The organism is Acinetobacter sp. ANC 4470, from assembly GCF_002135335.1.
Classification (GTDB): Bacteria; Pseudomonadota; Gammaproteobacteria; order Pseudomonadales; family Moraxellaceae; genus Acinetobacter.
The window spans coordinates 1-46,647 of record NZ_NEGC01000013.1 but is presented as its reverse complement, the minus strand read 5'-3'; the positions used below and the strand labels follow the sequence as shown (position 1 = coordinate 46,647).

General features: G+C 38.6%; 41 protein-coding genes, 1 rRNA gene and 1 pseudogene. 21 read left to right on the top strand and 22 right to left on the bottom strand.

Features of this window, described 5'->3' with window-relative positions:
• Positions 1–1,540 precede the first annotated feature (1,540 nt).
• The gene (gene tyrS, locus B9T25_RS14135; protein WP_086189048.1) at positions 1,541–2,755 is read right to left on the bottom strand and encodes a tyrosine--tRNA ligase; all 1,215 of its coding nucleotides are present in this window, start codon (positions 2,753–2,755) and stop codon (positions 1,541–1,543) included.
• A gap of 80 nt (positions 2,756–2,835) precedes the next feature.
• Between tyrS and B9T25_RS14130 the strand changes: the two genes are divergently transcribed.
• Complete coding sequence (locus B9T25_RS14130) at positions 2,836–3,963, top strand: anhydro-N-acetylmuramic acid kinase (RefSeq protein WP_086189047.1); 1,128 nt, start codon at positions 2,836–2,838, stop codon at positions 3,961–3,963.
• A gap of 66 nt (positions 3,964–4,029) precedes the next feature.
• Here the strand turns inward: B9T25_RS14130 and B9T25_RS14125 are convergent, their stop codons facing one another.
• The 4 genes from B9T25_RS14125 to B9T25_RS14110 form a co-directional block, all read right to left on the bottom strand.
• Entirely contained in the window at positions 4,030–5,313 is a 1,284-nt protein-coding gene (locus B9T25_RS14125; RefSeq protein ID WP_086189046.1) for a lytic murein transglycosylase, read from the bottom strand.
• Between the two features lie 664 nt (positions 5,314–5,977).
• Positions 5,978–7,099, bottom strand: a complete 1,122-nt coding sequence (locus tag B9T25_RS14120; protein ID WP_086189045.1) for a 5-(carboxyamino)imidazole ribonucleotide synthase — start codon at positions 7,097–7,099, stop codon at positions 5,978–5,980.
• A 15-nt stretch (positions 7,100–7,114) separates the two neighbouring features.
• The gene (gene purE, locus B9T25_RS14115; RefSeq protein ID WP_086185435.1) at positions 7,115–7,639 is read right to left on the bottom strand and encodes a 5-(carboxyamino)imidazole ribonucleotide mutase; all 525 of its coding nucleotides are present in this window, start codon (positions 7,637–7,639) and stop codon (positions 7,115–7,117) included.
• A 352-nt stretch (positions 7,640–7,991) separates the two neighbouring features.
• On the bottom strand, positions 7,992–8,330 hold the full coding sequence (locus B9T25_RS14110; protein ID WP_086189044.1) for a DMT family protein: 339 nt from the start codon (positions 8,328–8,330) through the stop codon (positions 7,992–7,994).
• Between the two features lie 254 nt (positions 8,331–8,584).
• Between B9T25_RS14110 and mpl the strand changes: the two genes are divergently transcribed.
• Positions 8,585–9,949 (top strand): UDP-N-acetylmuramate:L-alanyl-gamma-D-glutamyl-meso-diaminopimelate ligase, encoded by a 1,365-nt coding sequence (mpl, locus tag B9T25_RS14105; RefSeq protein ID WP_086189043.1) that lies wholly within the window; start codon positions 8,585–8,587, stop codon positions 9,947–9,949.
• Positions 9,950–10,045: 96 nt separating this feature from the next.
• Here mpl and B9T25_RS14100 read toward each other — a convergent pair whose 3' ends face one another.
• Entirely contained in the window at positions 10,046–10,330 is a 285-nt protein-coding gene (locus B9T25_RS14100) for a GNAT family N-acetyltransferase (RefSeq protein WP_086189042.1), read from the bottom strand.
• A gap of 265 nt (positions 10,331–10,595) precedes the next feature.
• Between B9T25_RS14100 and B9T25_RS14095 the strand changes: the two genes are divergently transcribed.
• Both B9T25_RS14095 and B9T25_RS14090 read left to right on the top strand, forming a co-directional pair.
• Positions 10,596–11,783: a sugar transporter gene (locus tag B9T25_RS14095; RefSeq protein ID WP_171262800.1), complete on the top strand. Its 1,188-nt coding sequence runs from the start codon at positions 10,596–10,598 to the stop codon at positions 11,781–11,783.
• A gap of 317 nt (positions 11,784–12,100) precedes the next feature.
• Entirely contained in the window at positions 12,101–13,060 is a 960-nt protein-coding gene (locus tag B9T25_RS14090; RefSeq protein WP_086189040.1) for a TerC family protein, read from the top strand.
• Positions 13,061–13,205: 145 nt separating this feature from the next.
• Here B9T25_RS14090 and B9T25_RS14085 read toward each other — a convergent pair whose 3' ends face one another.
• Entirely contained in the window at positions 13,206–13,778 is a 573-nt protein-coding gene (locus tag B9T25_RS14085) for a nucleotidyltransferase family protein (RefSeq protein ID WP_228146894.1), read from the bottom strand.
• Between the two features lie 104 nt (positions 13,779–13,882).
• On the opposite strand from B9T25_RS14085, the gene guaD reads away from it, so the two are divergent.
• The 3 genes from guaD to B9T25_RS14070 all read left to right on the top strand — a co-directional run bounded on the left by guaD (position 13,883) and on the right by B9T25_RS14070 (position 16,385).
• Positions 13,883–15,220, top strand: a complete 1,338-nt coding sequence (guaD, locus tag B9T25_RS14080; RefSeq protein WP_086189039.1) for a guanine deaminase — start codon at positions 13,883–13,885, stop codon at positions 15,218–15,220.
• Between the two features lie 199 nt (positions 15,221–15,419).
• On the top strand, positions 15,420–15,947 hold the full coding sequence (gene hpt / locus B9T25_RS14075; RefSeq protein ID WP_086189038.1) for a hypoxanthine phosphoribosyltransferase: 528 nt from the start codon (positions 15,420–15,422) through the stop codon (positions 15,945–15,947).
• Positions 15,948–16,127: 180 nt separating this feature from the next.
• On the top strand, positions 16,128–16,385 hold the full coding sequence (locus B9T25_RS14070; protein WP_086189037.1) for a GlsB/YeaQ/YmgE family stress response membrane protein: 258 nt from the start codon (positions 16,128–16,130) through the stop codon (positions 16,383–16,385).
• Between the two features lie 87 nt (positions 16,386–16,472).
• Here B9T25_RS14070 and B9T25_RS14065 read toward each other — a convergent pair whose 3' ends face one another.
• On the bottom strand, positions 16,473–17,174 hold the full coding sequence (locus tag B9T25_RS14065; protein ID WP_086189036.1) for a DsbC family protein: 702 nt from the start codon (positions 17,172–17,174) through the stop codon (positions 16,473–16,475).
• Between the two features lie 84 nt (positions 17,175–17,258).
• A pseudogene (gene dmeF, locus B9T25_RS14060) lies at positions 17,259–18,214 on the bottom strand (CDF family Co(II)/Ni(II) efflux transporter DmeF).
• A gap of 56 nt (positions 18,215–18,270) precedes the next feature.
• Between dmeF and B9T25_RS14055 the strand changes: the two are divergent.
• Positions 18,271–18,537: a metal/formaldehyde-sensitive transcriptional repressor gene (locus B9T25_RS14055; protein WP_086189035.1), complete on the top strand. Its 267-nt coding sequence runs from the start codon at positions 18,271–18,273 to the stop codon at positions 18,535–18,537.
• 153 nt (positions 18,538–18,690) lie between these two features.
• Positions 18,691–19,839, top strand: coding sequence for an MFS transporter (locus B9T25_RS14050; protein ID WP_086189034.1), 1,149 nt, complete (start codon positions 18,691–18,693; stop codon positions 19,837–19,839).
• 77 nt (positions 19,840–19,916) lie between these two features.
• On the opposite strand, the gene B9T25_RS14795 is transcribed toward B9T25_RS14050, so the two are convergent.
• From B9T25_RS14795 to rpmH, 6 genes are all read right to left on the bottom strand, one after another.
• On the bottom strand, positions 19,917–20,039 hold the full coding sequence (locus tag B9T25_RS14795; RefSeq protein ID WP_265733495.1) for a hypothetical protein: 123 nt from the start codon (positions 20,037–20,039) through the stop codon (positions 19,917–19,919).
• 32 nt (positions 20,040–20,071) lie between these two features.
• Entirely contained in the window at positions 20,072–21,427 is a 1,356-nt protein-coding gene (mnmE, locus tag B9T25_RS14045; protein WP_086189051.1) for a tRNA uridine-5-carboxymethylaminomethyl(34) synthesis GTPase MnmE, read from the bottom strand.
• 99 nt (positions 21,428–21,526) lie between these two features.
• A complete protein-coding gene (gene yidC / locus B9T25_RS14040; RefSeq protein WP_086189033.1) occupies positions 21,527–23,281 on the bottom strand; it encodes a membrane protein insertase YidC in 1,755 nt (584 codons plus the stop codon).
• 5 nt (positions 23,282–23,286) lie between these two features.
• Positions 23,287–23,607: a membrane protein insertion efficiency factor YidD gene (yidD, locus tag B9T25_RS14035; RefSeq protein WP_086189032.1), complete on the bottom strand. Its 321-nt coding sequence runs from the start codon at positions 23,605–23,607 to the stop codon at positions 23,287–23,289.
• Between the two features lie 9 nt (positions 23,608–23,616).
• Positions 23,617–24,006 carry a ribonuclease P protein component gene (rnpA, locus tag B9T25_RS14030; protein WP_086189031.1) on the bottom strand — a complete coding sequence of 130 codons (390 nt, stop codon included), beginning with the start codon at positions 24,004–24,006 and terminating at the stop codon, positions 23,617–23,619.
• Between the two features lie 29 nt (positions 24,007–24,035).
• Positions 24,036–24,170 carry a 50S ribosomal protein L34 gene (rpmH, locus tag B9T25_RS14025; RefSeq protein WP_086189030.1) on the bottom strand — a complete coding sequence of 45 codons (135 nt, stop codon included), beginning with the start codon at positions 24,168–24,170 and terminating at the stop codon, positions 24,036–24,038.
• Positions 24,171–24,827: 657 nt separating this feature from the next.
• Between rpmH and dnaA the strand changes: the two genes are divergently transcribed.
• The 5 genes from dnaA to B9T25_RS13995 all read left to right on the top strand — a co-directional run bounded on the left by dnaA (position 24,828) and on the right by B9T25_RS13995 (position 31,613).
• Entirely contained in the window at positions 24,828–26,207 is a 1,380-nt protein-coding gene (gene dnaA / locus B9T25_RS14015; RefSeq protein ID WP_086189028.1) for a chromosomal replication initiator protein DnaA, read from the top strand.
• Positions 26,208–26,317: 110 nt separating this feature from the next.
• Positions 26,318–27,463: a DNA polymerase III subunit beta gene (dnaN, locus tag B9T25_RS14010; protein WP_086189027.1), complete on the top strand. Its 1,146-nt coding sequence runs from the start codon at positions 26,318–26,320 to the stop codon at positions 27,461–27,463.
• 27 nt (positions 27,464–27,490) lie between these two features.
• Positions 27,491–28,573 (top strand): DNA replication/repair protein RecF, encoded by a 1,083-nt coding sequence (recF, locus tag B9T25_RS14005; RefSeq protein WP_086189026.1) that lies wholly within the window; start codon positions 27,491–27,493, stop codon positions 28,571–28,573.
• Positions 28,574–28,627: 54 nt separating this feature from the next.
• The gene (gyrB, locus tag B9T25_RS14000) at positions 28,628–31,099 is read left to right on the top strand and encodes a DNA topoisomerase (ATP-hydrolyzing) subunit B (RefSeq protein ID WP_086189025.1); all 2,472 of its coding nucleotides are present in this window, start codon (positions 28,628–28,630) and stop codon (positions 31,097–31,099) included.
• 172 nt (positions 31,100–31,271) lie between these two features.
• Entirely contained in the window at positions 31,272–31,613 is a 342-nt protein-coding gene (locus B9T25_RS13995) for a hypothetical protein (RefSeq protein WP_086189050.1), read from the top strand.
• A 368-nt stretch (positions 31,614–31,981) separates the two neighbouring features.
• On the opposite strand, the gene B9T25_RS13990 is transcribed toward B9T25_RS13995, so the two are convergent.
• The gene (locus B9T25_RS13990) at positions 31,982–33,919 is read right to left on the bottom strand and encodes an ATP-binding cassette domain-containing protein (protein WP_086189024.1); all 1,938 of its coding nucleotides are present in this window, start codon (positions 33,917–33,919) and stop codon (positions 31,982–31,984) included.
• A 238-nt stretch (positions 33,920–34,157) separates the two neighbouring features.
• Here B9T25_RS13990 and B9T25_RS13985 point away from each other — a divergent pair, with 238 nt between their 5' ends.
• The 4 genes from B9T25_RS13985 to erpA all read left to right on the top strand — a co-directional run bounded on the left by B9T25_RS13985 (position 34,158) and on the right by erpA (position 38,106).
• On the top strand, positions 34,158–35,165 hold the full coding sequence (locus B9T25_RS13985) for a putative solute-binding protein (RefSeq protein WP_086189023.1): 1,008 nt from the start codon (positions 34,158–34,160) through the stop codon (positions 35,163–35,165).
• 231 nt (positions 35,166–35,396) lie between these two features.
• Complete coding sequence (locus B9T25_RS13980) at positions 35,397–36,407, top strand: putative solute-binding protein (RefSeq protein WP_086189022.1); 1,011 nt, start codon at positions 35,397–35,399, stop codon at positions 36,405–36,407.
• 235 nt (positions 36,408–36,642) lie between these two features.
• Complete coding sequence (locus tag B9T25_RS13975; RefSeq protein WP_086189049.1) at positions 36,643–37,653, top strand: putative solute-binding protein; 1,011 nt, start codon at positions 36,643–36,645, stop codon at positions 37,651–37,653.
• A 117-nt stretch (positions 37,654–37,770) separates the two neighbouring features.
• On the top strand, positions 37,771–38,106 hold the full coding sequence (gene erpA / locus B9T25_RS13970; protein WP_086189021.1) for an iron-sulfur cluster insertion protein ErpA: 336 nt from the start codon (positions 37,771–37,773) through the stop codon (positions 38,104–38,106).
• Between the two features lie 115 nt (positions 38,107–38,221).
• Here the strand turns inward: erpA and B9T25_RS13965 are convergent, their stop codons facing one another.
• The 5 genes from B9T25_RS13965 to B9T25_RS13945 all read right to left on the bottom strand — a co-directional run bounded on the left by B9T25_RS13965 (position 38,222) and on the right by B9T25_RS13945 (position 43,439).
• Complete coding sequence (locus B9T25_RS13965) at positions 38,222–38,599, bottom strand: hypothetical protein (protein ID WP_171262799.1); 378 nt, start codon at positions 38,597–38,599, stop codon at positions 38,222–38,224.
• Between the two features lie 120 nt (positions 38,600–38,719).
• Positions 38,720–39,631 carry a matrixin family metalloprotease gene (locus B9T25_RS13960; RefSeq protein WP_086189019.1) on the bottom strand — a complete coding sequence of 304 codons (912 nt, stop codon included), beginning with the start codon at positions 39,629–39,631 and terminating at the stop codon, positions 38,720–38,722.
• Between the two features lie 112 nt (positions 39,632–39,743).
• The gene (gene dnaK, locus B9T25_RS13955; protein ID WP_086189018.1) at positions 39,744–41,687 is read right to left on the bottom strand and encodes a molecular chaperone DnaK; all 1,944 of its coding nucleotides are present in this window, start codon (positions 41,685–41,687) and stop codon (positions 39,744–39,746) included.
• Between the two features lie 120 nt (positions 41,688–41,807).
• Entirely contained in the window at positions 41,808–42,356 is a 549-nt protein-coding gene (gene grpE, locus B9T25_RS13950; RefSeq protein ID WP_086189017.1) for a nucleotide exchange factor GrpE, read from the bottom strand.
• Between the two features lie 651 nt (positions 42,357–43,007).
• A complete protein-coding gene (locus tag B9T25_RS13945; protein WP_086189016.1) occupies positions 43,008–43,439 on the bottom strand; it encodes a hypothetical protein in 432 nt (143 codons plus the stop codon).
• 202 nt (positions 43,440–43,641) lie between these two features.
• Between B9T25_RS13945 and B9T25_RS13940 the strand changes: the two genes are divergently transcribed.
• The gene (locus tag B9T25_RS13940; RefSeq protein ID WP_086189015.1) at positions 43,642–44,712 is read left to right on the top strand and encodes an alpha/beta hydrolase; all 1,071 of its coding nucleotides are present in this window, start codon (positions 43,642–43,644) and stop codon (positions 44,710–44,712) included.
• A gap of 60 nt (positions 44,713–44,772) precedes the next feature.
• On the opposite strand, the gene B9T25_RS13935 is transcribed toward B9T25_RS13940, so the two are convergent.
• Entirely contained in the window at positions 44,773–45,438 is a 666-nt protein-coding gene (locus tag B9T25_RS13935; RefSeq protein WP_086189014.1) for an acetoacetate decarboxylase family protein, read from the bottom strand.
• Positions 45,439–45,539: 101 nt separating this feature from the next.
• Here B9T25_RS13935 and B9T25_RS13930 point away from each other — a divergent pair, with 101 nt between their 5' ends.
• The gene (locus B9T25_RS13930) at positions 45,540–46,109 is read left to right on the top strand and encodes a peptidylprolyl isomerase (protein ID WP_086189013.1); all 570 of its coding nucleotides are present in this window, start codon (positions 45,540–45,542) and stop codon (positions 46,107–46,109) included.
• A gap of 431 nt (positions 46,110–46,540) precedes the next feature.
• Positions 46,541–46,647 (top strand): 16S ribosomal RNA (locus B9T25_RS13925); the annotation flags it as partial.

Genomic DNA, 46,647 nt, shown 5'->3' with positions numbered 1-46,647 from the left:
TTCAGTTTAATATTGCTTAGTGCCTTAAAGGGCACCAATCTTGGCTCATCAATTTTCTGACAAATATTTCTCAAATAAACTTCGAGTAATTTCTACCATCAATCAATGAAAATAATTTCGATCAATCAATCAGTAAAAATCCACACAAGTTGTTCTTCATAATCTCTTAATGATCTTCTTAATACTTCGTCAGTAATTAAGTCGCTCAACTCAATAAACTCAACAACTTAGCACTTCGTGCTTCGTTCGTTTCCGTCTATCTCGTCGGGATGCTGCGTATTCTATACAGTTTATTGTCTTGTGCAACCCCTAAAATCACTTATTCTTCACGCATGTCTTTTTTTTCAGCAAAAACTGCAAAAAAACTGTTTTTCTAGCTATTTTTTAGACGTTTCAAGCATAAAAAACTCTTTTTTATTAAAATTAATTTTCAACACACCTGTAATTAAAGCCTTTCCAAGCTTTAGACATCGTATAAAACGCATATAGAAGTCGCTTTTATTTGAATTAAGAAATAAGGCTGGCTCGATGTTAAATCTATTACGCTTCAACATCACACAAATATTACAGCACTGCTAAAAGCACTCCTTATTACCGCTCATCCCTAGCTGTGCTAGTAAACGATATGTTTTATATATTGACGTCACCATAACAATATGAGAGAAAACAAAAGAAATGTCACCGTAATATCTGATTGTTAAAATATCTCTGCATTTATTGCCTATTAATTTTTTTTAATTCACTGATGCACATTGCAAACAATATTGCAGTGCAACCAAAATTTTAGCTTCTATATACTTTAAATTATGTTCAATGCTGGAGCTGCACTTCAATCATTACCACTCTGAATTGGAGACCACAATGACAATCTATCTGCATCACGCTTTAAAAATAAAATTCTTTCGGGAATTGATCGCGCTCAAATTGGTGAGTTAAATGTATATTTTGCAGAGGAGAATAAAGTTAATTTCATTTATGTCTAAACAATATTATTGATGTTGGCGAAAGAGATATTTCTCTGCACAATGTGTCAGCATCTTAATCAAAATGATTTTATCTAATATTCAATTTTGTAAACTGGAATTTCACCCCATTCAATAAGCACATTGAGTAAAAGCGAATACCATTGGATTTTTTATTATTTTGAACAGAAAAGATTTGCTTAAATTAGACTTCATCAAATTTTAGATAGAAAAAAAGAAAGAGATCTCTCCCAAAATCTCTCCCTTGGAGTTAGATCATTATTAGATCCATGATGTCATTATTATAGTTATCTAGATATATCGTTAAAATAAAGCCCCTCAAGGAGACTTAAAATTGTTAATATTTTTATAAACTTACCCTCTAAACATGTTCTCTATACAACGCCTAGATGAATAAATCTTATACATAAGCATATAGAAATGCAATAAGAATGGAAAAATTTAACTCTTGTTTTTATGGGGTTTTTTTGAATTAACTTATCTATATAACTTATTAAGAGCCTGATAAATAAAAAGCAGACCGAAGCCTGCCTTTATTTCAATGGAAGGACGATGATTTAGTCAACAAATGTAACTTTAGCTATCGCCTTCTTACCCGCTTGAATAATATAAGTTTTGTTCTCAGTAATAGAAAAATTAACATCAACCACTGCCCAGTCGACTTTCACTGCGCCACGCGCAACTGCATCTTTGGCTTGTGCTGCATTTTTGGTTAAACCCGCTGCACGCACAATAGAAGCAATAAACATTTCACCACCAAATTCAGCACGAGAAATCGTGACTTCAGGTGTACCTTCAGGCAATTCACCTTCGGTAATGATGTTCCCCGCACCTTTATGCGCATTGGCAGCAGCCTCTGCACCATGAAAACGCTCAACTAACTCAAGTGCAAGAATTTTTTTCACCTCTTGAGGATTACGACCTTCGGCTAAATCCTTCAATAACACGGCAATTTCATCGAGTGATTTGAAACTTAAAAGATCGAAATAGCGTTCAATCAAACTATCTGGCATTGAAAGTACTTTTTGGTACATCGCACCTGGTGCATCAAATACACCAATATAGTTGCCCAAAGATTTAGACATCTTATTAACGCCATCTAAACCTTCAAGAATAGGCACAGTAATACAGACTTGTGCTTCTTGATCATAACGACCTTGCAGCGTACGCCCCATCAATAAGTTAAAGGTTTGGTCTGTACCACCCAGCTCTACGTCAGCTTCTAGTGCAATTGAGTCATAACCTTGAACCAAAGGGTACAAGAATTCATGAATTGCAATCGGTTGATGGTTGTTATAACGCTTGGTAAAGTCATCACGCTCAAGCATACGAGCAACCGTTTGCTGTGAAGCCAATTGAATAAGATCAGCAGCCGTTTTTGTCGCAAACCATTCAGAGTTAAAACGCACTTTGGTTTTATTTGGATCAAGAATTTTAAAGACTTGTTCTTGATAGGTTCTGGCATTTTCCAACACTTGTTCACGTGACAAAGGTGGACGCGTTGCACTTTTACCTGTTGGATCACCAATCATGGCGGTGTAATCACCAATCAGGAAAGTCACTTCATGTCCCAAATCTTGAAACACTTTGAGCTTATTAATCAATACAGTGTGACCCAAATGTAGGTCAGGTGCTGTTGGATCAAAGCCTGCTTTAATTTTTAAGGGACGATTTTCTTTAAGTTTCTTTAACAGATCCTCTTCAGAAATAATTTCATGAGTGCCTCGTTGAATGAGGGCAAGTTGTTCTTCAGCCGGCAGGAAATTTGACATCACAAAACCCAATACATCTGTTATACAATTTGTGCGATATACTAACACTTTTTCAGCACAATGCAGGCTTAACTATCATCATGACAGCGATCTATATTGGGGTAATGACTGGCACTAGCATGGATGGCGTTGACATCGTTGCTGCTTCATTTGATCCTTTGCAGCTTCATGCCACCCTGACCTTGCCATTTGATCCAGACCTACGTGATGAGCTGATGGCACTGACTTTACCAAATGACAATGAAATTGATCGCATGGGCAAAGCCGATGTTGCTTTGGCTCAAATGATTGGTCGTGGCATTAATGAGCTGATTGAAAAGAACCATTTAGATCGCAACCAAATTAAAGCCATTGGCTCACATGGACAAACCATTCGTCACCGTCCTGAACATGGTTTTACTTTGCAAATTGGCGACCCCAATATCATTACTGAAATGACGCAAATTGCAGTGATTTCAGATTTTCGACGTCGTGATATGGCGGCTGGTGGTCAAGGCGCACCTTTGGTACCTGCATTTCATCAAGCCTTATTTCAACATTCCAGTATTCACCGTGTCATTTTAAATTTAGGCGGCATTGCCAATGTCAGTCTATTACCAGCAGGCAACCCAGATGGTGTATTTGGTTTTGATACTGGTCCCGCGAACATTTTGATGGATGCTTGGTGCCATCGTTATACGGGGCAACCCTATGATGAAAATGGCAATTGGGCAGCCTACGGTCAACCCATTCGCAGCTTGCTTGACCGTTTACAAGCACACGAATATTTTTCTAAAGAACCCCCAAAAAGCACAGGTCGCGAAGATTTCAACCTTGAATGGTTGGATGAACAAATTGCCGACTGGCACAATGATCTTGAATATAACGAACTAGAAGATACTCCTGAAAATGTTCAGGCAACACTATTAAAACTAACCACACGTGCAATTAAAAAAGCCATTTACCGCTCAAAAATGGATACAGGTGAAGTCTATGTCTGTGGTGGCGGGGCTTATAACTCACATTTACTTGAACAACTGCGTTGGCGGTTACGTAAACATAATTGGTCTGTGCAAACCACATCTGCCATTGGTTTAGCTCCGACATGGGTGGAAGCGACTGCTTTTGCTTGGCTCGCGATGCGCTTTATCACTCAACAAAGTGGTAACTTACCTGCGGTCACGGGTGCAGCAGGCTATCGAATTTTAGGTAGTATTACTGCGGTATAACGACAAATTCAAAAACTAAAAAAAGTCTGCTTTATACAGACTTTTTTTAGTTCAAGAAAACACCTTCTATTTCATCATTTTTTTGGCATTTTCATTACGAAAAGCGTGCAAAACCTGTTGTCCAGCTCGACCTGTTGGGCTTAAACCCAAACGAATTTGCTCCTGACGAATCGCTTGACGACTTTTATCTCCAATTAATCCATCAACTGTGCCAATGTCATAGTCTTTATTGAGCAAAAACTGCTGAATCTCACGACGCTCTGCACGTGAAGTACCTGCATCATCGGTCGGCCAAGCTTTACTCAAACCACCTTTGCCTTGTAAGCGATCAGACAAATGCGCAATAGCCAAAGCATAACTTTCCGCAGCGTTATAACTATATATAGCATCGAAATTTTTAAAGACTAAAAATACCGGACCATTCGCGCCAGCAGGTGCCATCAGTCCAGCGGCACTACTGGTCGATAAATTGCCTTGAATTAAAGCACTCCCATCCGCACGAACCACGCCACGACTCATCCAGCTACTTAAAGATTTTTTATTGCGACGACTTTCTCCACCAATCGATATATCTTTTGGAATACTCACCTCAAAACCCCAAGGCATACCCGTCTGCCAACCACGTTTTTTTAAGAAATTTGCAGTAGAAGCTAAGGCATCAGAAGTACTCGAAACCAAATCACGACGACCATCCCCATCAAAATCAACGGCTAGCTCTTCATAGGTTGAAGGCATAAATTGAGTATGACCAAATGCACCTGCCCACGAACCTTTCATTTGCTGCTCAGTTAAATCACCACGTTGTAAAATTCGCATCGTGGTAAAAAACTCACCGCGGAAAAAACTTTGACGACGACCTTCACAACTCAAAGTTCCTAAAGCTTGTAATAAAGGATAACTGCCCGAAATATTACCAAAATTACTTTCCACACCCCAAACTGCCACCACTGTTTCAGCAGGTACGCCATAGGTGGCTGCGACGCGATTTAACACCTCGCGATGTTGTGCCAATTTTTGCCGCCCCAGCTGCACCCGTTCTTCATCCACCAAACCTGATAAATAATCCCAAATAGGCGTAGAAAATTCAGGTTGGTAGTTCAGTTTTTCAATCACAGAATAATCTGGAGCTAAATTTTGCGTATAACGATCATAGGTCAAGCCCGCCACACCCGAACTAATTGCTTGAGAACGTAAATTAGTAAGACATTGCTGAAAATTATTTTGTGGTGCAGATGCGGCATTAAAGCTGGATGGCGAAGAAGAAATACTTTGACCATTAATAATCAACTCAGCCTTGGCTTGAGTCACGGCTAAAAAAACTGAACCTAAAACGAAAGCTAAGCGACGCATAGTATCCCTAATGGTATTTGAATTTAAATTATGTTTTTACCATACCACCATCAATGCATAACTTCTGAATCAAATCGTAAATTTAAATTCATTGTTTTACTTTAAATTCATACCCACCATTTAAATTTAAAAAGTTATCCACAACACCTACTTTTTAAAAGTTTAAATTCAAAATCAGCCCAAATATGAATTCAAATTTGTGGTTTTAAATTTAAAACAGACTTTTTAAATTCAAATACATCATGGATAAGTTGATTTATTTATATGTTATGGGTTTTTACGCACATTAAACTTTAAATTCAAAGCCTAATTTTTAAATTTAAAGTTTAAATTCATAATAAAAAGATCACATTGAATTCATATTTTTAAATTCAAAATCATGACTTTTGAATTTAAATTCAGATCATTTTAAATTTATTTTTATCTTTTGAATTTAAAAATTCTGCGCTGTTCTACCACAACAAACCTTGAATACAGCATGCTGTTCATGTGTTGGTTTTTTATGCAGGATATTTATAAAATATTGTGTCAATGACATGCTGTTATTTTTATTTTGTTCCGATAAATGGTGTACTAACTCAAAAGAGGCGCAATCATGCCCGAACTTCAGGCATAAAAAAAGCGCTCATTGGCATGACCGCTTTTTTTCCATTCAATCGCAGGATTAAATGTTCATATCTTGAGTAAGTGCCAATGGCTCTGGCAAAATTTTCGCCAATTGACGACATAAAGTCGTTAATTCAGCACTGTCATTTGGCATTAACGTGATGTGACCAATCTTACGACCTTCACGTTCAGTCTTATTATACAGATGTAAATGTGCGCCATTGAGCGCCAATACATCTTCAGACTTTGGATGCTTGCCAATAATATTGATCATCACGGTCGGGCGAACCACTTCCGTTGAACCAAGGGGTAGACCCGCAACGGCGCGAATATGATTTTCAAATTGCGAGCAGATCGCGCCTTCAATAGACCAGTGACCTGAGTTATGCACCCGTGGTGCCATCTCATTAGCATATAAGCCTTTGTCAGTGACAAACAATTCCAGCGTCAACACGCCCACATAATTCAAATGATTCAGTAGGCGAGTGATGTAATCCTGCGCCACAGACTGTAAATCAGCGCTGTTGGGTGCAGGAACAATCGAATGTGACAAAATACCATTGTGATGGTGATTTTCAGCCAATGGCCAAGTTTTCACATCACCATTCTGACCACGCACCGCAATAATCGACACTTCGCGTGAGAACGTCACAAAGCTTTCTGCAATCAATGAACCCGCTGGGCCCAATTCCGCCCAAGCTTGTTCAATTTGATCTGCCGAACGAAGGACAAATTGACCTTTACCATCATAACCACCGGTGGTGGTTTTAAGCACAATCGGCAAACCCAGCTCAGCAACCGCTTGTTGCAAGCTGTCTAATGAATCCACGGCATTATAAGGTGCAACAGGAATATCTAATTCATCAAACAAGGCTTTTTCTGACAAGCGATGTTGTGCAATGGCTAAAGCTTGACGAGGTGGATGTAAATCTTTGTTCTTGATCAATACATCAACATCAGCCAAGGGTGTATTTTCAAACTCTAAGCTGAATACATCCGCACTGTTGATGAAATCCTGTAAACCATTTTCAGCTTTGCTTGAAATCACTTGACCCAATACAGCCGATGGACAATCTGTGCTTGCTTCAAAGAAAGTACATTGAATATTCAGTGGTAGCGCAGCTTGCGCCATCATACGGCCGAGTTGACCACCACCAAAAATACCGATGGTTTTATCCATAACGTGTGTCCCGTTTTAAGCTTGGCTCGGAATGTGACCTGGAATATTGTTGCTTGCCACTTTTTCAGTTTGTGCATCACGGAATTGGGCAACATTTTTTGCAATTTCAGGACGTGTCAGACCTAAAATTTGCGCTGCCATAATTGCCGCATTGGTTGCACCAGCAGGGCCAATCGCCAATGTACCGACCGCAATACCCGCAGGCATTTGTACGATAGAAAGCAATGAATCGACGCCATTTAAAATAGACGATTTAACAGGAACACCCAGTACAGGTAAATCAGTTTTCGCCGCACACATACCCGGTAAATGCGCTGCACCACCTGCACCCGCAATAATCACCTGAATACCACGTTCACGTGCTGTTTCAGCATATTCGAATAAACGGTCAGGCGTACGATGTGCAGAAACGACTTCAGCTTCAAAAGGGACACCAAGCTGTTTGAGCATATTGGCAGTGTGTTCTAAAGTTGCCCAATCAGATTGAGAACCCATGATAATTCCAACTAAAGGAGCGTCTTGTGCAGCGGCCGCATTCATTGCAAATATTCCATAAACGAATGTAAGGAAGGATAAATCTCGACGAGAGCCAAGCTTTACATGAATCAGAAGCTCGCTATTATAGACTGAAAATTCGTCTCACCAAAATTTAACAGATACTGTAGTGCGATATTTCCGCTATTTTTTAGGGAAATAATTCATTCAGGCTTTTAAAAATCACAAATTATGCAACCGTTGGATTGGGGAATATGGACATCGCCTTAAGCCAATAATGGTTTTGCCTACTTTGTTCAAAAACAAAGTAGGGGAATTGCCTCCACAATGTATATAAATTCTCAATGTAAAATGTGGCTGTGCAAAATTATAAAAATTGAGATGCATTTATTAGTATTTACTGACTTCTAAAAACAAAATATACACAACCTAAAAGACACAATCCTGCCCACACATAATCCAGCTTAAAAGGCTGTTTAAATAGAAAAATCATAAAAAGCACAAAAACCAGCAAAGTCACCACTTCCTGCGTGATTTTCATCTCACCCAATGACCAACCTTGTTGGGAGAGCAAGCGTGTGGCAGGAATCATAAAACTATATTCGAGCAGGGCAATCAGCCAGCCAAATAAAATCGCCTGCCAAAGTGGCGCACCATGTAAAAATTTCAGATGACCATACCAAGCCAAAGTCATAAAACAATTCGAGACAATTAAAAGTAACAGGGGAAATAACATGCTGAATTTATCTGGAACAATCGTGAATATTTTACGTTTTTTAAATAAAAAATCATGTCATTTAAATGCTGATTTTTCTTCCCGACAATATGCCTCGAACAACACTATAAAACACATCCTACAATCCCATGAATAGATACAAGAAAAACTATCTTTTCAGTAAAACCCTTGCTATCGTTGCTTTCAAATCAAATTAATCACGACAACAGCACAATCAAAAAGTGATGTGTCTAAAACACAGCGGAGTTAAGTGTATGCATCTGCATATTTTGGGTATCTGTGGCACATTTATGGGTTCACTGGCGCTGTTAGCGCGCGACTTAGGTCATAAAGTGACGGGTTCAGATGCAAATGTCTATCCACCGATGTCGACCCAACTTGAAAATGCAGGCATTACCTTAATGCAAGGCTATGACCGTAGCCATTTACAACCTCATCCTGATTTGGTGATTGTTGGCAATGCCATGAAGCGCGGCATTGATGCTATTGAATATATGCTCAATGAAGGTTTACCGTATATTTCAGGGCCACAATTCCTTGCCGATCATGTTCTACAAGGCAAACATATTTTAGGGGTTGCAGGAACTCACGGTAAAACTACAACCACGACCATGTTGGCTTGGGTACTGGATCAAGCCGGTTTAAATCCGGGGTTCTTGATTGGCGGTGTTCCTTTAGGTTTTAGCGAAAGCGCACGTTTAGGTGGTGGAAAATACTTCTGTGTCGAAGCCGATGAATACGATTCAGCATTCTTCGACAAGCGTTCTAAGTTTGTGCACTACCATCCTAAAACAGCCATTTTGAATAACCTTGAATTTGACCATGCCGATATTTTTGATGACTTGGCTGCTATTCAAAAACAATTCCATCATTTAGTCCGTACCATTCCAAGTGAAGGTCGCATTATTGCACCAATTACTGAAAGCAATATTGATGAAGTTTTGGAAATGGGCTGTTGGACGCCTGTGGTTCGAACCAGTTTAGAAGCAAATGCCAAAGCATCGCTTTCTGCGGAACAATTAGCTGCTGACGGTTCACATTTTAAAGTATTAGAAAATGGTGTTGTGAAAGGTATCGTTAGATGGAATATGACAGGGCAGCATAGCGTTGCCAATGCTTTAGCAACGATTGCCGCTGCTGAGCATGTCGGTGTTTCGATTGAAACCGCTTGTGAAGCATTATCAAATTTTGGCGGTGTAAAACGCCGTATGGAATTGTTGGGCACAGTGCGTGGCATTGAAGTGTATGACGACTTTGCTCATCATCCAACCGCGATTGAAACCACTTTAGACGGCGCACGTAAACGCCTTGCCGAACGTAAACTTTGGGCGATTATTGAACCACGCTCCAACACCATGCGTATGGGAAGCCATAAAGACGGTTTAGCTCATTCTGCACGTTTAGCCGATGAAGTCATTTGGTATCAACCTGAAGGTTTGGACTGGGATTTACAACCAGTGATTGATGCTGCTTCAAATAAAGCCGTGGTTGCTCGCTCACTGGACGATATTATTCAAACAGTGATCAGTGAGGCAGGCGAGGGTGATGCTGTAGTGATTATGTCGAATGGCGGTTTTGGCGGATTACATCAGAAATTAATTGCTGCGTTAAAAGCTTAAAATTCACCGTTGTACTTCTAAAAAGCCAATTCATAAATATGAATTGGCTTTTTAGTTTTTAATTATTGTCATTTTATTGTTGATGCAAAAAATATATTAAGCAGCCACATCTAACAAACTTTGATCCCGTTTAAACATCGTATCTACATAAGAACAAGTCGGTACAATTTTTAACTGCTTTTCACGTGCAAATTCAACTAAAATATCCAGTAACTTTCGCGCGGCACCTTGCCCACGCAAAGAGTCATCCACCCAAGTATGATCTGCCACAATAATATCTTCACTACGCCAGACATAACTGATTTCTGCAATGCGCTTACCTTGAGCATCGTCCAAAAAGAATTCACCCTTTTGTTTATTATCTAAATGTTGAAATTGCATCTTCATCTCTTTTAATTTTTTAATACACTGGCACTGTATCAAACCCACCCTCAAATTTCAAAAATCATGAATAGATATTTTCTAATCAAATAGTCGACCTCGAAAAGAACTCAAATCGCAAAGCTTAAATTTGCCCTTAACCTGAAAGTCTTAGAATATGACTTTATCTTTTGCTATCTGCACGAACAAAAGATTAAAGCTTAACATCACGCAACTTTGCGCTTAAAATTGGATGCTGCTCATTTAAGTTTCCTAACTTATGTCAATGTCATCTTTAGAAACAACTTCTCCCAATCCATCACGCCAATGGGTCTGTGTCATCACGCTTGCCTTCGCTGCCTTTATTTTTAATACCACCGAATTTATTCCTGTGGCATTGCTAAGTGATATTGGTCAGAGCTTTGCCATGCCTGCAACTGATGTAGGCATCATGATCACCATTTATGCATGGGTGGTTGCACCTATTTCATTGCCCATGATGTTGATGACTAAAAATATTGAACGACGCTTCTTATTAATCACATTATTTATAGTTTTTATTGCCTGTCACATACTTTCATATTTTGCATGGAGCTTTAATGCACTTTTAGTAAGCCGTATTGGTATTGCATTTTCTCATGCGCTGTTCTGGTCGATCACCGCCTCGCTGGCGGTTCGGGTTGCACCTAAGGGCAAAGAATTTCAAGCACTGGGTTTATTGGCAACAGGGACTGCATTAGCCATGGTTTTAGGTATTCCTTTCGGTCGTATGATTGGTGAAGCCTACGGTTGGCGAAATACCTTTGCTTTAATTGCCATTGGCGCAGCAATCGTCTGTCTGACCTTGGCAAAAATGCTGCCTAAACTCCCCAGTATCAATTCAGGGTCATTCAAAAGTATTGGCATCCTATTTAAACGTCCAAGTTTAATGCTGGTCTTTGCATTGACCGTCATCATGATTAGCGCACAATTTACCGCTTATAGTTATATCGAACCCTTTACCCTGAATATTGCACATTTTAGTTCATCACAAACCACCACTTTATTATTGGTTTATGGTGCAGCAGGCTTCCTAGGTTCTTATTTATTTGGCAAATTTGGTGCACGACATCCTAAAATCGCGATTCCTTTAAGTAGTCTATGTTTAGCAATTTCCATGTTGCTGTTACTGCCTCTGGCACAAGACCTCATTGGCTTAAATGTCCTCAGTTTATTTTGGGGAATGGGTATTATTGGCTTGAGCTTAGCGCTGCAAGCCAAAACGCTAAACCTTGCGTCAGATGCAACCGATGTCGCCATGGCCATTTATTCAGGTCTTTACAATGTCGGTATTGGGGGCGGTGCATTATTAGGTGGCTTGGTTACAGCACATTATGGTTTAACTCATATTGGGTTCGTGGGTGGCTTAGTTGCCGTTATCGGCACAGTTTTGGCTTTAGTTCTAGTGCAGCGTAAAGACTTTATGAAATTGTAAATGTGTAGATAAAATTTGCACAATGACAATAAATATGCGATTCTTCAGCCATATTTGGATTTGATCCAAAACTAAATTAAGTTGAACAAGGGGAGTAGCCTCCTCCAAACGTAAGCTATTTGATATTTTTAAATGACTTACGTGTCAGAATATCGTCATTACACTTTGCAAAAAGTCGGTATCTGAGCATCTGAAATTACACAATATAAGTATTCAGATGTAGGCAAGACCTTGATCATGTTGACACAGATGTTTTAAATCATCTGGCAACAGGTCAAGGTTTTTTTATGACCAGTTGTCGGGTGTGGAGGATTCACATGGAAACAATTGGCAATTTATGGCTGTATTTAGCATTCTTCGGTTTAGTTACCGTTATGCTCACCATCGACTTTTTAGGCTTTAAGCACAAACACGGCCAAGAAGTCAAAATTAAAACGGCAGCGTACTGGAGTATTGCTTGGGTTTCTGTCGCAACTTTATTTGGTGGTGGCTTATGGCTTTACCTACAACAAACAGCTGGCGTTGCCATCGCAAATACCAAAGTCATGGAATACTTTGCTGGTTATCTGTTAGAGAAATCTCTGGCGATTGATAACGTCTTTGTTTGGTTAATGATTTTTGCTGCCTTCGCTATCCCACCTGCTTTACAGCGTAAAATTCTGCTTTATGGTGTACTTGGCGCCATTGTTCTTAGAACCATCTTTATTTTTATTGGTGCATGGTTCGTACAAGAGTTCTCATGGATCCTTTATATTTTCGGTGCATTCCTGGTTTATACCGGCTTTAAGTTCTTAAAAGGGCATGAAGAAGACCCAAATATTGAAGATATGGCGATTTTAAAGTGGTTGCGTAAATACATGCGTATCACACCGCAGATGGAAGGGGATAAATTCTTTGTTCGTCAAAATGGTCTGCTCTGGGCAACACCGTTATTTCTGGTTTTAATTTTAGTTGAAGCATCAGATGTGATTTTCGCTGTGGATTCTATCCCTGCGATATTTGCAGTCACCAATGATCCCTTTATTGTCTTAACTGCAAATTTAATGGCGATTTTAGGTTTACGTGCAATGTTTTTCTTGCTGGCTGGGTCTGCATCCAAGATGCACTATTTACCCTACGGTCTAGGACTGATCTTGCTGTTTATTGGTTTCAAAATGTTGATGCTAGACGTATTCCATATGCCAATTTGGATTTCACTTGGCTTTATTGTCATCACTTTAGCCATTACCGCTTGGTTATCCATTCGCTATAACAAGAAACAAGAATCACAGTCTTAATGTTTTGCTAACTATAAAAGCCTTCCCAAGTGGAGGGCTTTTTTATTCCCAAAATAACAACCCAATAAAATATCTAATACACAGCAACGCCATCTACAGCTATTCGATGCATAAATATGTACATAAATACATTAAGGCTCAGCCATCACAGCAAACTTAACTTGTTCCATTTCTGCAAAAACTGTTTTTCTGCCATTCTTTGCATAAAAACATGATGGCTCGCCAATGCTGCATTCCATCTTAGCTTTAACTCAAATAAATCATCCAAACCAAACGGCGCAATAATCTCAAGCTCATTATTTTCCAATAAACGCACAGCCACAGCCGTCGCCGTTTCAGGCCATAAAGACAATGCATGTTGAATCGATTGTAACGGTGCAATCGATTCGCCATTTTCTGTGATATACCACTGGTGTACCCATGCCTGATTGACGACATCCCAGTCATTTTCAGGAAACTTCTGCTTTAAAATCTCAGCCAAATGCCGCTGTTCAAAACCAGATTCATCTTCTGCATCATAAAAAATCACATCAATTTCAGTCTGTGAAAGCTCGTAGTGCTGATCATGCGCGACAGACCAAATCAGATTGCGAATCACACCTGCACTACAAAATGCTTCGGGTTTCACTTCTCGTAAAAAAAGCAATCTGGCATAAATATCCCGATGCTTTAAAAGATTTTTCTTCAACATATTTTGATAGTTTTCAGCCAAGTACATCATTTCCTTCTTGAGATATCATCACAATCAACATTCAATATGCCTGAAAACAGCATAATTTCAGGTACAATCAATCGAAAAAATTACAAGTTAAAGGTTATTGTATGTCTCCCATTCAGACTCAACGCGCCGTTCGTGGTCGCTTTCTTGATATTCAACGCATTGTTTCTCAAGCAGCAGATATTCCTCAAGCCATTCGTTACCTTGAAGATGGTTTGATCATTACTACAGAAGGGAAAATCACGTGGTTTGGAACATGGCAAGATGGGCAAAGTTTACTGAATAAAGATATACCGCTTGAGCATTATCCTGAGCAACTCATTGTGCCAGGTTTTATTGATACCCATATCCATTTCCCGCAAACTGAAATGGTCGGGGCTTATGGAGAGCAACTGCTAGAATGGCTTAACACTTATACATTCCCAACAGAATTGCAATTTAAAGACAAAGCCTATGCAGACCAAATCGCAAAGTTTTTTGTCCAAGAACTACTCAAAAATGGTACCACGACTGCTTTAGTCTTTTGTAGTGTGCATGCTGAATCGGTTAATGCATTATTTGAAGCGGCTGAACAGCATCACATGCGTTTAATTGCAGGGAAGGTGATGATGGATCGTCATGCTCCTGAGGACCTATGTGATACAGCAGAAAGTGCTTATAACGACTCTAAAGCACTGATTGAAAAATGGCATGGTAAAGGTCGTAACTTGTATGCCATTACCCCACGTTTCGCACCGACCTCAACACCTGAACAACTGGCAAAAGCAGGGCAGTTAAAGGCTGAATATCCTGAAGTCTATGTACATACCCATTTAAGTGAAAACAAAAATGAAATTGCTTGGGTTAAAGAATTATTCCCTGAACAACACGGCTATTTAGATGTTTATCATCATTATGGTTTAACAGGACAGCGCTCGGTATTTGCCCATTGTATCCATTTAGAAGAAGCTGAATGGGACTGTATGCATGAGACCAACTCAGCCATTGCCTTTTGCCCAACCTCTAATTTATTTTTAGGCAGTGGTTTATTTCCTCTGAAAAAAACATGGGAAAAACAAGTTAAAGTCGGCTTAGGCACAGACATTGGTGCAGGCACTTCATTTAACCAACTGCAAACCTTAAATGAAGCTTACAAAGTGCAACAACTTCAGGGCGATAAACTCTCTGCTTTTGAATCTTTGTATCATGCGACCTTAGGTGGAGCTAAAGCCTTAGATTTAGCGGATAAACTGGGCAACTTTAATCTAGGCAAAGAAGCCGATTTTATTGTGCTAGATTTAAAAGCAACCGCCTTACAAGCACTACGCCAAGAACGTGCCAAAGGCATAGAAGATGCTTTATTTGCCCTAATGACCATGGGCGATGATCGTAATATCCATGCCACGTATATTTATGGAGAATTGGCTTATGTCAAACAATCAAATCAAGAAAAAAACCAGTAAAAAGATGATTTTTCTCATTAGAGTAACCATCGTTTGTGCTTTTTTACTGAAACGTGATAGCGCACAAAATCGGGCTTGATACATTTTCAGGTGCAAAAAAGATGCATCTCTTGAGCAGATGTATTAAAATTAAAACATCTTTTGAGGTGTTGCTGGTCAACACCTTTTTTATTTTTTGATTTGCTTTAGGTATCTACCCATGACCGTTCATATGAGCGTAATGATCTCAGCAGAAGAAATTCACGCTAAAGTCAAAGAGCTTGGTGCAAAAATTGATGCTCACTATGCCCATAGTGACAAAGAACTTGTTCTGATTGGTTTACTTCGTGGTTCAGTTATTTTCATGGCTGATTTATGCCGCGCGATTAGCAAACCTCATGAACTCGATTTTATGACGGTATCAAGTTACGGTGGCGGTACAATTTCAACCCGTGATGTCAAAATTTTAAAAGATTTAGATGGTGAAATTCGTGGTAAAGATATTTTAATTATTGAAGATATTATTGACTCAGGCAACACCCTCAGCAAAGTTCTGGAAATTTTAAGTACTCGTAGTCCGAACTCTATCGAACTGTGTACTTTAATTAGTAAACCTTCACGTCGTGAAATTGAACTTGATGTGAAGTTTTTAGGCTTTGAAGTTGAAGATAAGTTTATTGTCGGTTATGGCTTAGACTTCGACCAAAAATATCGCCATATTCCATTTATTGGTGAAATTGGTCTATAAAAGCGTAATAAATACTGAAAGTGGCCGACGGCCACTTTTTTATCAGCTGCATTTAAAAACGAACATAAAAACAACAGTTATTAGCATGATTGACCTTTTTTATTTTCGATAAATGATTAATTATGAAAATGAAAGCGAATTAAAAGTATATAAACAAATGATAAAAAAAGGAGAAGACACATGTGGTCACTCATCGTTGCTATCGTGATCGGTTTTATTGCGGGCTTAATTGCTCGAGCAATTCATCCTGGAGATGATAAAGCAGGATTTTTTATTACTGCTTTATTAGGTATTGCAGGGTCTTTATTAGCAACTTATGGGGGGCGTTTGCTCGGACTCTACGGTGAAAATTCTGCCGCTGGACTCATTACCTCAGTCCTTGGAGCCATTATCATCTTATTCCTTTATAACTTGATTTCGAAAAAATTAAAGGCTTAAAGACGGTTTAAAATGCCAACTCATCAAATAAAAAAGTACCTTTCATCAAGGTACTTTTTTATGCTTTAGTTAAGCAAGCAATACATCCTACAAACCTAACTCTTGCCACATTTTTTCTATTTCTTGCGCAGGGTAGGCACCCATCACTTTAAAACCATTAGAGAAAATAATCGCCGGTGTGCCATTTAAAGCCAATGATTTACCTAAACTTAAATTACGCTCAATCGGATTGGCACAGGTTTTTTTCGAACTCGGTTGAATGCCTTTAGCCATCAAATTTGACCATGCTAAAGCAGGATCTTTTTCACAGAAAATCTGTTTTGAAACAGCAATAGATTGCGTTTTAATAGAATAAATAAATGTATAAATCGTGACATCATTCAACTTGCTTAACTCAGTCTCAAGCTGTTTACAATATGGACAATTTGGATCAGAAAATACCGCAATCTGGCGTTTACCATTACCTCGCACTGTTTTGACTGCATCTTGCAAAGGTAATTTTTTCCAATCAATACTGTTTTGCTTGAGCACTAAATCTTTGGTCAAATTTTTCTGATCACTTAAACGAAACATTGAACCAATTAAAATATGCTGTGTATCTTCACCAACATACACCACTTGCCCATCCATCGAACCACTATAAATACCTTTCATATCGGTGATTTGAATATTTTCAATCTTCAAGTTTGGGTGTTGTTTAGTGAGGTTGCTCTTGACCGTATCAACATTGGCCAGACTTAAGGTTGAAATAAAGCTGACTAAAGCCAATGCCAATGTTTTTTTAATCATGTTTTTTACTCAAAGGTTCAAATTATTCAACGCGATTCTACTCAAAATCCAAGCAGAATTTTAGTGAATTTTAACCGTCATTACTTAAACCAAACATATTTCATGATTCAAGGTTTCACGTGGAACATGTCCATTTTTTACAGAGCATTTATTTCTACCGAGATATGCACGATTTCATCATGAATAGATAAAGCCTCACGAACTTGGTCTGCATTTAAATCGGAATCAGTGACTAAAGATAAAATACAGGCAAATTTTCCTTTTCCAACTTTCCACACATGCAAATCGGTAATCTCAGCCTTAGGAAACTCAGCAATCACTTCACGAATCTCCTCGACCACAGGATGGTTCATTTCTGCATCAAGTAAGGTTTTACCCGTCTCTTTTATCAGACCCATTGCCCATTTTGCGATAAGAATTGATCCCACAATGCCTAATACTGCATCGAGAAAACTCCAATCTAAATACTTCGCCGCGCACAAAGCAATGATGGCAAAAATTGAAGTGACCGCATCAGCTACTACATGCATAAAGGCTGCTTTTTGATTTAAGTCATGATGTATATGAGTATGCTCATTTTCATGATGGTGATCATCATACAGTAGCCAAGCGCAGATCAGATTAATCACCAAGCCCAAAATTGCAATTGGAATGGCTTGGTTATAGTGAATATCGACAGGATTAAATAGTCGTTCTATAGACTGAAAGGCCATAAATAATGCCACCACCATCAATAAAATAGCACTGCTATAACCTGCTAAAATTTCAATTTTCCATGTACCAAAACTAAAACGGCTATCCTGTGCATAATGACGTGCAGAGCGATACGCAAAATAAGCCAAGCCCAATGCCAACATATGCGAACTCATATGCCAACCATCAGCAAGTAAAGCCATCGAATTGTAAATCCAACCACCAATCACTTCTAATAACATCATGACTGCCGTTAGAATAGTTGCGAATAGAATACGTTTTTGTGCGAGTGGATTACCTTCATCAAACTGATGAGTGTGTGTTCGTGTTAATGGGGCTTTTTGCATAATCTTAGTGCTAAAATATACTACCCCATAGTATATTTGTTTTTTGGAGTATTGTATTGGCTCATTTACATCAAGATCAGAAAATTCAAAATCGTGTTAAACGCTTAAAAGGACAAATTAATGCGGTAGAGCAAGCTTTAAATAGCCCTGAAAGCTCGTGCATTGCTGTGTTACAGCAAGTCGCTGCAATTAAAGGAGCTGTGAATGGTTTAATGAATGAATTAATTGAATCACATTTGCGCCATCACGTGATTACTGAACATACAGAAGTTAATGAACATGAACTGGCTGAATTTTTAAAATTATTAAAGCGTTATGGTTAAATAATTTACATCTTATAAATTGACGCGGTCGTTGAAGAAGAACTAATCTATAACTCTTCTTATTTTTCTCTCCAAATATTCGCTATTTTTTAGATTTAGTGAATATTTCTGTGACTATACATGACTACTCAACAATCATGGCGACCATTTTTAATGGTCAGCTTGGCACTTTGTATTGGAACTATTGGAACTGCACTCGCCAGCCCTTTGTATCCGATTTATCAAGAACTCTGGCATCTGCTACCCAGCCATATTACCTATATCTTTGTTGCCTATATGTTTGGTTGTCTGGCAACCTTGCTCTTCCTAGGTCGTATCAGCAACAGTTTAGGATTTCTACGTACCTTACAAATCGGGATCATTTTTGTCATTTTAGGCTTAGCCATTTCCTCAATTGCACCTAATGCAGCTTGGTTGGCTTTCGGGCGTTTTATTATTGGTATTGCCTCAGGGCTCATTAGCACTTCTGCAATGCTAGGTCTCATTACCACTATTCCAGACCGTCATAAACAAAATGCACCCCAGTTAAGTTCGATCATTACGGTTATTGGTTTTGGATTGGGTCCGTTTACTGGTGGATTAATTGCACAATTTTCGACTTCCCCCTTAACAACACCTTATTTACCCATTATTGCAGCTGCAATTTTATGCTTTTTCGGTTTATTTTGGCTAAAAGTACCACAGTTTAAAGCTCAGCCTTTTTCAATTGCACCGCATTTAGAAACTCCAGAAGCCCAACATAAAGCCTTATTTTTTATTGCAGGTTTCACCGCATTCTGTGCTTTTGGCGCATTTAGTTTATTTGCATCCCTATCACCTTCTTTTGTTAAAGATTTAATTCCTTGGCATGGACCTTTAATTAGTGGCACTGCAATTTCTAGTATTTTACTGGTTTCTGCTTTAGTACAGTTTTTTGCTAAAGATCTTCCTGCTGCTAAAAGCTTAACTTTAGGGCTGATGTCCTTGGTGCTCAGTTTTATTTTACTCAGCTTATGTATGAGTATGCAGTGGAGCATTTTATTCTTTATCAGCGATATTTTGGTGGGTGTAGGACATGGCTTAGGCTTATTAGGTGCATTTGGTTTAATTCACCAAATGACTAGCGCAGATAACCGTGCAGCGGTGATGTCGACTTATTTATTTATTGCTTATTTAGGCACGATTGTGCCCATTATTACCGTGGGTTATTTAGCAGATCATTTTGGTTTAACCATCGGTGTTTTAGGCTTTTGTATAGGCGTTGGTTTACTCTGCCTAGCTTTACTTGTTTGGCATAAGAAAATTTCATCATTTAAAAAATAGCCTTCAAATGAAGGTTATTTTTTAAATCGATTTTAGAAAAGTTTGGACTGTAAAGAATTTACAAAATCGGTGGCTATTCATTCATCAATGTTATGACGTAAATGCTGTTTTACTTTTTTTACCGCACATCTTTTACCTAGAAATTGTCGTGCAACATCATCTATCTGCTGTTTATCAACTTTTAAAAATAAAAAGGGCATCGAATATGCCCTTTAATTGATTCTTTTATGCATTACTTTCCAATACAGAATGATCCAAAAATTTTGCCTAATAAATCATCGGCACTAAATTCACCAGTGATTTCTGCCAAGGCATTTTGTGCCAGACGCAAAGACTCAGCCACCAACTCACCCGCTTGATACACTACCAACTGCTCATGCGCTTCAGTCAAATACACCTGCGTACGCTTCATTGCGTCTAAATGACGTGTACGGGCAATAAAGGTATCTTCTTCTGGTTGGAAGCCTGCATGCGCTGTAATCGCATCTATTAGCGATTGAACGCCAGTTTCTTGCTTAGCTGACACAGTAATATGACGGAAGCCCTGATAATCACTAATATCTGCCGTAGCATGGGTTAAATCACACTTATTAGCAATTAACATTAAACGTTTTGGTTCAAGATGCTCGGCAAAATAATTCTGTGCCAATAGCAAAGGGTCTTCGCCTTGGCTTAAGTCATACACCAACAATAACAAGTCGGCTTGTTCAATCTCTTTAATCGCGCGGCGAATGCCTTCTTTTTCCACAATATCACCCGTTTCACGTAAACCGGCAGTATCAGTGAGGGTAATGGGCAAACCATTTAAGCTAATTTTTTCATGTAATACATCGCGTGTTGTACCTGCAATAGCCGTGACAATGGCACGCTCATTCCCTGCTAGGGTATTCAACAACGACGATTTTCCCGCATTGGGTTTCCCTGCAATCACTACCTGTAAACCTTCACGCAGCAACTGACCTTGACGTGCCGAGGCTTGTACTGCCGCAACTGAGCTTTGCACATCTTGTAATAGCGCTAGAATTTTACCATCAGCCAAAAAATCAATTTCTTCTTCTGGAAAGTCAATCGCAGCCTCGACATGTAAACGCAAATGAATCAGTTTTTCTAACACGGTGTTTACACGCGTTGAAAATGCACCTTGTAAAGAACGCACCGCAGAACGAGCCGCAGCTTGTGAAGTTGCATCAATTAAGTCAGCAATGGCTTCGGCTTGAACCAAATCGAGTTTGCCATTTTCAAAAGCACGCATCGAAAATTCACCCGCTTTAGCTGCAATCGCCCCCAACTCAAGCAACCGTGCCAGCAAAGCATTTTGAATAACAGGACCACCATGCCCTTGCAACTCAACCACATCTTCACCCGTAAATGAATGTGGATTTGGAAAGCAAATGGCTAAGCCTTCATCCATCACCTCGCCAGCAGCATCATAAAACTGACGAAAACCAGCAAAGCGTGCCTTCGGTAGGTTTTTTTGTGTCAAAGCTTCGGCAATGGCATAGGATTTAGGACCTGACAGACGAATGACACCAACCCCTCCACGCCCAGGTGGAGTTGCAATTGCAGCAATCGTTGTTCGGTTTTGCATAAAATTCACCTCAAAAAATCCTAAATCACAGCCAAATAAAAATCCGCCTAAGATTACCATCTTAAGCGGATTTATTCAGCTATTCGCAATCAGTCGTAATTAAACAACTTCGCGTTTGGCACGGTCTTTTTCAACAGCTTTGTTGATCAAACTTTGTTGCAAGATGGTGATACTGTTATTGACAATCCAGTACAACACCAAGCCCGCAGGGAAGAACAACATAAATACAGTGAAGATAATTGGCATGATTTTGAAGACTTTCGCCTGCATTGGATCAGCCGGTTGTGGATTTAAAGACTGCTGAATAAACATGGTTGCACCCATCAATAACGGCAGGATAAACCACGGATCCATTGCAGACAAATCTTGAATCCAGCCTAACCAAGGTGCGTGACGAAGTTCTACAGACTCCATCAATACCCAGTACAAGGCTAAGAAAATTGGCATTTGTAATAGCAATGGCAAGCAACCTGATAATGGGTTAACTTGTTCACGCTTATACAGTGCCATCATTTCTTGAGAGAAACGCATACGGTCTTCACCAAACTCTTCTTTCATGCGTTGCATTTCAGGTGCAATCACACGCATTTTCGCCATAGAGCGGTAGCTCTTAGACGACAATGGCCAAAGAATCAGTTTCACCAATACAGTCAATAAGATAATTGACCAGCCCCAGTTCCCCACAATGTTATGGAAGAATTGAAGACCAAGGAACAATAATTTCGCAATTGGCCATAACCAACCATAATCAACAGTTTGGTTTAAACCAACAGCAAGATCTTTTAACTCAGATTGAACTTTAGGACCTGAATAGAACGTCGCATCCAATTCAGCCGCAGTACCAGCAGGCACATTAATCATCGGTGAAGTAAAACCGATAATATTCATGTTGTCTGTTGATTGACGCGATTCTAATTTCGCACTATAAGGCTGACCATCAGCTTGAGTCAGTTTAAGATCACCTGGAATCCAAGCACTCACAAAATAGTGTTGAACCATTGCAACCCAGCCACCTTTTGCTTCTACATTCAATTTTTCTTCATTGAAGTTGGCAAATTTAAGCTTGTTGTAATGTTCTTCAGGCGAACCCCAAGCACCTCCAAGGAATGTTCCTAGGGTGAAAATACCTTGGTCTGATTTACCTGGATCATCCGAATTATCACGTTTGATTTGACCAAACATCTGACCTTGCCAATTGCCTGCACTACGGTTGACAATTTTGTGGTTCACAATAATCGGGTATTCACCTTGTTTAAAGGTAAATGTTTTGATGATTTCCACACCATCAGCCGTTTTATAAACCATTGGCACAGATAAAACTTTAACAACTTTACCATCTTCAGTTTTTTCTGCTTTGGCATCCGCTAAGTTATAAGATGCTTTTTCAATCTCATAAACAGGGCGGCCATTACGGTTACTGTCTGGCCCATTTAAACCAATCAAACCAGACTGAGCAACGTAAGTACGTTTTGCATCGCTTTCCAGCATGACAAACGGTTGATCACTGTCTTTATTTTTATCATGGTTCAATAATTCAATACGAACAATGTCACCACCTTTAGGATTAATCCAAAGATGATAAAGGTCAGTTTGTACTGAAATAAGCTGTTGACTTACAGGTGCCGTAGCATCTGTTGTTGTTTGCTGAGTTGCAATATTTGCTTGAGGCATGTCAGACGCTGCAGTAGCTGTTTGACCATTTGGTAAATCTGCAGATACTTCATGCGAAACGACCGCAGCTTCTTGCTGAGGTTTGGTTTCTGCATGACCATAATCTTTTTGCCATGCCAAAATAAGCAAATATGCGACGACAAACATGGCCCCTAGAATTGCAAACCTGGCCCATTGTTGCATATCTATTATCCCAAGTAGTTAGAGTGATTTCGGTTCAATAAACGATCACGAAAGGGTACAACAACGTGAAGCATTTGAGAATCTATTTGCTGAAATGAAATAAAACGAATTGCTTTCTGGGGAACAGGATCATACCCCGAACCACCCCAAGGATGACAACGACAAATACGTTTTGTAGCTAACCACGCACCACGCACAGCACCATAAGAATGGACTGCTTCTAAAGTGTATTGAGAACATGTTGGAATATAACGACAGCGGGGTCCCAATAAAGGACTAATCGCGATCTGATAGAATCGAATCAACCAATGCAGTAAACGTACCATTGGCCATCTCTACTTTTGTGGGGAGGGAGCTATCTTTTTATGCTTATTGGCAAGGCGTTGCAATTTCTGCCAAGCAAATTGTAATTGCTGCTGCAATTCTGCATTAGGAATTGCTTCAATGCCTACTTTAGGCATGACCACAATATCTAATAAATCTAATTGCTGTTGATGTAGGCGAAAACTTTCGCGAGCAAGACGTTTTACTCTATTTCTTTCATGTGCACGACGCACTTTTTTCTTGGCAACAACAATACCCAAACGGCTTGAAGGCTGCTCGGAATTTTTTGCCAAAAATAAGAAATGGGGTTGATGCACTTTAAAAAGCGCACCATCAAACACATTTTTATAATCGGCAGCACAGCGTATACGTACGTCTGTGCTGAAGCCATAAAGTGTCATAACACCCAAAATCGTAATAACTTAACTAATTAAACAGTTAAGCTACTACGACCTTTTGCACGACGACGAGCTAATACTTGACGGCCAGCTTTAGTCGCCATACGAGCACGGAAACCATGAACACGCTTACGCTTTAATTCAGATGGTTGGAATGTACGTTTCATATCGAAACTCCAAAAATGATCTTTCTATGAAGGTTCGCGATTTTAGTGCTCATATGATGAGCTGTCAATCAAAATAAACTTTCTTTCAAATATAAGTCTTTTTTTTTAAATTAAGATCATCAGAATTTTTGAATTGATTTAAAGTTGTTTTAAATTTACACACAACATAAATCATTGATTAATAAGGTAATATAAGTTATAAACAGAAATATTCACAATATTATCCACAACCCAGTACCAATAACATCAATCTTTTTTATTCTGAATTTAAATTTAAACCATTGCGAGTTATCCCCATGTCGTTCCGCTCTTATTATTAAATTCAAATTTATAAATTTAAATTTATTACTATTAGGGGGCAATTTTCCTGTGGAAAAGCACTTTTTATTTTTTATAAACAGCATATTATGTTGTGGGTAACTATGTTTCTATAGTGTTATTATTTTGTGGATAACTTTATGCTATATTTTATCCACAGCTTGCGGGTAAACTTATCCTCATCTCGCTTTAAGTTTAAATTTAAACTGAGATTTCTTTTTTGGATGATATTTCCTTAATTTTGCCATGACAGATGTGGATAACTTCGATAGAATGGCGACCCGCTTAGACGGGCTTAAATGGTTTTTTTATAAATAATGGAATAAATAGGGGTTTCACATGCTTTGGACAGACTGTTTAACTCGTTTGCGACAAGAGCTTTCGGGGAATGTCTTTACAATGTGGATTCGCCCTTTGATTGCAGAAGAGCTTAACGACACATTAAGACTGTATGCGCCAAATCCTTATTGGACACGTTATATTCAAGAGCATCATCTTGAATTAATCACGATTTTGGCAGAACAAATGTCGGAAGGTCGGGTACGTAAAGTTGAAATTTTGGTGGATTCTCGTCCAGGTGCAATTTTGTCAGCCAACGAACAGCCTGCAACGACAACTGCTGCATTACAATCTGCTCCCGCTGTAATGGTTAAACCACGAAAAGAAAAAGAAGAATCAACAGTAAAAAATAGTCGTAAACGTTTATTAAACCCCTTATTTACTTTTTCGTTATTTGTTGAAGGTCGTTCTAACCAAATGGCGGCGGAAACTTGTCGTAAAGTACTCACTCAATTAGGGGCTTCTCAACATAACCCTTTATTTTTATATGGCCCGACAGGTTTAGGTAAAACGCATTTAATGCAGGCTGTGGGGAATGCTTTATTACAAGCAAAACCCAATGCACGTGTCATGTATATGACCGCAGAGAGTTTTGTCCAAGATTTTGTCAGTTCTTTACAACAAGGCAAAGTTGAAGAGTTTAAGAAAAACTGTCGTTCTTTAGATTTGCTATTGGTCGATGATATTCATTTACTTGCTGGTAAAGAAGCCAGTTTGGTGGAATTCTTTTATACTTTTAACGCATTACTGGATGAATCGAAGCAGATTATTTTGACTTCTGATCGTTATCCTAAAGAACTCACAGAACTTGATGCACGTTTGGTTTCTCGTTTTTCTTGGGGCTTATCGGTTGGTGTAGAGCCACCAGATATTGAAACTCGTATTGAAATTTTGTTGAAAAAAGCCGAAAGCAATGGCGTAGATTTACCGCGTAATTGTGCATTGTTTGTCGCACAACAAGTCGTGGCCAATGTGCGTGAGCTTGAAGGTGCACTCAATAAAGTAGTTGCTATTTCTCGTTTTAAAGGTACATCGATTGATTTGGATGTAGTGCGTGAATCGTTAAAAGATGTGTTGGCGATTCGTGCGAGAACCATCAGTACTGAAAATATTCAGCGCGTGGTGAGTGAATATTTTCGCATTCCATTAAAAGAAATTGTGGGCCCTAAACGTACCCGTATTTATGCACGTCCACGTCAGTTGGCTATGGGGCTTGCACGTGAACTTACCGGCGATAGTTTTCCTGAAATTGGTATGGCATTCGGGGGGCGTGATCACAGTACCGTGATGCATGCTTGTGAGAAAGTACTCAGCCTTCGTGAACAAGATCCGATCTTTAATGAAGACTATAAAAACTTGCAGCGTTTGCTGCAAAGTTGATCTATTTTGATCAAATTCTATTCTTGCAATGCGGCATATTCTGCCGCATAGTACACTGCTAAAAAATTAATTAATTGACCTGAAATCTTCAGTTGTTAGAGGAATGTGCCGTGCGTTTGAAAATCGCGAAAGAAAGCTTACTTAATGTTCTATCACATGTCGTAGGAGCGGTTGAACGTCGCCATACTTTAAATATTTTATCTAATGTCAAGATTCAAGTAAGCACCGAATCATTAACCATTACTGGTTCAGATTTAGAAGTAGAATTGGTTGCCAGTACGAATTTAACTGAAGGTGCATGTTTACAAGTTGGTGAGACAACTGTTCCTGCACGTAAATTGATGGACATCTGTAAATCGTTACCAAGCGCGGCATTGATTGACCTGCAAATTACTGAAGATCGTTGTATTTTAAAATCGGGAAATAGCCGTTTTGTGTTGGGAACGCTGCCTGCTGAAGATTATCCACTATTGAGCACAGAAAATGCTCAGGGTACGCAAGTTACGGTCACTCAGCGCGAATTAAAACGCTTGTTTGAGAAAACTGCTTTTGCGATGGCGGTGCAAGATGTACGTTTTTATTTGACTGGGACATTACTTGAAATTGATCAAAATCAACTTCGTTCAGTGACTACTGATGGTCATCGTTTAGCATTATGTGAAACAGCAGCAACGTCAACTGCGACTCAAGCCATTCAAGCTATTGTTCCACGGAAAGCGGTTGCTGAATTACAACGCTTACTCAGCATTGAAGACGAGCAATTATCTTTACTGATTGGTCGTGAATTGTTAAATGTGACGATTAGCATACCCAGTCGTGACAAAGAACAAGGCAGTATCACAGTTCGTTTTACCACTAAACTAATTGATGGGAAATTCCCCGATTACCGTCGTGTGATTCCACGTGGTGGTGATAAAAATGTATTGATTGCACATGATGTATTTAAACAGTCGCTGCAACGTGTTGCCATTTTAAGTAATGAAAAATTACGTGGTGTATTTTTAAATTTTAGTGCGGATAGTTTGCAACTTCGTGCCAATAATCCAGAACAAGATGAGGCGATTGAAGATCTAGTAATTCAATATGCTGATGCACCGATGGAAATGTCATTTAATGCGCAATATTTATTAGATGTATTGGGTGCCTTGGATGGTGACGATGTGATGATGACCATGACTGAAGCCAACCAATCTGTATTGGTTCATGACCCATCACAACAAGATCAAACCTATGTTGTGATGCCAATGCGTGTTTAATTTGCAGATTTTTTATAAGATCAAACTATGCATATTACGCGTTTAAATATAGAACGTGTTCGAAACTTAAAAGCGGTTGCACTTCAAGAGTTGCAGCCGTTTAATGTCTTTTACGGGCAAAATGGTTCAGGGAAAACCTCTATTCTTGAAGCCATTCATTTATTGGCGACAGGGCGTTCTTTTCGTACCCATATCCCGAAAAACTATATTCAAAATGAAACAGCCAATGCCATTGTTTTTGCACAATCTGCCACTGAAAAAATTGGTATGCAAAAATTACTGTCAGGTGAGCAGTTGATTAAAGTCAATGGTGATCATATTGCCACCCAAGGGCAACTCGCCAAAATCCTTCCTTTACAACATATTGACCCACAAAGTACCGATATCATTGATTATGGTGCGAAACCACGCCGACAATTGATCGACTGGTTGATGTTCCACGTGGAACCTGAGTTTTATCATGCATGGCAATATTATTCTCGTGCTTTAAAACAACGCAACAGTTTGTTGAAATCGAGACGAAACATCAGCCTGAATGAGTTGGAACCGTGGAACAAAATGTTGGGTGAGTATGGTGAAATGTTGCATTCGCAGCGCAGTGGAATTGTTGAGCAATGGAAAGTTTATTTTGAGCAAGATTTAAGGTTTTTATTGCCTCATTTAGAGGTGCAATTAGAATATAGCCCAGGCTTTCATAGCGAATTTGGCTTGCTGAATGACCTAACTGTACATCATCAGAAAGACGTCGATCGACGTTATACCGAATATGGTCCACATCGTGCAGATTTACGTTTAAAAACAACACTAGGTGATGCTGATGTGGTGCTTTCACGAGGGCAAAAGAAGCTGCTGATTATGGCTTTAAAACTGTCACAGATTGCAATGCTGCATGCCTGTAATAAGGAAACTGTGGTATTATTGGATGATCTGACAGCAGAATTAGATTTAACCGCACAGCGGCGATTAATTGAGCGATTGAGCCAGCTTGGTAGTCAAGTTTTTATTACCACTTTAGAGCATGAATCAGTAAAAAAACATTTACATGATTTGTCTATTTCTTATCAATTATTCAATGTCGAAAACGGTCAAGTTCAAGTTGTTGTGCAATAGTTTTTAGATTTTACCCATCTTTGGATAGACCTGTATTTTCACTAGGGAGAAACCATGAGTTCAGAAGATCAAGCTGCTTCTCAAATAGAACAAACCAATGAAAAGGCTTATGATTCCTCTAGTATCAAAGTATTACGTGGCCTAGATGCAGTTCGTAAGCGTCCAGGTATGTATATTGGTGATACTGACGATGGTTCAGGTTTACATCACATGGTGTTTGAGGTGGTCGATAATGCGATTGATGAAGCCTTAGCGGGTCACTGTGATGAAATCTTAGTCATCATCCATGAAGATGAGTCTGTAAGTGTTGCAGATAACGGTCGTGGGATTCCAACGGATATTCACCCTGAAGAAGGGGTATCTGCCGCTGAAGTGATTTTAACGATTCTTCATGCTGGCGGTAAGTTTGATGATAATAGCTATAAAGTTTCGGGTGGTTTACACGGTGTAGGTGTTTCTGTTGTAAATGCCTTGTCGAGTAAATTATTACTGAATATTCGTCGTGCTGGTAAAGTTTTTGAACAAGAATATCATCATGGCGATCCAGTTTATAAATTACGTGAAATTGGTGAAACCGCAGAGACGGGTACAACTGTTCGTTTCTATCCGAGTGAATTAACGTTCTCTCAAACGATTTTTAATGTTGATATTTTAGCGCGTCGTTTGCGTGAACTTTCATTCTTAAATGCTGGGGTTCGTATTGTATTACGTGATAAGCGTATCGATGCTGAACATGTATTTGATTATGAAGGTGGTTTGTCTGAATTTGTCAAATATATCAATCAAGGTAAAACCCACCTCAATGATATTTTCCACTTCACGACTGAATCTGCTGAAACGGGAATTACCGTAGAAGTGGCGTTACAGTGGAATGATACTTATCAAGAAAATGTTCGTTGCTTTACCAATAACATTCCACAAAAAGATGGTGGTACACATTTAGCCGGTTTCCGTGCAGCGTTAACGCGTGGTTTAAACCAGTATCTTGATAGTGAAAATATTCTTAAGAAAGAAAAAGTTGCTGTCACAGGTGATGATGCCCGTGAAGGTTTGACAGCGATTGTTTCAGTGAAAGTGCCTGATCCGAAATTCTCATCACAAACCAAAGAAAAATTGGTGTCAAGTGAAGTGAAAACCGCTGTAGAGCAGGCGATGAACAAGGCTTTTTCTGAATATCTTTTAGAAAATCCGCAAGCGGCAAAATCGATTGCAGGCAAAATTATTGATGCTGCACGTGCACGTGATGCTGCACGTAAAGCACGTGAATTAACCCGTCGTAAAAGTGTATTAGACATTGCGGGTTTACCGGGTAAATTGGCTGATTGCCAAGAAAAAGACCCAGCATTGTCTGAACTTTACTTGGTCGAAGGTGACTCGGCGGGGGGGTCTGCAAAGCAGGGTCGTAACCGTAAGATGCAAGCAATTCTTCCGCTTAAAGGTAAAATTTTAAACGTAGAACGTGCGCGTTTTGACAAAATGATTTCATCTCAGGAAGTTGGCACACTGATTACTGCACTCGGTTGTGGTATTGGTCGTGAAGAATACAATCCTGATAAATTACGCTATCACAAAATCATCATCATGACCGATGCTGACGTCGATGGTTCACACATTCGTACGCTCCTGTTGACCTTCTTCTTCCGTCAAATGCCTGAATTGGTAGAACGTGGTTATATTTATATTGCACAACCACCGTTGTATAAGTTGAAAAAAGGTAAGCAAGAACAATACCTTAAAGATAACGATGCTTTGGAAACCTATTTAATTTCTAATGCCATTGATGAGCTTAATTTGCATATTAGTGCAGAGGCACCTGCGATTCGTGGTGAGTCTTTAGCTAAAGTGATTGCTGATTATCAAATCTCACAAAAAAGTTTAAACCGTTTAACGCAGCGTTATCCTGCAAGCTTGTTGGATGGTTTGCTTGGTTTAGATGCATTTAAGCTTGATCAAAATCCTGATGAAGATTATGTGAAACAATGGTCTGAACAGCTGCGTACAGCAATTGAAGCATACCAGCCAAGTTTACGTCCTGAAATCACCTTAGAAGCTTTTGAAAAAGAGCATGCAGATGGTGAGAAAGTGACGCATTATTGGCCACGTATCACGGTCTATGTACATAACTTGCCACATCATTATTTACTTGATTCTGGGCTATTGGCTTCAAGTGAATACAAGCGTTTACTACAAAACTCGAAGAGTTGGTTTACATTGCTTGAAGATGGCGCTTATTTGCAGAAAGGTGAGCGTAAAATTAATGTCACAAGCTTCCATCAAGTTTGGCAACATATTTTATCCGACTCACGTCGTGGCATGATGATCCAGCGCTATAAAGGTCTGGGTGAGATGAATGCGGAGCAGCTTTGGGAAACTACAATGGATCCTGAAAATCGTAACATGCTGCAAGTGACCATTAATGATGCAATTGAAGCGGATCGTATGTTCTCTTGTTTGATGGGTGATGATGTGGAACCACGTCGTGCCTTCATTGAAGAAAATGCCTTAAATGCGGATATTGATGCTTAATGTATTGATGCGTTGAATTGTAAAAAGCATCCTTCGGGATGCTTTTTTTATGCTATTTTTATTTAATTATGATTGATTTTTAACCTTACTTGTTTTATCAAAATGACTTATTCCTCTGTCATGATGCTTTTAAATATAGGAAATTATCATGCAATATTACGAGGCTAGCACTATGGATAATCAATTGGAAAAGATCCGAGATATCTGGGTGAATGCATTTTTTACCGGCAATTTTGATCTGTTGGCTCAGTATGAGCATGCGGATTTTAAAGTGGTTTATGAGCAAGAAGGGCGCGTAGAAAGTAATTTTACCCGTTATGAGCGTATTGCCCATGCTGTGAAAAATGGAGTGTGGAAGCCACAAAAACCTACGGTGGAATTTGAAGAGTTCGAGTTTGATCGAGACTTGACGCATTGTAAGGTTTTCATTGGTTTGGAAAATCAGAATAAAATTCAGGAATTGTGGGTCAATGAAGGGGTGTGGAAAATTATAGAACTTAGATTTTTAAAATGAAAAACTACATTTAAATGAATAAAAAAGCTGATTTTATTTGAGTGAGCGCGCATGTGGATAAGTTTTTGAATGGTTACATTTTATTTAGTAAGTAGGTGGAAAGTAATTTATCCACAGCTTAAAGTGAGATTTTATTTTAAATTCAAAATATATTTTTGATTGTGAATTGGTGTTTTAAATTTAAACATGGAGTTTGAATTTAAAGTTTATGCTTGGTATTTTTTGAATTTAAATTATTAATCTTTAATGGTTGAAATCACGATAAAAGTATTATGTAGAAAAATTAAAAAATCGCAGTACAAGTCTAAAATTGTACTGCGATCATTAAATAAGCATCACTTTAGTTTTGCTTAAGAGTTGATTTTGGCTTATTCAAAAGAGCTTTCTAGTTCTTCCAATTCCATCATTAATTCAAGCACTTGCTCTTCAGCTTGTGCTAATTTTGCTTTTAATTCAGTCTGTTCATTCATCAGTTTAAGCAAATCATCCTTATGGTTTGCTTCATATAGGGCAGTATTACCCAATAAAACTTCAATTTCTGCTAAGCGGGGCTGAACTTTGGCAATCAGCGCTTCATTTTTTTCAATCTCTTTACGAATTGGACGACTCAGCTCACGATTACGTGCTGCTTCTTTACGTTGACCCTCTTTATCGAGTTTGGAAATCGTTGGCTTTATTTCCACTTTCGATTTTACCGGTGGTGCTGGTTGTTTACCGCCATTTTTAATCATGTCGATACGTGCTTGGCGTAACCAATCTGCATAAGCAACTAAGTCACCATCAAATTCTCGGCTCTCACCACCATGAACCAAAATGAGTTCATCACAAACACTGGCAACCAATTGACGTTCGTGTGATACAAGAACCACGGCACCTTCGAAGTCAGTTAATGCCATGGTCAATGCATGACGCATATCTAAGTCTAAATGGTTGGTTGGCTCATCTAGAATCAAAACGTTTGGACGTTGCCATACAATTAAAGCCAAGGCTAAACGTGCACGTTCGCCACCTGAAAAGCTTTCACTTGGCGTATCCATCCGTTCGCCACTGAAACCAAAACTCCCTAAAAATGAGCGTAAGTTTGCTTCGCTGACTTTTTGCTCAGCAATACGTGCCAATTGCAACATTGGGCTAGCATTACCATCCAAAGCATCCATTTGATGCTGTGCAAAGTAACCTACATTTAGCAATTCTGAATCTTTACGCTCGCCTTGGAGTAATTGTAAATCACCAACCAATGATTTGATTACAGTTGATTTACCCGCACCATTCATCCCGAGTAAACCAATACGGCTAGTCGGAGTAATTTGCAAATTCACATTGGTCACGATAATTTTATCGCCATAACCAATATCAGCATTTTCAAGTTCAAGTAATGGTGAACTCATTTTACTTGGTTCACGGAAACTGAAAGTAAACGGCGTATCGACATGTGCAGCTGAAAGTTCCTGCATGCGTTCCAATTGTTTAATCCGGCTTTGTGCTTGCTTCGCTTTGGTTGCTTGGGCTTTAAAGCGATCAATATATTTCTGTAAATGGGCACGTGTTTCTAATTGTTTTTCATAGGCTTGTTGCTGCTGTGCTAAGCGTTCACTACGCGTACGTTCAAAGGTTGAATAGTTACCTGTATACATAATCAATTCTTGGTTTTCGATATGTAAAATATGGTCGGTAATCGCATCTAAGAAGTCACGGTCATGTGAAATGAGGATCAGTGTGCCTTCATAGGCTTTCAACCAATCTTCTAACCACAGAATGGCATCTAAGTCTAAATGGTTGGTCGGTTCATCAAGAAGCAATAAATCTGAACGGCTCATTAGGGTACGAGCAAGGTTCAGACGCATACGCCAGCCACCGGAAAAACTTGAAACATCCAGTTGTGATTGATGTTCAAAGAAACCTAAACCCGCCATTAATTGCGATGCTTTAGATGGCGCAGAATAACCATTGATTTCATCAAAGCGGCCATATAAATGGGCCAGTTCATCATCGCTTAAGCTGTCAGGATGATCCAATTTGTTCTGAATTTCCCAATACTCTTCATCACCAGACAAAACAAAATCAATCGCTTTCATATCTAAGGCTTTGATTTCTTGTGCCATATGGGCAACGGTCCATACCGCAGGGCGAGTTAAAGAACCACTGTCTGATTCCATGCCGCCTAGAAGTGCATTAAATAATGTTGATTTTCCTGCACCATTGACGCCTGTTAAGCCAATTTTCCATCCTGGATGTAGCTGCATGGATGCTTTTTGAAATAAAACACGTCCACCGCGACGTATAGAAAGTTGATCTAACTGAATCATTGAAATATCTAAATGAGAAGAATAGTGCGCGTATTCTAAAGGAAGCGACTCAGAAAAGAAAAAATCTGAGGCATTATTATTGGATAAAGTGGCTTCTTTGCGTAAATAAATAAAAATGTGATTTTTTGTTTAAAAAACAACCTTTCGTCAGAAAGGAAATCAAAGCTCTATTTTTGCTCTTAAAACAACACTATAGTTATTTTTAAAGGGGTTGTTGAAAAAGAATAAGGAAAATATGATGAGAAAAGGAATTTGGCTGCTATCAACAGGACTGTTATTAAGTTTTTCAAGTATGGCTCAAGCAAAACAAAATATATGTGTATTTGATTTACTCGGTAAAGCAGGTGAATCATATAAAATGATGGAGGAGTGGGCACTCGCTGCAAAAGTATGGAATGCAGATGTCAGATTAATTGCGTATCAAAACGAAGAAAAAGCAGATAACGATTTTAAAAATGGAAAATGTGATGCCATTTATATGACCACTATGCGGGCACGTGCATATAATAAATTTGCAGGTTCTATTGATGCTTTAGGTGGTGTTCCAAGTAATGCGATTGCACATAAGGCAATCATTTATGTGCTAGATAAAAGAAATATTAAAAGACTAAAAGCAACCATTGATAATGTGCAATATGAAGTGGGTGGTATTGGGCAAATTGGGCCTGCATATATTTTCGTGAAAGATCGCAATATTAATACGATAGAAAAAGGTGCAGGGAAAAAATTTGCAGTTTTAGAATATGATAAAGCACAAATTGCCATGGTAAAACGAGTTGGTGCGATTCCTGTTCTTTCAGATGTTTCGGATTTTGTGAGTAAGTTTAATAAAGGGCAAGTTGAGATGGTCGGTGCACCCGCTTATGCATTTAAACCCTTAGAAATGGATAAAGGTTTAGGTGCGAATGGCGCACTATTTAACTTTCCAGTGCTGAATGTGACTGCAGATTTAATTTTTAATACGGAAAAATTCCCAAGCAATTTTGGTATTCAATCAAGAGATTGGTTCATTAAACAATTACCTCGTCAATTTGCGATGGTGAAACGTTTAGAAGAGGGTATTCCTGCGAAATATCGTATGTCTTTATCTAAAGAAGAAAGAGAAAAGTATCAAAAATTATTAAGAGATGGTCGTATCGAATTAACTAAGCAAGGAATTTATGATTCATCGATGATGACTGTGCTGAAAAAAGCCCGTTGTACTGTAGATCGAACCAATTTTGAATGTTCTTTAGGCGGTGAATAACTAGTTTTTATGTATTTATATGTAAAATTATTGAAAATTTATGAAATATACAAGAAATAGTACGAATCTAAGATAATGATTTTATTATTAACTTAGTGAATTAAGAAAAATTGACCTATAGAGCATAAAAAAATGGAGCAAATGCTCTATTTTTTTATGCTGAACTTGCTTAATATTCATAACGTGAACGGATACTCGTTAAACAACAAGATTCTAAAAAGGACAGCTCCAATGAAAAAAATGATTCTCGCATTAACCGCATTTTCTGCTGTAGGTTTAACAACCACAGCTCAGGCAGCTAAAGTAGATGTATGTGTATTTGATTTACTGGGTAAATCTGGTGAATCTTATCAAATGGCTCAGGAATGGGCGCTTGCTGCCAAAGGATGGGGAGCTGATGTTAATTTAATTCCACGCCAAGATGAATCTGTTGCTGATAATGATTTTAAAGCAGGCAAATGTGATGCTGTTTTTATGACGGCAATGCGTGCACGTCAGTATAATAAATTTGTGGGCTCTATTGATGCTTTAGGTGGTGCGCCAAGCAATGCAATTGCACAACGTGCGATTACTTTTGCACTTGATCAACGTAATGCTCCGAAAATGGTGAGTAATTTGGGCGGCAAAAAGTATGAAGTTGCTGGTATTGCTCCTTTAGGTTCTGCTTTTATTTTTGTACGTGATAAAAAAATTGATTCGATTGAAAAAGCAGCAGGTAAAAAATTTGCTGTATTGGGTTATGACGATGCACAAAAAATTATGGTGCAACGTGTCGGTGCACAAGCAGTCATTTCTGACATTTCTAACTTTGTAGCGAAGTTCAACAATGGTCAGGTAGATATGGTAGGTGCACCGGCTTATGCTTATAAACCTCTAGAAATTTATAAAGGTTTAGGTTCAAATGGTGGGATGTTTAATTTTCCAGTACTACAAGTAACAGCAGATTTTATTATCCGTCCAGATCAATTCCCTGCAGGTTTTGGGCAAAAATCGCGTGATTGGTTTGTGAAAAACTTACCGAAAAGTTTTGCGATGATTAACCGTCTTGAGACCAGTATTCCTGCGAAGTTTAAAATGAACTTGGCAGCTGAGGATAAAACTAAATATCAAAAATTACTTCGTGAAGGTCGTATGGATATGACCAAACGTGGGATTTATGATGCTGGTATGATGGGGGTGTTGAAAAAAGCACGTTGCTCTGTCGATAAAGCCAATTTTGAATGTTCACTTGGTGGTGAATAACGTTGATTTTTAAAAATAAAGCCTAGATTTAATCTAGGCTTTTTTGTCTAATTAAATCTGTCATTTTTGCCATTGTTGTTAGCTCAAAAAAGCGTAGTCTTAAAAATAGTGATAAATTTTTTTATCATAAAAATGAAATCAAGTATTACATGCAGTGATTCGCGATAAATAAAAACTCAAAAAGCTTCAATCTAAAATTGAATGAAAACAAAGAAACAAGGAAGAAAAAATCATGATGCCATGGTCTAAAACACTGCTGCTGGGTATGAGTTTGTGTGCCGTAACAGGTGTTGCTCAAGCAAAACAAGTAATGTGTGTATTTGATTTAGTCGGTAAAAGTGGCGATGTCTTTACCCTCATGAAAGATTATCAACTTGCAGCCAAAACTTGGGGTGCAGATATTGAATTACGTGTGGGGCAAAACGAAGCGGTCATTGCTGAAGACTTTAAAGCGGGTAAATGTGATGCAATCAGTGTTACAGGGATGCGTGGTCGCCAGTTCAATGACTTTACAGGCTCTTTAGATGCCATTGGTGCGATTCCCGATTTAAAACTTGCTGTTAAAGTGATGCAAGGTTTAGCCAGTCCTGTTTTTTCCAAACAGATGGTTCGTGGTAAATATGAAGTAGTGGGGGTAATTCCAGTCGGTGATGCCTATTTAATGGTGAATGATCGAAACATCAATACTGTGGCGAAAGCTGCAGGTAAAAAAATTGCAGTCTTAGATTATGATGAAGCACAGAAAATTATGGTTCAGCAAATTGGTGCGCAAGCAGTTAGCGCAGATGTAACCAACTTTGGTGCCAAATTTAACAATGGTCAGGTGGATATTATTGGCGCACCTGCTGCTGTATTTAAACCGTTAGAGTTACATAAAGGGTTAGGCACTAAAGGTGCGATTGTGAATTATCCAATTTTACAAGTCACGGGTAACCTGATTATTCGTCCAGATAAATTCCCTGCCGGTTATGGACAAAAATCACGTGAATGGGTGAAAAGTCAGTTGCCTCGTGCCTTTGGTATTTTAGGTAAAATGAAAGCGGATATTCCACAAAAATATTGGATGCAAGTTCCGACTGCGGATAAACCAGGTTATCAAAAGTTGATGCGAGAATCACGTGTCGATTTAACCAAACGTGGCGTTTATGATAAACGGATGATGAAATTATTATGGCAATTCCGTTGTAAGGAAGACCCAAAAAACTTCGAATGTAGTCTTCAAGATGAGAACTACAAACAATCTTGATAAAAATACTCAGATTTAACTTTAAATCTTCAAATACTGACCATGTATTGGGTATGATATACTTGAAATATGGTCTTTATCTTTTAAAGACATCTGAATTGAACAGAGGAATCCAACATGAATGCCCAAACTTTGGTGCTGACCGACAATGCTGCGAATAAAGTACGCCAATTGCGTGATAGTGAAGGCAACCAAGAATTAATGTTACGCGTTTATGTTACAGGTGGCGGTTGTTCAGGTTTTTCTTATGGCTTTAACTTCGCTGAAAGCATGAATGAAGATGATGCTGAATTTCTCAATGGCGATGTAAAAATGCTGGTGGATTCTTTAAGCTATCAATATCTTATCGGTTCAGAAGTTGATTATATTGAAGGCTTAGAAGGTTCACGTTTTGTGGTACAAAACCCAAATGCAACAACAACTTGTGGTTGTGGTTCATCTTTCTCTATTTAATAAAAAGATTTTAAAAAGCCCTCTGTTTAGAGGGCTTTTTTTATAGCTAAATTTTATTTTAGAAAATTGAAATGATATCGGTCAGATTCTAGAAAGAATAAGAGACTAATCCCTATTAAGGCTCTAGTTTAGCAGCTTCCAAAAGATCAAAAACAACAGTGGTCACATCTTGGCATAAATCACGGTTGTTAAAAATTTCATGTGCCGAAATGGTGACATCTGTATCACTTGGCAGTAAGCGCTGTTCTTCTTCAATTAAATGTTGAATGGGCAATAAGGTCTGTTTGATTTCCAGATGAAGAATGTCGCTGAACTCAAAGTTTTCATCTTCTAATTCAATTAATTGTTCATTTAAAAAGGGTAATAAAATTGAATGGAGATAAGGTTGAATATTAACAATATCAAAAATTTCAACGTCGCGTGTTTCCTCAATCGTACTAATGTGATCTTTCATTTCAATTAGAATATGGTAGTAACTCACACGCGTCTCCAGAGATTTTATCTTGTTATTTCTGTATATTACAATAACATTAAATACGCACTATTTCTGCTCTATTCTCATACATATACTTATAAAAAGTAAGGGATTCTTACATTGTATCTCGGTCGTTGTTTAACGGTCATGTAACAAGGCTAAATCTGCAGTGGTTAGGCTGAAATTTTGCATATTTTGATCCTTCATCATTGGATACATCAGTGCGACGGGATCTTGATTATGTTTTAAACCCAGAGCATGTCCAAATTCGTGTGCGAGGGTAAGACGTAAATCATCTTTGGATGAAAACTCATAAATATTAATCTGTTTACCATTAAAAAGTCCTTTATCAAATAACCGAGCTTGAAAGCGCTGATTAAATTGATCAATAGATTGATTTAACTGATGGTTGATTTGATTGAGCTCACCGACCTGATGATTCAATTGTTGAATTTTTTGGTTATATAGATGAATTTCTTGTTCTAGCGCAAAAATTTGTTGTTGTAGTTGGTTACGTCGTTGTATAAACAGATCACGTTGTGATGGATGGATACTACCGCTTTGATTGATTATAGTAATTTGCTGATTATATTGGTGTAGTTGAGCATCCAGCTGTGTTTTCTTCGTGTCGAGTAGGGTATTGGCCCGATCTATTTCATCTTTAACTTGCTTGAGATTTTGATTTTTGTTCGACCAAATTTGCTGATTTTGTTCGATATTGCCTAACTGTTGACGGCGTTGATTGGACTCATCTTGGCGTTCATCGTAGATTAAATGAATGGTGAGTTTGGCATCTGGATCATAAACAAAATAGTCTTTTCCTGTGCCCATTTTCCAAATATCAGTGGCTTGTTGACTCAGTTGCATAACCTGCTCTTTGCTTAAACCAAAACGTGGGTCAACTTCGGCAATACGGTAACGGAGGCGGATATCGAAAGGATGTTGTATTCTATCGAGCACGGCATTGTGTCGAACTTGCGGATGATTTCGAGTTTGGTAGGTCAGCAATAAGACAAATATGATTGATATACAAAGTACAATGAAGCGCATAACATCTTAAAAAGTCATTTCTTTTAAATACTGTATAACATTTATCCTTATTATAAAAATAAAAAAAACCGCGCTTATGCGCGGTTTTTTATAACTGAGTTAAAACGACAAATTATTTTTTGTCATCTTTAACTTCAGTGAACTCAGCATCTACAACGCCATCATCAGCTTTTTGCTGTTGTTGACCTGCATCACCACCGAACTGGTTAGGATCGAAACCTTCAGCTCCGCCTTGACCTTGAGCAGCTTCATAAGCACGCTGAGAGATCGGCATGATGATGTTTTGAAGTGCTTCAGTTTTTGCTTTAATCACATCAACATCATTTTCTTTAGTTGAAGCTTCAAGCTCAGTTACTGCAGTTTCAATTGCAGTTTTTTCATCATCAGTCACTTGTTCACCAAGATCTTTCACTGCTTTTTGAGAAGAAGATACTAATGCATCCGCTTCGTTACGAGCTTTAGCCAGTTCTTCGAACTTACGATCTTCTTCAGCATTCGCTTCAGCATCTTTAATCATCGCTTCAATTTCAGCATCGCTCAAACCAGAGTTCGCTTTAATTTGAATGGATTGTTCTTTACCTGTGCTCTTGTCTTTCGCAGACACTTTCAAGATACCATCAGCGTTGATGTCGAAAGATACTTCAATTTGTGGTACACCACGTGGCGCAGGTGGAATGTCGCCCAATTGGAAGTTACCTAACAATTTGTTTTGCTGCGCCATTTTACGTTCACCTTGGAACACAGAAATGTCTACAGCAGGTTGGTTGTCAGCAGCAGTTGAGAACACTTGAGATTTCTTCGCAGGAATCGTGGTGTTTTTCTCGATGATTGCTGTTAACACACCGCCCATGGTTTCAATACCAAGCGTCAATGGAGTCACGTCAAGAAGCAATACGTCAGTTTTGTCACCAGACAATACCGCACCTTGAATTGCAGCACCCATTGCAACAGCTTCGTCAGGATTCACGTCTTTACGTGGCTCTTTACCGAAGAATTCTTGTACTTTTTGTTGAACCATTGGCATACGTGATTGACCACCCACCAAGATTACGTCAGAGATGTCAGAAGTCGAAAGACCAGCATCTTTAAGTGCAATACGGCAAGGTTCAATCGTACGAGCAACAAGGTCAGCAACTAAGCCTTCAAGTTTTGCACGTGTTACATTGATCACTAAGTGTTTAGGACCAGTCGCATCCGCTGTAATGTACGGAAGGTTAATTTCCGTTGCATTTGATGAAGAAAGCTCGATTTTTGCTTTTTCAGCCGCTTCTTTCAAACGTTGTAACGCAAGTGGATCTTGTTTCAAGTTGAAATTTTGTTCTTTTTTGAATTCTTCAACCAAGTACTCGATTAAAGCGTTATCGAAGTCTTCACCACCAAGGAATGTATCACCGTTAGTCGATAATACTTCGATTTGTTGGTCGCCATCTAAGTCAGCGATTTCAATGATTGATACGTCAAAAGTACCACCACCTAAGTCGTAAACTGCGATTTTGCGGTCGCCTTCTTTTTTGTCCATACCGAACGCAAGTGCAGCAGCCGTTGGTTCATTGATGATACGTTTAACTTCTAAACCTGCGATTTTACCCGCATCTTTAGTTGCTTGACGTTGCGCATCATTGAAGTAAGCAGGAACCGTAATCACGGCTTCAGTGACTGTTTCGCCTAAGTAGTCTTCAGCTGTTTTTTTCATCTTTTTCAAGATTTCAGCTGAAATTTGTTGTGGCGCAAGTTTTTTATCGTTTACATCAACCCAAGCATCACCATTGTCTGCTTGAATGATTTTGTAAGGTACAAGACCGATGTCTTTTTGTACTGCTTGGTCTTGGTACTTACGACCAATTAAACGTTTGATTGCATACAAGGTGTTTTTTGGATTTGTCACTGCTTGACGTTTTGCAGATTGACCAATCAGAATTTCGCCATCTTTGTATGCAACAATTGATGGTGTAGTACGCGTACCTTCCGCATTTTCGATAACTTTAACTTTGTCGCCTTCAAGTACAGCGACACAAGAGTTTGTTGTACCTAAATCGATACCAATGATTTTAGCCATTTGGATGTTTCCTCTAAATTTTTTACAATGTTTTTGCTTGTTATCCGATATGAGAGCCATTCAAATTTTTTCAAGTTCTTTCGATGAAAAAAAATAGAAAAACTCTCGAATTTTTTTACTTTATTGACCTACTAAGACCATTGCAGGGCGAAGTAAACGGTTTTGCAATGTATAGCCTTTTTGCAATACAGCGCCAATTTCACCTGCTTTAGCATCGGGTGCGATGCCGACTGCTTGGTGTAAATCGGCATTAAAACCGTTATTCATATCCACTTCTACTACACCGAATTTTTCCAGCGTATGGAGCAGTGATTTCAATGTGAGTTGCACACCTTCAAGTAATGCTGATTCAGTGTCACCTGTGGCTTGAATTGCGCGTTCTAAATTATCAACAGAGTCAAGTAGTTCTTTTGCGAACTTCTCAATCACAGTTTCTTTGTGTTTTTCAGCATCACGTTGAATACGTTCCACGCTTTTTTGCGCTTCGTATACAGCATTGGCTGTACGTGCTTTTTCAAGTTTTAAACTTTCTTCCAAGTTTTTAATTTGTGCTTGTAAATCTTCAACTGAAACGGCAGTTTGCTCTGTTTCAGCTTGAGTTTGTGCTGTTTGTTGATCAGCTTGCTCTTGCTCAAGGTTTTGAGCTTGTTCGTTTTGCTCAGTCGCCATAGATTTACTCCGTCTAAATGGGTTCTTAAACATGCACAGTCCTTTTGGCTTCAGTGTTAACTGGGTTAATTCTGAACTGCCATGAGTGATAAAATTCATGATTACTACAAAGGTCGGGGCAAGCGATAAAAATTCAAGCGAGACAAGCAATTAAATCTGTTTAATTTGATGAAAATTGTTAAAAAATACAATTTTTCGAGCAATTCAGTCAAAAGAATTGGATTGTTTATGCTTGGATTGATGTCATGGGGATAACAACAACGAAGTCCAGTTTGGACGCTGCACATACTATGCATATAAAAACGTTGATTATGGCTCTGCTTTAACCCACACACCATGAAGATGATGTCGTGATTGTGAATTGAAATGATGGCTAAAAATTGAGAGGAATAAATACAAATTTGCTTAAGGATATAAATGATGAAATCAAATTTAGACTTAAAAATGATCAGTATTAAATAAATTATGTATTTCACAAAATTTGATCGCTTGGTTATTCTTTCATCTAGATTCTATCGCTGTAGTTTCTTTTGGTATTTTTGAAATGTGTTTTCTAAGCTTATCCAATCTATGGCTAAGCTTTTTTTTTGCTTAAAATAAACTCAGCAGAGCATAGAAAACCAATCTTAAATGAAGGGGGTGAAGGGGCTTTTAATCGTCGCGACGATGACGTTGCTGTTTATCATGATCTTGATGACGTTCACCCCAACGATTGGTTGGAGATTTATCTTGTTGTTGTCCTTTTTGACGATCTTTCAGATCTGATTTTTCGCGTTGTTGTTTCACGTCATGTTTATGATGCTCCCAATCAGATTGTTTTTGACGCTTTTGTTCCCATTGGCGACGTTCAAGTTCTCGCTTTTTACGTTCTAAGGCTAAACGGTTTTGCTGTTGTTGATATTCCCAATGTTGACGATTGCGTTCACGATCATAGCGATAATCATAGTCATAATTTTGATCATAATGACGGTTGGAGCGATGGTCATAATGTCCATCGTAATAACCACTATCTTCAGGAAATGCTACGCAACCTACAGCTAAAAATGTGGTCGCTAAAGCAAGTATCATGAGTTTTTTAGCCATAGCCTAATATCCTTCTTTTTAAGGAGTAGCAAAAACACTCCGAAATATACGTGGAAATTGTCAATGACAAGGTATAAAAAGAAGATTAGCGTATGAATGTTTTTACTGTGTATATAGATGATTAGACTTCTATAAGATTATGGTCACTCATGAGCTGATCATGTAGAAAATATGAAGAATATAAGAAAAGGAAGGTGCATGAATGGTTGCTTTTAATCAAACGCTACAGACGATGATCGAAAAAGGGCAAGGCGTAGCAGCACGCACTTTAGATCGTTTGCCGAGTTTCGCTCAAGAATCTTTGGTTAAAGTTTTAGGCTACCCCTATCAATATCCAGAGCTTGACCCATTAATCAAATGCATGATGGCGGCACAGTTAAAACAAGGCAATAGCGGTTTTATTGGTGCCGATGTGATTCGTGCCCGTAAAGCCTTTGATCTGCAAATGCAATCGATTAAGAGTAAACCGACCCCTGTGAAGCGAGTCGAGGATATACGTTTACCTTTACATAGTGGCACGATCTTTGCGCGACACTATCATCCAGCCCCAAGTAAAAAACTGCCGATGGTGGTGTTTTATCATGGTGGCGGTTTTGTCGTGGGGGGGCTAGAGAGTCATGATGAAGTATGTCGTTTACTTGCGGTCTATGCGAAAGTGCAGGTTTTGAGTATTGACTATCCTTTAGCACCAGAAACCAGCCCAATGAAATTAATCCAAACCTGTGAAGATGCATTGGCATGGGTCTATCAAAATAGAAAACAGTTTAAAATTTTAAAAAATAAAATTTCAGTTGCGGGTGATAGCGCAGGGGGGAATATTAGTACGGTAGTTGCACAGCGTAGTGCCAACAAAGTATATGCACCCCAGGCTCAATTGCTAATTTATCCTGTTGTTGATTTTAAAAGTCGTCATCCATCGTTCTATGCTTATAAAGATGGTTTGTTGCTGACTGGAGAAGATATTGATTTTGTGACGCACTATTATGCAGAGCAACATCAAGTTGAATTAGATGATCCGATTATTTCACCTACCTATGGTAAACACGATAAATTGCCGCCTGCATATGTGATTACAGCGGGTCATGATGTGTTACATGATGAAGGTGAAATTTACGCACATAAATTAAGGCATCGTGGCGTGAAAGTGCATTACCAAGAATATAATGATCAGCCGCATGGCTTCGTCAATCTCACCCCGATTTCTTCTCGTGCTAAAAAGCACTTTATTGAAATTAGTAAAAACTATCGAAAGTTTTGGGATAAACACGCTTAAGCTTTTTTTCTTAATTATGTATCGAAATAAAAAGGTGTTTCACGTGAAACACCTTTTTATTTATTTCTCAATTTTAGCTTTTGGTAGCGTCAGTTGAAATTCGGGCACATAAAAACTGTGTAAATGCTTCGCTTGAGAAAAATCAGGGAAGATGTCGAGCGTATTTTTCCATGTTGCTTGTTTGAGTTTATATAGTTTGCCGCGAAATTGAGGACTGAATTGGTAATGTAAACCTTGCCATGTTTGTTGGATATTTAACAATCGTGCAGGTAAATGATGGCTATTGATATAAAAAGTTTGGCTATGTTTGTACTTATATAGACACAAACTCATTTCTTGTTGTTCAAATGAAATGGTGCAATACATTCCATCATCTTTGATTAACCATTCGAATTGGGCAAGTTGTTTTGGAATTCCCCAAAAATGTTGACCATGAATAACGGACATTTCGGTCGAAACATAAATTTTAGCAATAGAAGATAAGCGCCTTTTACTGATTAAGGGATGGTCTAAAAGGAGTAGTTCATCATATGGACCAACAGGGGAATCATGATAACGAACCAATATGACTTGTACCACTCGACCAATTGGAGAGGGTGCAATGTGAAAAGCGTGATTGTGTCTAATAAAGTTTGGCGTTAACCAATAATTCAAAATAAAAGCATCACCATGTAAATGCCAAGGGGGATCATGATGAAAAGTCACCGTACTGAATGTTTCACTCATTGTAATTCTCATTTATCTCAAAAAGAGATACTGTTTTATTTGTATTGAAAGACTAATATATAGTCATTCACAATGACAACTTGAAGTAGAAGAGTAAAAAAATGTTAAGACAAACAATATTCGCTGTAGGTGCTGCATTTATAAGTTTGCAAGCGATTGCTGCAAATAGCATTGTAGAAATGAAAACCTCACTGGGGAATATTGAAATAGAACTCTTTAATGATAAAGCCCCTATTTCAGCAAAAAACTTTGAAGGCTATATAAAAGATAACTTTTATAACGGCACCATTTTTCACCGCGTTATTCCAGGCTTTATGATTCAGGGCGGTGGTATGGATGCCAAAATGACAGAAAAACAAACCAAAGCCCCAATCCAAAATGAATCTTATAATGGTTTGAAAAATGTGCGTGGTACTTTAGCGATGGCACGTACCAATAATCCTAATTCAGCAAGTAGCCAATTTTTTATTAATACAGTAGATAACGACTTTTTAAATAAAAGTCAGATGAATGCAGGTTATGCCGTATTTGGTAAAGTGACTAAAGGTATGGATGTGGTGGATAAAATTACCAAAGTTCCAACTGCAAACTTCGGTATGCATCAAAATGTACCGCAACAAGCAGTAAAAATCGTCAGTGTGAGTATTAAACCAACAACTGTGAAAAATTAAGAAAAAAATAAGGCGGAAATATTTTATTCATATTTCTGCTTTAAAATTATATGTTTATGCTTAAGTTAGAGTGAAAATGAGCCAAAATGGTGCGTAAAAATACAACACTCGATAAAGCAGTCAGTTAAAAGCGCTTGCGTGTGTACGAAATTGCCCTATACTGTGCTCATCCCGACGAGATAGACGGAAACGAACGAAGCACGAAGTGCTAAGTTGTTGAGTTTATTGAGTTGAGCGACTTAATTACTGACGAAGTATTAAGAAGATCATTAAGAGATTATGAAGAACAACTTGTGTGGATTTTTACTGATTGATTGATCGAAATTATTTTCATTGATTGATGGTAGAAATTACTCGAAGTTTATTTGAGAAATATTTGTCAGAAAATTGATGAGCCAAGATTGGTGCCCTTTAAGGCACTAAGCAATATTAAACTGAAGAGTTTGATCATGGCTCAGATTGAACGCTGGCGGCAGGCTTAACACATGCAAGTCGAGCGGGGAAAAGTAGCTTGCTACTTAACTTAGCGGCGGACGGG

What these genes read in the sequence shown, in the direction of transcription:
- hpt (WP_086189038.1), top strand. Translation starts at nt 15,420, where the DNA reads ATGACCGTTCATATGAGCGTAATGATCTCAGCAGAAGAAATTCACGCT.
- B9T25_RS13990 (WP_086189024.1), bottom strand. Translation starts at nt 33,919, where the DNA reads ATGATTCAGTTAGATCAACTTTCTATACGTCGCGGTGGACGTGTTTTA.
- B9T25_RS13975 (WP_086189049.1), top strand. Translation starts at nt 36,643, where the DNA reads ATGCCATGGTCTAAAACACTGCTGCTGGGTATGAGTTTGTGTGCCGTA.
- B9T25_RS13980 (WP_086189022.1), top strand. Translation starts at nt 35,397, where the DNA reads ATGAAAAAAATGATTCTCGCATTAACCGCATTTTCTGCTGTAGGTTTA.
- B9T25_RS14065 (WP_086189036.1), bottom strand. Translation starts at nt 17,174, where the DNA reads ATGATTAAAAAAACATTGGCATTGGCTTTAGTCAGCTTTATTTCAACC.
- B9T25_RS14070 (WP_086189037.1), top strand. Translation starts at nt 16,128, where the DNA reads ATGTGGTCACTCATCGTTGCTATCGTGATCGGTTTTATTGCGGGCTTA.
- B9T25_RS13995 (WP_086189050.1), top strand. Translation starts at nt 31,272, where the DNA reads ATGGATAATCAATTGGAAAAGATCCGAGATATCTGGGTGAATGCATTT.
- yidD (WP_086189032.1), bottom strand. Translation starts at nt 23,607, where the DNA reads ATGGTACGTTTACTGCATTGGTTGATTCGATTCTATCAGATCGCGATT.
- tyrS (WP_086189048.1), bottom strand. Translation starts at nt 2,755, where the DNA reads ATGTCAAATTTCCTGCCGGCTGAAGAACAACTTGCCCTCATTCAACGA.
- recF (WP_086189026.1), top strand. Translation starts at nt 27,491, where the DNA reads ATGCATATTACGCGTTTAAATATAGAACGTGTTCGAAACTTAAAAGCG.
- B9T25_RS14130 (WP_086189047.1), top strand. Translation starts at nt 2,836, where the DNA reads ATGACAGCGATCTATATTGGGGTAATGACTGGCACTAGCATGGATGGC.
- B9T25_RS14795 (WP_265733495.1), bottom strand. Translation starts at nt 20,039, where the DNA reads ATGCCCTTTTTATTTTTAAAAGTTGATAAACAGCAGATAGATGATGTT.
- B9T25_RS13945 (WP_086189016.1), bottom strand. Translation starts at nt 43,439, where the DNA reads ATGGCTAAAAAACTCATGATACTTGCTTTAGCGACCACATTTTTAGCT.
- purE (WP_086185435.1), bottom strand. Translation starts at nt 7,639, where the DNA reads ATGAATGCGGCCGCTGCACAAGACGCTCCTTTAGTTGGAATTATCATG.
- gyrB (WP_086189025.1), top strand. Translation starts at nt 28,628, where the DNA reads ATGAGTTCAGAAGATCAAGCTGCTTCTCAAATAGAACAAACCAATGAA.
- B9T25_RS14100 (WP_086189042.1), bottom strand. Translation starts at nt 10,330, where the DNA reads ATGCAATTTCAACATTTAGATAATAAACAAAAGGGTGAATTCTTTTTG.
- rpmH (WP_086189030.1), bottom strand. Translation starts at nt 24,170, where the DNA reads ATGAAACGTACATTCCAACCATCTGAATTAAAGCGTAAGCGTGTTCAT.
- yidC (WP_086189033.1), bottom strand. Translation starts at nt 23,281, where the DNA reads ATGCAACAATGGGCCAGGTTTGCAATTCTAGGGGCCATGTTTGTCGTC.
- B9T25_RS13930 (WP_086189013.1), top strand. Translation starts at nt 45,540, where the DNA reads ATGTTAAGACAAACAATATTCGCTGTAGGTGCTGCATTTATAAGTTTG.
- erpA (WP_086189021.1), top strand. Translation starts at nt 37,771, where the DNA reads ATGAATGCCCAAACTTTGGTGCTGACCGACAATGCTGCGAATAAAGTA.
- B9T25_RS14090 (WP_086189040.1), top strand. Translation starts at nt 12,101, where the DNA reads ATGGAAACAATTGGCAATTTATGGCTGTATTTAGCATTCTTCGGTTTA.
- B9T25_RS14125 (WP_086189046.1), bottom strand. Translation starts at nt 5,313, where the DNA reads ATGCGTCGCTTAGCTTTCGTTTTAGGTTCAGTTTTTTTAGCCGTGACT.
- dnaA (WP_086189028.1), top strand. Translation starts at nt 24,828, where the DNA reads ATGCTTTGGACAGACTGTTTAACTCGTTTGCGACAAGAGCTTTCGGGG.
- B9T25_RS14110 (WP_086189044.1), bottom strand. Translation starts at nt 8,330, where the DNA reads ATGTTATTTCCCCTGTTACTTTTAATTGTCTCGAATTGTTTTATGACT.
- grpE (WP_086189017.1), bottom strand. Translation starts at nt 42,356, where the DNA reads ATGGCGACTGAGCAAAACGAACAAGCTCAAAACCTTGAGCAAGAGCAA.
- guaD (WP_086189039.1), top strand. Translation starts at nt 13,883, where the DNA reads ATGTCTCCCATTCAGACTCAACGCGCCGTTCGTGGTCGCTTTCTTGAT.
- mpl (WP_086189043.1), top strand. Translation starts at nt 8,585, where the DNA reads ATGCATCTGCATATTTTGGGTATCTGTGGCACATTTATGGGTTCACTG.
- B9T25_RS14120 (WP_086189045.1), bottom strand. Translation starts at nt 7,099, where the DNA reads ATGGATAAAACCATCGGTATTTTTGGTGGTGGTCAACTCGGCCGTATG.
- B9T25_RS13985 (WP_086189023.1), top strand. Translation starts at nt 34,158, where the DNA reads ATGAGAAAAGGAATTTGGCTGCTATCAACAGGACTGTTATTAAGTTTT.
- B9T25_RS13960 (WP_086189019.1), bottom strand. Translation starts at nt 39,631, where the DNA reads ATGCGCTTCATTGTACTTTGTATATCAATCATATTTGTCTTATTGCTG.
- B9T25_RS13935 (WP_086189014.1), bottom strand. Translation starts at nt 45,438, where the DNA reads ATGAGTGAAACATTCAGTACGGTGACTTTTCATCATGATCCCCCTTGG.
- B9T25_RS14085 (WP_228146894.1), bottom strand. Translation starts at nt 13,778, where the DNA reads ATGTACTTGGCTGAAAACTATCAAAATATGTTGAAGAAAAATCTTTTA.
- dnaK (WP_086189018.1), bottom strand. Translation starts at nt 41,687, where the DNA reads ATGGCTAAAATCATTGGTATCGATTTAGGTACAACAAACTCTTGTGTC.
- mnmE (WP_086189051.1), bottom strand. Translation starts at nt 21,427, where the DNA reads ATGCAAAACCGAACAACGATTGCTGCAATTGCAACTCCACCTGGGCGT.
- B9T25_RS14095 (WP_171262800.1), top strand. Translation starts at nt 10,596, where the DNA reads ATGTCATCTTTAGAAACAACTTCTCCCAATCCATCACGCCAATGGGTC.
- rnpA (WP_086189031.1), bottom strand. Translation starts at nt 24,006, where the DNA reads ATGACACTTTATGGCTTCAGCACAGACGTACGTATACGCTGTGCTGCC.
- B9T25_RS13940 (WP_086189015.1), top strand. Translation starts at nt 43,642, where the DNA reads ATGGTTGCTTTTAATCAAACGCTACAGACGATGATCGAAAAAGGGCAA.
- B9T25_RS14050 (WP_086189034.1), top strand. Translation starts at nt 18,691, where the DNA reads ATGGTCAGCTTGGCACTTTGTATTGGAACTATTGGAACTGCACTCGCC.